Genomic DNA, 55133 nt, shown 5'->3' on the forward strand with positions numbered 1-55133 from the left:
CACCTCACGAATCAGGGAAATGAGAAAGAACCAGGAACCCCCAGCTAGCAGCCAGAATCCTCTGACACGAACATGTGCCACCCCCAGATGGCTGGACCAAGACCTTCACCGACCCCCGGCTATGCGCGGCTATCGTCGACCGGCTCACCTTCGGCGGGAACATCATCGAGACCGGCACCGAGTCCTACCGCCTGGCCCAGACCCGAGCTCGGGTCGAGCAGCGCACCGCAGGCTGACGATCAGGGGTCTGATACTGGTGTGATCGCCTAATCAACTGTCGCCAGTTCCCCGGGGAGTCCAGCCAGCTGGTGACGGACTGTGGTCGCCAGCGGCTTGTCGCGCCACCGGGTGATGGCCTTGTCCTGGTAGCCGAGCGAGTCCGATACGACGGCGCAGGATTCGGCACGGGGCCGGAGAACAGCTGAGAATGGGGGGTGTTAACGTCCTTCCCGTGGCGAAGCACCAGGACGAGACCAGGACGGCCTACGACGGGGTCGTCGAGTTATATGCGTCGATGTTCGCTAACCGACTGGAGACGCAGCCGTTCGCACGGAACATGATCGGCACCTTCGCCGAGTTGGTGCGTGGGACGGGGAATTCGCGGGTGGCGGATGTCGGCTGCGGGCCCGGACATCTGACGGCCATGCTGCACGACCTGGAACTGGATGCCTTCGGGCTCGACCTCTCTCCGGCCATGGTCGACCACGCTCGGCGGGCCCATCCGGCGCTGAAGTTCGATGAGGCCCGGATGGAGGAACTCCCCGTTGAGGACGGCGCGCTCGGCGGCGTGCTGGCCCACTACTCGATGATTCACACCCCTCCTGGGGAACTACCCGCGCTGCTCGCCGAGCAGGCGCGTGTCCTGGCGCCGGGGGGCCTTCTCCTGGTCTCGTTCTTCGGAACCGACGCGCCCGAGCCGGTCCGCTTCGACCACAAGGTGACACCCGCCTATAGCTGGCCGGCGGACCGCTTCGCCGAGTTGCTGGCCGGGGCTGGGTTCGCCACATTCGCGCGGCTGCTCCACGACCCGGCCTCCGAGCGGGGCTTCCTGGACGCCCACTTGCTGGCCCGTCTCCGCTAGAGAACGGGCGGAGGTGGGTGCTGCCATTTCTCACCAACATTTCTGCGCCTGTTGATCGCCAACCGCTGTCCAAACTCACCAACAAACGATGTCTCTACTGACCGACGAAATCAGCTGGCCGGCCGCCTTGCGTTCGTTGGCCTGTTGACGCTTTTGCTGCTTGAGCGCTTCCACTGAACCGCCCCGGCTTTGGTGGAGACCTCAGCGGTTGATTGCTAGGGCTTCGTTGGGGTGGTGCTGAGCGTAGTAGATGGCCTCGAACTCGTCGGGCGGACGGTGTCCGGTGGCTGAGTGCAGGCGGGTGGCGTTGAACCAGGACACTCATTCGGCGGTGGCCAGTTCCACCTCGGCCAAGCTGCGCCATGGGCCTCGGGGCTTGATCAGTTCGGTCTTGTAGAGGCCGATCTGCGATTCCATCAGGGCGTTGTCGAGCGCGTCGCCGACCGTGCCGATGGAGGCGTCGATGCCGGCCGCCAGCAGATGGGTGGTGAACCGGAAAGACGTGTATTGGGTGGATTCAATCGGTGCTCGCAACACCTCGTCGTTGGAGGTGTTGGTGCATGGGCATGGGCAAGAAACAGCAGGCCGTCCGGTTGTATCGCGGTCAGATCCCCTCGCCGGGACGGCCGACTGTCGCCTGGCGACAGGACCGCGTCCGGTTCTGGCAAGCGATCGCTCGAGGGGCGAGCTCGGAGAACGCCGCGGCGGAGATCGGCGTGTCACCGGCGGTGGGGACACGCTGGTTTCGCCAGGCTGGCGGGGTGGGACCATGCCTTGCCCCGACGGTGTCGGGCCGTTACCTGTCGTTCGCAGAGCGGGAAGAGATCGCGTTATGCCGTGCCCAGAAGCTCGGCGTGCGCGAGATCGCGCGGCGCCTGCGGCGCTCGCCGTCGACGATCTCCCGCGAGCTCCGGCGCAACGCCTCGACGCGGACGTATGACGTGGACTATCGAGCGACGGTGGCGCAATGGCACGCCGAGCGCCGAGCTCGTCGGCCGAAGATCGCCAAACTGGCGGCCAACGAGCAGTTGCGCGAGTATGTGCAGCAGCGGCTGGCCGGACAGGTCCGTCACCCGGACGGCACGCTGGTGGCGGGGCCGCAGACGGCGCCCTGGAAGGGACGGAACAAACCCCACCGTCAGGACCGCCGCTGGACGACATCGTGGAGCCCAGAACAGATCTCCCACCGGCTGAAGGTCGATTTCCCCGAGGACGACACCATGCGGATCTCACACGAGGCGATCTACCAGGCCCTGTTCATCCAGGGGCGTGGAGCGCTCAAGCGGGAGCTGGTCGCCTGCCTGCGCACCGGGCGTGCGCTGCGGGTGCCACGAGCCCGCGCCCGGAAGAAGGCCAGCGGCCACGTGACGCCCGAGATGCTGATCAGCGAACGGCCCGCCGAGGCCGACGACCGCGCGGTTCCGGGCCACTGGGAGGGTGACCTCATCATCGGCACCGGCAGATCGGCGATCGGCACCCTCGTGGAGCGCACGACCCGGTTCACCCTGCTGTTGCACCTGCCCCGGATGGAGGGCTTCGGCACGCAGGAACGGGTGAAGAACGGCCCGGCGCTGGCCGGCCGCGGCGCCGAAGCCGTGCGAGACGCGATCACCAAAGAGATCACCGGGTTGCCCGAGCAGCTACGTCGATCGCTGACCTGGGACCGGGGAACGGAGCTGGCGCAGCACGCTCAACTGCGCATCGACACCGGCTTGCTGGTGTATTTCGCCGACCCTCATAGCCCCTGGCAGCGTGGCACCAACGAGAACACCAACGGCCTGTTGCGGCAGTACTTTCCCAAGGGCACCGACCTGTCACGCTGGGATGCCGAGGAGCTGGCGGCTGTCGCGTTCGCGCTCAACACCAGGCCCCGAAAGACCCTCGGATGGAAGACACCGGCAGAAGCCTTCAGCGAGCATCTAAACTTGCTGCTGAGCAGCAGTGTTGCGACGACTGATTGAATCCGAGTTGACTGCCCGCGTCCGAGTGATGAATCAACCCCGGCCCGGCCGGGTGGCCGGTGCGCTCGCGCCGCCACAACGCCATGTCCAGGGCGTCCAGCACGAGGGTGGTGTGCTTGGTCAGCGAGGCGGCCCAGCCGACGATCGCCCGGGAATAAACGTCGACCACGAACGCGACGTAGACCACCCCGCACCAGGCGGAAACGTAGGTGAAGTCGGCCACCCAGGCGGTGTTCGGCCTCTGGGCGGTGAAGTCGCGCTGCAACTGGTCGGCGGCGCGCTCGTGGCCTGGATCGGGCGTGGTGGTGCGGATCTTCTTTCCCCGCCGGGCGCCTTGCAGGCCGAGTGCGCGCATGCGTCGTTCGACGGTGCAGCGGGCCACCTGATGTCCTTCGCGCAGCAGTTGCCGCCAGACCTTGCGGGCGCCGTAGACGCCGTAGTTGGCGGCGTGGATGCGCTGGATGTGGGCGTCCAACTCGGCGTCGCGTACTGCCCGTGCCGAGGGCGGGCGCCTCTTGGCGGCGTAGTAGGTGCTGGTGGAGATGGGGCAGCCGTGTTCGGTCAGGACACGGCAGATCGGCTCGACACCGAACACGTCGGCGTGCTGGTCGATGAAGGTCACGAGTGCGTGTGTGGCCGGTCGAGCTCGGCCGCGAAGAAAGCCGAGGCGGCCTTCAGGATCTCGTTGGCGCGCCGGAGTTCGGCGTTCTCCCGGCGCAGCCGCTTCAGCTCGGCCGACTCGTCGCTGGTGCGGCCGGGCCGGCTGCCTTCGTCGATCTGGGCCTGTCGGACCCAGGTTGCAGTGTCTCCGTGGTGCCGATGCCGAGCTTGGTCGCGACCGCGTTAATCGTGGCCCACTCGGTCGGGTAGTCCGGTCGCACCTCGGCGACCATCCGCACCGCTCGGCGGCGCAGCTCGGCGGGGTAGGGAGACTTACCTGGCATGGACTCGATCCTCTCAAGAGATCAAGTCTCCACCGAACCCGGGGCGATTCAGGCTGGTCGTGCCAGGCGACTTCGATTTCGACATCGACGCCGCCCGGCGTACCGGGTGCTAGGAGCTGTTTGGGGTTCGGATCTTGTGAGGGCCGGTGATCGGCAGGCCGTGGCTGGTAGAACTCGGATGTGGCGCGCTTCGATGTGACCGATGCCGAGTGGGCGTTGATCGAGCCGCATCTGCCGGTGGCGGCGACCGGGCCGCTGCCACGGCGGGTGCGTGATCAGTTCAACGGGATCTTGTGGCGGTTTCGTACCGGTTCGGGCTGGCGCGATGTGCCGGAACGCTACGGGCCTTGGTCCACCGTGCACTCCCGGTTCAACTCCTGGGTCAAGGCCGGGGTGTTCCAGGATCTAATGAACGCGCTGATCGCCGAGGCCGCATCACGGGGGCAGGTCGGGCTGGAGCTGGTCAGTGTGGACTCCACGATCGTGCGGGCGCATCAGGAATCGGCCGGGCTGGCGGTGGCCGGGGAGACGTTGGATGCGCTGGAGCAGGCGCTGACCGAGGAAAAGGGGGCTCCGCTTTGGCAGCAGCCGCCGGTGCTGCGGGTGATGCCCCGCAGGATCCGATCGCGGCCGGTACGTCACCGCAACCGGATCGCGCGGCCGTCCGGCGCCGCCGCAAGGCTCGGGCGAAGGCCGCCGCGCTCGGCCGATCCCGGGGAGGGCTGAGCAGCAAGATCCATGCCGCGGTCGATGCCGCCGGCCTGCCGCTGGTCTTCATGCTCACACCTGGGCAGGCGGCCGACAGCCCGCTTTTTATCACCATCGTGGACAGGATCCGGGTGAGCGGGCCGGTGGGCCGGCCTCGAACCCGCCCGGCCGCGGTGGCTGCGGACAAGGCCTACTCCTCCAAGGCCAACCGCGCCTATCTGCGCCGCCGCCGGATCGGCGCGGTCATCCCGGAGAAGAAGGATCAGCAGGCCAACCGGAAGAAGAAGGGCTCGGCCGGCGGGCGGCCCGTTGCCTTCGATTCGGTGCGCTACCGGCGGCGCAACACCGTGGAACGCTTCTTTCAGAAGCTCAAGGCATGGCGTGGCCTGGCGACCCGCTACGACAAGACCGCGGAGAGCTACGAGGCGGGACTCCATCTGCGGGGCTCGATCATGTGGTTACGGCTCCTCACCACGACCACATGATCCGAACCCCAAACAGCTCCTAGGTGCGCAACGATCGCGGCAGTACGGTCAGCGGCTACCTGATCGGGTTGCCAGTACGGGTCGGTCGAGATGACCGAGAGGACGTCGGCGCTCATACACTCACCCGATTCGCCAGGCCGAACCCATTATCTTGGCCACATGATGCTACCGAATTAGGTGAGGCGCACTCCGACTCCAGGCAGGCCAGGAGGATGGTTGGTGATATGCTCAGGCATCGAGATCGAGAGATTGGGTGACAAACTGAGTGACATCAGGGACGCCCACCACAGCGTGACCATGCACATGAGTGCACATCAAATGTAGAGAGCAGCAAATACGCCAGCTCCAGTGATAGAGAGAGCTACTCTTACAAGCGAGGGGTCACTGGGCCGAGCCCAGGAACACTAGTCAGGCACGCGATGGCTGTTGCCACCCAGATGCCACCACCGCGACCGGGGCCGCCAGGACCCGCATATGACCTCGCACGTCACGGCACTCCTGAACCATTCGCCGCTAACCACTCGCCCATCCGGCAGGGTGTGCTTGGCGGGACCGTCCGTTGGCGTGAACCCGGCCTTAAGCAGGGATTGCCGACAGGCGAAGTTCCCGACCTCGGTCCCCGCGTATATATCCGGAAGTCCCAGGTGCGCGTGCGCCAGGATGCTTCCGAGCATGAACAGTTGCGCCCCCAGCCCCTGACCCCGGTAGTGCGGCGCCAGGTACCCGCCAATCTCAGGCCTGTTCGATCGCGGCGACGCAATCACTACAGCGCCCATAATCCGACGATTACGCCTATTGATAAGCGCGAACCAATTAGGGTCGGCGGGGTCCGACTCATCATCCAGTTCGCGGTTCAGCAGCTCGTCCCGCGAACTCTCGTAGCCTCGCACCACGTCGGAAGGCCAACCTAGCCATCGCTGGGCTTGTTCATCGATGCCGGCCGCCTCGGCTGCCCTCAGGGACCAATAACCAGCCGTCCTTATCACAACCTCGTCGGTCTCTATCACATGAAGCTTTTTCGAGCAGGTGACTCGCATCATGATCGGCCACGGTAGGGCAAGGTGGCGCCCATCGCATCGCAGTCAGGTGTCAGATGAGCAACGGGCCAGTCGGTCTTGGGGCGGCGCTGTGGTTGAACCAGCCTGTGTGATCAGTGGAACCAGACGAAGAGTCGAACGTTCTGCGCACCATGTACTTCGCTGAGTATGCGCATCACGCTCCACACCCGGCCCCAGTCGCTCTCGTCGCCTGCGGCCATGCCTCGGCTTCTCGTGCCGGAACTGTCCGTTTCCATCCAGTCGACAGAGGCGACCTCAGCCCAAGTGAGCCATGTGGCCCCGTATGCATCGTCGGCTCCGCCATAGGCGGCGAACTCACTGACCAGCCCCTTCGAGGCGTCGTGGGGAAAGCCGCGGCCTTCGGCCACAGGGCGAAAGCCGAAAGTGTTGCGGATCCCGAAGAGGCAGGCGAGTCCGTCGTAAGCATTGCCGCGGTTGAGTGGGAAAAGGTCGATGGCGGCCTGCCACACGGAGCCTTTTCCAACCTGATGATGCAGGTCAGGAGCGGTAGGTGCAGGGGGTGGGATACGAAGACGGTTCCGGTAAGATCGCAGTCGACCAAGATCCGCTCCCTCACCGACGGGCTCGTTGCGGCCTTACCCGGTTGCCGTTGCCGTTGCCTCACCACACGGTGGTCCGGTCGGCTGAGTTGATCCAAGCGCCGGTGCCCTGATCCCGTCGATGAAGGGCTGCGGGTCAGTCTTCTCCGGTCTATCTGACGTCGTCACCGCTGGTCGCTGGCTTCCGTTCGTACGATGGGCAGATCTCTACATGCCGTCAGGAACTTCTCGAGATACCAGCCCAGATCGATGAACTCCGGCATATGCGCGATGGTGCGGTAATCCAGCAGAGGGATCAGGGAGACCGACGTCCTATCCTCGTTGAACAGCACGTTCGCGAAGGTCTCCCCGTCGGGCAGCCTGGTGGTTATGCCTACCGCCTCCCCGGCGTCATAGGAGGTGCGCATGTCGTGCTTTGCCTCGGCCAGGCCGTCCAGCGGCAGGATCTTCCAGTCGTAGTCGGTCATGTACCAGATGGCGTCTTCTTCGCGGAGCAACCCCCAACCCATGCGGGCGAGCCGATCGAGGACTTCCATGAAATCGATATCGTGTTTGAACTCCAAGTAGATGGCGACGTCGCGGCTCATTTCTCCTCGTGCCAGATCGATGGAAGGGGGCGCCCTTGGCGAGCGATCTCGCGGCGGATCGCTGAGCGTTCCAGACGGATGGCGCAGGTCAGTAGCGGTAGACGCTGGGGCAAGTCGGCGTTGAGGCTTCTCCGCCCTGATTGTTTAGGTAGTCACGGGTCCGCGCAGGTCGCCTCCGAGATGCGGTGCAAATAGATCACGAACGTAGGTTCCGTGTTGAACCGCCAAGTTCGCACGAAAGAGGTCCCACGCTCGTGACCCGTCGAGTATCGCCCATCCAGGCCATCCGTGCCGAGATCGATGATCGTGACCTGGTCGAGGTCATCGAGGGCGTTGCCCGGCTCGGCGCCCGTCTGATTATCCAGACTGCCGTCGAAGCCGAGGTGGACGCGTTCCTCGGCCGCGCCCGCTACCAGCGTGTCACCACCGCCATCGGTGATGAGGAAACTGCGGTGCGGCCGGGCTATCGCAACGGCCACTGCCCAACGACCGTCAAGACGACCAGCGGCCCGATCACCATCGCCCGGCCCAAGCTGCGCGACACCACCGACAAGTTCGCCTCCCGCCTGGGGCCCTGCCCCCGATCGGCCGGCCCAGCATGGCAGCGTCCTGACTTCAGGGGGTTCGACGGTCACCCGCCTCCAGGAGAACCCCGGTCATGGGCGGTAGTGCGGGTTGACGATGTACTCGCCGAAGGTGCCGCTCCCGGCGTCGTACGGGCGCGCTCCCTTGACGAAACGCCCCTCGATTCCGCCCGGGAACGCCACCTCGCGCTGGTGTGCGGTGCGCAGGGCGGTGCCCATGGTGTCGACGATGTCGATGCCGCCGGGAGCGTCCACGTCGTACAGGTATCTGGTTGGAAATATGTCCATCGGGTTGTCCAGCCTCGTTGTGCTGACGAACGCCGACGGCTCGAACCGCAGGTGCGATTCCAGATCGGTGTTGGCCGGGTCGCGCGGGTAGAAGCCCGACCCGAAGATGTCGTCCGGGTGGCGGTCGTCGGCCCGCCTGAGGATGAGGCGGTCACTACGCCACACCGGCTTCGGCGTGATCGCCTTGACGTTCACGCTTCTGTCCACAGCCGCGCGCAGCGGGTCGGGGCGGCCGCCCAGCCGTGTACGGAGCCCGAGCTGCTTCGGGGAGGCCGCCTCCAGGATCCGGCCGAGCCGCGCGCTGACGCCGCGTGCCAGCGCGCCGCCGAAGAACCGGTCCAGCTCGCGACGGAACAGCACCACGGCCTTCTGAGCGAGCAGCCGGGCGCCGCTGACGTACGCGCGGGCGGAGACGGCCGACATGCCGCCCGTGAACGGCAGCGTGGCGGCGGCCCACGCCAGCACCGCAGCGGTCACCGCGGCCATCCCGATCAGAGTCTTCTTCAGCACCTCGACGATCAGGGCTGCCAGGTCGTGGCTGTCGGCCATGGCGTGCATGGTCAGGGCGAGGCTGGCCAGATGGCGGGAATCGTCGCCCTCGCTGTGGTATTCGGCCCAGAAGTCGTTGAGCGCGTCGATGTGCGCGCCGCTGTTGCCCACGTTCGCGAACCGGATGGCACCGTCGGCGCCGGCGATGACGTCGGTGGCCAGCGTTTCGGCGCAGGTTCGGTAGGCGGTGGCGCAGGTGCGCAGCCCGTCCTCGTTCTCGGTGGGCCAGGGCACGCCGAGCGTCACGAACGTCGTCTCCAGCGCAGGCGGCAGCATCACCGCCACGGGATCGCCTGCTCAATGACGTGCTCGATGGCGACCTCCGTGTCGCGCGACCGCTCCCTCATCTCCCGTATGCTCGCTCCGGTGTCGGCGAGGTTGGTGTGCACGTGGGCGCAGGCCTGCCCGAGCCGCTCGTTGAGCTGGTCCATCACCACGCCGATGAGGCCGATGCCCCAGGCCGAGCGCGAGCCGCCCGCGACGGACGACAACAGCGTCTCCGTGTGCTGTCCGAGTAGGTCGACCGGCTCCTGCAGGTGCCGGGCAGCGCCGGTCAGAGAGTAGTCATCGACCTCCATGGGGAGCCATGCTAGTCGATCAGCGTCTTGGACTTTCTGACGGTATGTGGTAGATCGTCTCACTCGGCCATACGCACCGGCTTCTGTACGGCCGCCAAGAAGTCGCCCGTCCTTCAACTCGAGCATCACCTTGGCCTGTGCGCGGCACACGGCCGTCTACGCGGCCGACGGGCGGATCAGGGCGCGGATACGGGGGCTCGTCTTCGGCGACCACTGGGAGGAGGACGGCGACCCGTCCGCCCTGGCCGGTTTGCGCACCCTGCTCGACGGCCTGGCCCGCGACGACTTCGACGGGAAGCGCGCCGCCGTGTTCACCTTCACAGCTTGTCCGCTTGTAAGGCTTTGGTCGGTTCCTACCAAGTATGGGTGTAGATCGACGAAGGGAGCATGGCCGGTGCGTCGTAAACGGGCGGAGTTCGCCACAGATGCTGCGGCGTTCGAGGCCTTCTACCGGCGGCACGTCGAAGAGATCACGCGGTTCATCGCCCGCCGGGTCGATGATCCCTATCTGGTCGCAGACCTGGTGGCGGATGTGTTCCTGGCGGTGATGGAGTCCGCTCACACCTACCGGCCTGGACGGGGCAGCGAGGTCGCGTGGCTGTACGGCGTAGCACGCAACACGCTCTCGGCTGAACGGCGCAGGTCGTTGAGGGAGTCCCAGGTGACCGACCGCGTGAGCAGGCGGCGGCCGCTGGACAGCGATGACATCGCCCGGTTGGAGGAGCGCATCGACGCGGAGCAGCCCGCGCGGCGGGCCTTCCTGGCCATGGCCGAGCTGCCCGAGGGGGAACGCGCCGTACTGGAGCTGGTCGTCCTCGATCAGCTGACGGTCACCGAAGCCGCGAGTTCCCTCGGCATCCGGTCGGGGACCGCCATGGTCCGGCTGCACCGCGCGCGCCGAACGCTCAAGGATCTGCCCTTCGTCATGGAAGGAACCGGAACATGAGTTTCGAGGAGCAGTTGCTGATGGATCTGAAAGTCGAATTCGCCGCGCGGGCCGAACGCCGTCGCCGTACTGTTCGCCGCATGTCCGTGGGAGCGGCGGTGGCCGGCCTCGCCGCCGCGGTGACCATCGCCGTACCGCTGGTGACCGGCACGGAAAGCCCGGCGTACGCGGTGAGCAAGAAGGCGGACGGCACGGTGGGGGTCGAGATCCGTGAGTTCAAGGACGCCGACCGATTGGAGCGGGACCTGCAGGCGGCGGGCGTCAGAGCGGACGTCACGTACCTTGAGTCCCGCAAGCAGTGCGAGAAGAACAGGGGAATGAGCACTCTTCCGAGGGAAGGGGCCATTCGGCCGCGGGAGGGCGGGCTGGACATCGATCCCCGGCTCCTCGACAAGGACAAGACCCTGGTCCTGGAGTTCGCCGGAAACGACGAGGAAGTCCGCGCAGCGGACCCGCCGAAGACCTGGTGGATACTCACGACAATGATGATCCCCGGCAATGTCGGCCCGTGCGTTGTCGTCGACCGAACTGACTGGGACGACAACGGCGGTCCGCAGGGGCAGCCTCCGGCGGGAAGCTAGCACTCCGATACGGTGACGCCCGCGCCACCGACAGGTCCGGCGCCACGACGTGGAGGGCGGGAGTTGCTCCCTGTACCGGCGTCGACGTTCACCCTGAGATGTGCGGCGGTCCCACGCCCATGATGTCCGGTGGGCGGGCGAGTGCGCGTGGCCGGGCTGCTCGATCTGGGGACGTGGGGAGGAGATGTCAAGCAAGCGCCCGCCGTATACATGCGAGCCGCGCATATTTACGTGGCTCGCATCTTTGCGTAGCGCGCAAGTTTGGGTAGAGTGCTCGTATGGGGCTGCGAGAGCGCAAGAAGGAAGAGACCCGGATCGCGCTGAGCTGGGCGGCGATCAAGCTGACCGTCGAGCGTGGCTTCGACAACGTCAAGGTGGAGGACATCGCCGCCGAGGCGGGCGTCTCGCACCGCACGTTCAACAACTACTTCTCCAGCAAGGGCGAGGCGATCGCGGCCAGGCACTTCGACCGAGCGGTGCAGATCGCCGACGAGCTGAGGTCCAGGCCGGACGGCGAACCTCTGTGGGAGGCCATCACCAATGCCGTGTTCGCCCGGTTCGCGCTTGGCATGCGGGAGGCCGAGCGTCCGGTCGACGAGCGATGGATCGCCGGGGTCAAGCTGATGAACCAGCATCCGGAGCACCGGGGCGAGTTCCTCAAGGCCCACACGGCGGCGGTGGAGGCGCTGGCCGCGGCGGTGGCCGAGCGCACCGGCACCGATGCCGGTCGTGATCTGTATCCGCACCTGGTAGCGGGCGCGGTCGGTGCGGCCGTACTCGCAGCCATCCATCTGTGGCTCCACGGCGACGCGCCGGCACCTTTCGAGGAGTTGCTGCGTGACGCCCTCGGGCAGGTCGCCGCCGGCCTGCCCTTGCCCTGACCTTCCCCGTCTTTCCTGTCGAGGATCAGCCGGCCTGTCGCGCCGGTCGATCCGTCATGCCCGAAGGAGCGCCATGAACGCCGATGTCGTCATAGCCGGAGCCGGGCCCAACGGCCTGATGCTGGCCTGTGAGCTCAGCCTGGCCGGAGTCCGCACCCTGGTCCTGGAGCGACTGCCGGAGCGCACCCGGGAGAACCGCGCCAATGGCCTGGTCGGCCAGGTGGTACGGATGCTCGACCGGCGAGGCCTGTACGAGCGGCTCACCGGAAGCCAGGACCCGCCCCGGCCCGCTCCCGGATTCGTCTTCGGCGCGCTGCCCATCGACCTGAGTGTGCTGGACGACAACCCCCTCTACCTCCTTTCGGTTCCGCAGCTCAGGATCGAGCAGATGCTGGAGGAACGGGCCGTCCAGCTCCATGTCGAGATCCGGCGCGGCCATGAGCTCACCGGATTCACCCAGGACGCGGGTGGTGTGACCGTCCAGGCCGGCGGGCCGGCCGGGCCGTACACGATCGAAACGCGCTATCTCGTCGGCGCCGACGGCGGGCACAGCATCGTGCGGAAGCTGGCCGGGATCGCCTTCCCCGGCGTGACGACCGACGCGACGATCGCGCGCACCGCGCACGCCGTCGTGCCGGCCGAGCTCGTCGATCCGGCCACCGGCCGGCTCGACGTTCCCGGGTACGGATCCATCCCGCCGTTCCTGCATCACCGGACCGAGCGCGGGTTGTTCGTGTACGCGCCCCTCCCGGGCGCCCCCGCGCCGTTGATCTCCACCATGGAGTGGAACGGACAGGACGCCGAGGGGCCGCTCACGCTCGCGGAACTGCGGGCCAGCGCCCGCCGGGTGCTCGGTGTCGACATCGCCTTCGGCCCGCCCGACGGCCAAGGGCCGCACCTGATGCGCAAGCTCAACGGCGGCAACACCCGCCTGGCCGAGCGGTTCCGTGACGGCCGGGTGCTGCTCGTCGGCGACGCCGCCCACGTGCACTCGGCGATCGGCGGGCCCGGGCTCAACCTCGGCCTGCAGGACGCGGTCAACCTCGGCTGGAAACTCGCGGCCGACGTGCGCGGCACGGCACCCGCCGGTCTCCTCGACACCTACGAGTCCGAGCGACACCCGGTCGCCGAGCGGGTGGTCATGTCCTCGCGCGCCCAGTCCGCACTGATCGCCCCGGGCAGCGAGGTCACCGGCCTGCGGGCGCTGTTCACCGAACTCCTCGGCGACCCGCGCAACGTCCGCCGCATCGCCGACCTGATGTCGGGCGCCGACGTCCGCTACGACGTGGGCGTCGACCATCCACTGGCCGGTCGGTGGGCTCCCGACCTGGACCTCAAAGACGGTGTCCGGCTCGCCGAGCTCACCAGGGACGGTCGCCCGCACCTGATCGACTTCACCGGCGGCGACTGGGGACACCCCGCGACCGCGGCACTGCCCGGCTCCGGCGTGCCGTGCACGGCGCTGCTGGTGCGGCCCGACGGATACGTGGCATGGGCCTCCGACGTGCCGCAGCCGGACGCCGAGTCACGTGCATCGCTCCGGACGGCGATCCAACGATGGCTGGGATGACCGGATGGGCGCGCCTCGTGCCAGGTGAGCACCTGAGCCGGCCCTGACGACGCCACAGCATCGCGAGGGCGATCCGGGCCGTTTGCCGCCGTGTCAGGTCGTCGAGGTGTCGATCCGGTTGAGGTAGGCCAGTACGGCCATGACGCGGCGGTGGGTGTCCGGTGACGGGATGAGGCCGAGCTTGGCGAAGATCTGCGTAGTGTACTTGCTGACCGAGCCCTCGCTGAGCGACAGCCGCTGGGCGACGGTCGCGTTCGACAGGCCCTGGGCCATGAGCGCCAGGACGTCCAGCTCCCGCGCGGTAAGCCCCGCCGGAGCACGGTCAGGGGTGAGGAGCTGGGCGATGACCTCCGGGTCGATGGCGGTGCCGCCGGCGGCCACGCGCCGCACCGCGTCGACGAACTCGTCCGTGTCGAGGACGCGGTCCTTGAGCAGGTAGCCGACGCCGCTGCCGTGGGCGAGGAGCTCGCGGGCGTAGAGCTGCTGGACGTACTGCGACAGAATCAGCACCGGCAGTCCCGGCACTTCCCGGCGGGCGAGGGCGGCACGCAGTCCCTCGTCGGTCTGGCTCGGTGGCAGGCGGATGTCGATGACGGCGACGTCCGGCCGGTGCTCCAGCAGCGCGGCGAGCAGGTCAGGGCCGTTGTCCACGGTGGCGACGACGTCGAAGCCATGCCCGCGCAGCAGCCGCTCGATGCCGTTTCTCAGCAGGTAGAGGTCCTCGGCGAGGACAACGCGCACGGCACCTCCAGCGTCGCGACGGTCGGGCCCGCGGGTGGGCTGTCGAGGTCGACAGTACCGTCGAACGGCCGCAGCCTGCGCTGTATGCCCTGGATGCCGGTGCCGCGGGCAGGGTCGGCGCCGCCGACACCGTCGTCGGTCACCGCCACCCGGAGAGTGCCACGCCGGTGTTCGAGGCGGACGCGGACAGCGCGGGCATGCGCGTGCTTGGTCACGTTGACCAGCAGCTCCGCCGTCGCGAAGTAGACCGCGGACTCCAGCGCCGGCGGCAGGCGTCCGGGCAGCTCCGCCTCGACGGTGACGGCCAGGGGATGCTCCAGGCCGAGTAACCGCAGCGCGTCGACCAGGCCCCGCTCGGACAGGACCGGCGGGCGGATGCCGTGCACCAGGTCGCGGAGCGTGCGCAGCGCGTCGGCCGCCGTCGCCCGCGCCTCGGCGAGCAGTTCCTCGACCGCGTCCGGATCGTGCCGTAGCTGCTGCTGGGCCAGGCTCAGGCTCAGGCCGACGGCGATGAGCCGGGCCTGTGCGCCGTCGTGCAGGTCGCGTTCGATGCGTTCGAGCTCGGCCGCCTGGGCATCGAGCGCCTCGGTACGGGTCTCCGCAAGCTCCCGTACCCGTGCCGTGAGCTTCGCCTGGTCGGTGGGGGAGAGAAGCGCGCGGGTCCACCGCGCGTGCCACCGGAACGGCCGCGCCCAGCCCAGGACGGCCGGCGCGAGCAGGATCGTGCCGACGGCCGGGTCGAGGACCATCCAGGCCAGATCCCGCCACGTCGCCGGGTCGCGCAGCACCCAGTTGAACCACGACGAAACCGCCGCCCACAGCCGTGAGTGGTGATAGTCGTAGCCGGTCCAGTACCAGCTCTGCGCGGTCGGTTCGAGCGCGGGGCGGGGCAGATACGGCCGGACGATCTCCACGCCGGCCCACCGCCCCTGCAACCGGCGGCTGACGTCGGCCATGCGGCGGCCGGCGAACACGAGCACGAGCAGCGCGGGGAACAGCACTACGCCGTTCAGCCGCAGCAGGACCAGCACCGGCAAGGCCACCAGCAGGGCGACCAGCACCTTGAGCGCGAGCAACGCCAGGCACCGCCCCGACACTTCCGCCAACCGTCGCACACCGTTCATCCTTACCGGTGGGGCCAGCCCCACCCAAGTCGGGACCTGGACGGATGTTCCCGGCCGCACGCTTTCCCTAGCGTCGAACCATGACCAACACGCCACTTCGCCTCACGCAGGTCTTCGCGGTCCTCAGCGCCGGGCTCGTCGCCGCGACGGCGCTCCTCCACTTCGTGGCGCCGTCCCTCGTCAACCCGACCGTCTGGATCCGCGCTGTCGGCGTTCTCGTCCTGTCGCTGCTCTATCTGCGATGGGCCGCACGGCTGCGCGGGGGCAGCCGCCGCGTCTACCGGCGGCTGCTCTGGGTGTCCGTCGCCGGTTCGCTCGGCATCGCGGCGCTCGCCCTGCTGCCCGGCACGCCCTACCCGGCATGGGTACGCGTGGAGCAAGCGGTCCAGGGCGTCATCCTGCTCGCTCTGGCCTGGGTCCTCACCCGCCCGGCCGTCCGCGCCCACCTCGAGCCCGCCCGATGAAACGCCGACGGCTCCACGGGCGGGCCGGCGTCAGGGGAGGTGGCTTTCGGTGCGGTCGATGGTGCGTACGATCTCGCGGGCTTGGGCGAGCTCGTCCGCGCGGCGGTCGAGGGTGGTCAGGTGCTCGCGCAGCGCAGCGCAGTGGATCGCGCGGTGCTGTTCATGTCCCGGCCCCACCCCGAGCGGGCGACCGAAGCCCCCTACGGCGACCCCGTGCCGGCCCGGGCAACGGTCGAACGCGTCACCACCTCCGGCGAGGTCCGGGAGCGCGTGCTCGGCGCGACCGCCGCTGTCCTGTTCGGTCTGTCCTGATCAGGTTTCGGCTGGCATCGGCAGCTCCACCAGGAGCCGTTCGCCGCTCCCGCGGTAGCCCACCGCCCGGTTCACCGCCGTCATGGGTGCGTTCTGGCGGTTGACCGTCGATGAGACCGTCCGCAGGCTGGGGAAGCGCTGGTGCAGGCGCAGGGTCTGCTCGGCCTTGATCCAGCGCGCCAGGCCGCGCCGCCGGTGCCGGGGCAGCACCACCGTGTCGTGCTGCTGGGCCGCGGGAGCATCCGATGCCGCCACGGTTGCCACGGTGGCGGCGACGACCTGGTCGGTGGCGCGGTGCACGGCCGCGCAGACCATCAGGTGGGCGCCGCTCGCGGTCATCCGAGCCTCCCAGGTACGGACCGCTGCCGCGTCCCAGGCTCGTGAAGCCATTTGCAGCGCGGCGCCGGGGGCGTCCGGGACGTGGCTCATCACTTGCCCGAATGACGGTGCCAGCGGCTCGGGGGCCGCGCCGTGCCAGTGTGCCAGGCTGTACTCGGTCGGATCTGGGCAGATCGCCAGCTCGTGGCAGTGGCTCAGCACGTGCTCGTCGAGTCGTTGCTCCTGGAGTTCCAGGCGCAGCAGTTCGCGTACGCCGGGCCACGTCCGGACGAAGGCTTCGCCTGGGCTCCCGGCCGGCACCGTGCTCTGGATTCGTTCCATACCTGCTGAATGGGCATATTTCGTGATCTGCGCCAGCAGGGTCGTGCCTACGCCGCGGCGACGAGCCGATGGCGCCACGAACAGGCGCAGGAAGCCGATCCGTTGATCATGCGGCTGTGGCCGGAGCTGGGCGGTGCCGACGATTCGCCCGTCGTCGCTGTCGCGGGCGGCCCACCGCCGTACCACGGGATGGTCCTCCTCGGCCCGCAACTGCTCGGCCAGTGCCGCAGCCCGGGGCGGGTCTCCGGACACCTCGCTCTGGCCCTGGCTGCAGAGCGCGCACCAGACGGCGAGGTCGGTTCCCCTCGCCTGGCGCGGCAGGAAAAACTCCACGGTCGCTGGAGGCACTTCAGCACTGTGGCATGCGGCGCCTGCTCCGGGAAATGCCCGCTCGTCCTATGAAGGGCCGGCACCGGTCTGCGCTTGGTCTAGGTCACACACCGTCCGTCGCCGTTGCGATGCGGCCCGCCGGCGCCGCGAACTGCTGGAGTGTCAGCCATCGATCCAGGGAAAGCCGTCGGGGTCGGCCTCGGAACGGCTGCGGATCGTCGCGTCGTCGTGTCCACGCACGCGGCTCAGGAACGGGAATTCCTCGGGACTCACCCGGATCTTGGCGGCCGGCTCGACCGGCGCCAGTTTTGCCGCCTGGCGCTGGCGGACACCGCGTATCGGCGGCTGATGCTCGAACCCCTCGGCGGGAAGGAGGTAGACCGTCCCCTCCCGCCATGGGTTGAGGTCGAGTACGTGCCGGCTGATGGAGAAGTAGTAGTAGGTCTCGCCGGCGAGGTCGCTGCACGAGTTGACCATCGACAGCGGATGATCGCGGTTGATTGTCGCGAAGAACATCGGCCAGATGCCGTCCGACGCGGCATAGACGGCTGTGCGATCACCGAAGGCGTCGCTGTCGTAGGAGCGGCGTGGATCGAAGCGCTCGATCGAGGGATCGTTCGAGCCGTGGAGAACGTACCCGGCCTGTTCGGCGACGTAGCAGAGGAACTGCCACTTGGGCGCGGCCAGGGTATAGGTGATCGGTTTGTCGGGACCTTGGGTGACCGCGTCGCTGAGCAACGAGGCGAAGCCGGCCAGGGTCTTGCCGTCCGGGTTGAACGGCGGCCGGGGCAGCCAGAAGGAAGGGAGATCCACGACCTCAACCTAGCTGCTCCCCATCGTCTCGTCCTGGTTGGCGGCGGGCGTCGCCGTCGGGACCGCGATGCCCCCTACTGCTCCAGCACCGCGTCCAGGGTGCGGCGGCCGATTCCGGCCATCAGCGGGTTGTCGGCGGAGTGGGTCAGGAAGACGAGGGCCAGGGCCAGCGCCCACCCCCGCGCCCGGGCCCAGGTGCCGTCGTCCGCGCGGCCGTACGCCCGCCGGAAGTCCTCTCGCCGTGACGCGGGCAGGATCATCCAGGCGACGGCCAGGTCGGTGGCGGGGTCGCCGGCGGTGATGTCGCCGAAGTCGATCACGGCGCTGACGCGTCCGTGGTCGACCAGGATGTTGGCGGGGTGCAGGTCGGCGTGCAGCCACATGGGCGGGCCGTCCCACTCGGGCGCGGCGACGGCGCGCTCCCACACCCGCAGCGCGGCGGCCCGTTCGGCCGGGTCGTCCAGGTGGGGGAGCTGGGTCATCACCCCGGTCGTACGGCCGGCGAGCGGGATCCCGCGCGCGGGATTGGCGGGGGCGTCCACCGGTGCGGGCGTGTGCAGGGCCGTGAGGAAGCCGCCGAGGGCCAGAGCCGCGTCTCCCGGATCGGCGGGTGGCGTGCTGGCCGCGATGTCCCCGGGCAGGTACGGCACCACGCTCCAGCTCCAGGGATAGCCGTGGCCCGGCTGCCCGGTGCGCACCGGTGCCGGGATGCGCAGCGGCAGGCGCTCGGCGAGGCCGGGCAGCCAGCGCTGTTCGTTCACCACGAGCTGGGCGGCCAGGGCGCGACGGGGGAGGCGCACGAGGTAGGCGTCGCCGAGCCGGCAGACGAGGTTGTCCCAGCCGTTGGCCAGCACCTGGATGTCGAGTCCTGCCAGGTCGGGGTGTTGCTCGGTCAGCAGTCGGCGGACGAGGCCCGTGGAGACCGGCACCTCGGCGGCCGGCATGCTGTTGGGGGTCATCGCGCAATCCTAGAGCTCGTCGCGAACCGGGGCCGTGGAGCCGGATGGTGCCGCCCGGTCGCTCGCCGCTGGCCGCTCGTCTCGTCGCCGACCGGCCCGGCGTCACTGTACGTCGCCAGGCGCCGATGACGGCATTCCGTTGATAATACGAATTACTCAGCGATTACTCCTTGACGCCCCCTCGCGTCCGGTCGCAGAATGACCGAACTAATACGCATTATCGATATGGCGGGTGATACGCACTGTGACCGCTTCAGGGCGTCGGCTGACGCAGCAGGACATCGCGCGCATGGCCGGAGTGAGCCAGACGACGGTGTCCCTGGTGCTCAACGGAAGGGCCGAGGGCGAGGTGCGGATCTCGCCCGAAACCCGCGACCGGGTGCTCCAGGTGATCAGGGAGACCGGGTACGTGGCCGACCCCGCGGCGCGCCGGCTCGTCGAACGGCGCAACCGCATCTACGGCGTGTTCACGTACGAGGCCGTCTTCCCCGCCGAAAGCGCCGACTTCTATCACCCGTTCCTGGTCGGGATCGAGGAGTGCGTCGAGGAGGCGGGCTGCGACCTGCTGCTGTTCACCAGCGCCAAGGCGCAGCAGGGGGAGCGGCGGCGGATATTCAGCGCGGAGAGCCGGATCCGGCTGGCCGACGGATGCATCCTGCTCGGCCGGACGATCGACCGGGAGGATCTGTCCAGACTGCTGTCCGAGGGTATCCCGTTCGTCTCGGTCGGCCGTCGTGACGACGCGGGCGGGCCGGTGCCGTACGTCGGGGCGGACTACCCGCCCGCGGTGCGCGCGCTGGTCGAGCGGGCCGCGGCGCTCGGGCACCGGCGGATGGCCTACGTCGGGGCGGGGCAGGGCCCGGAGTCCTACGCCGACCGGCTGCGCGGCTTCGCCGAGGGCGTGGCCGCGGCCGGCGCCGAAGGGCTGCACCTGACCACGGCGGACGGGCTGTTCGACTGCGGCGCGACCGTGGTGTTCGCCGAGGAACTGGCCGACGGCGTGGCCATCGCCGAGGCCGCCAGGGCCCGCGGGCTGGACGTGCCGCGCGACCTGTCCATCGTCGCGCTGGGCGCGCCCACCAGGCCGGTGTCGACCGACATCGACTTCGCCGGGTTCCGCATTCCCCGGCGGGAGATGGGCCGCAGGGCCGTCGAGCTGCTGACCCACGTGCTGGAACGCGGTGACGTCCCGCAGGAGCTGCTGGTGTGCGAGCTGGTCGAAGGATCGACGCTGGCATCGCCCGCATGAGCCCGTACACGAACAAGCCCGTACCTGAGGAAGAGGTAATTCCCCACGTGGTTGAGATATCGGCAGACGCGCTCGTCGTCGGCGGTGGGCTGGGCGGCGTGGCCGCCGCGCTGGCCCTGCTGCGGGCCGGGCGATCGGTGGTGCTCACCGAGGAGTACGACTGGCTGGGCGGCCAGCTCACCAGCCAGGCGGTGCCGCCGGACGAGCACACCTGGGTGGAGCGGTTCGGCGTCACGGCGAGCTATCGCGCGCTGCGCGACGGCATCCGGCGCTACTACCGCGACCACTACCCGCTGAACGAGCGGGCGCGGGCGTGGGCGGAGCTGAACCCGGGCGCCGGGCACGTCAGCAAGTTGTGCCACGAGCCCAGGGTCGCGGTCGCGGTCATCGAGGCCATGCTGGCCCCGTACCGGGGCTCGGGCAGGCTGCGGGTGCTCCAGCCGTACCGGCCGGTCGGGGCGGAGGTGGACGGCGATCGCGTCACGGCCGTGCGGCTCGCGCACCGCGACGGGGGAGCCGAGGTCATCGCGGTGGCACCGTACGTGCTGGACGCCACCGAGACCGGCGAGCTGCTGCCGCTGACCGGGACCGAGTACGTGACCGGGTTCGAGGCGCAGGACGACACCGGCGAGCCGAGCGCCCCGGCGACGGCGCAGCCGATGAACATGCAGGCCGTGTCCGTGTGCTTCGCGATCGACCACGTGGACGGCGACCACACCGTCGACAGGCCCGCCTCGTACGACTTCTGGCGCGCCTACCAGCCGCCCTTCTGGGGCGACCGGCTGCTGTCCTGGCGCTGCCCGAGCCCGCGGACGCTGGAGATCGTGGAGCGTTCCTTCACCCCGAACCCGGGCGACGACCCCCGCCTGGTGGAGGCGGACCAGCGGGTCAACCCGGGCGACGGCAACCTGTGGACGTTCCGCAGGATCGCCGCCCGTGACAACTTCGTGCCCGGCGCGTACGAGAGCGACATCGCGCTGGTCAACTGGCCGATGATCGACTACCTGGAGGGGCCGGTCATCGACGTGCCGGACGCGGATCGGCACCTGGCGGCGGCCCGCGAGCTGTCGATGTCGGTGCTGTACTGGCTGCAGACCGAGGCCCCGCGCCACGACGGCGGCACCGGCTACCCGGGCCTGCGGCTGCGCGGCGACGTCACCGGCGGCGCCGACGGGCTCGCCCAGGCCCCCTACATCCGCGAGTCCCGGCGCGTCCGGGCCCTGACCACCGTCACCGAACAGGACCTGTCCGTGGCGGTACGCGGCGACAAGGGCGCCGTCTCCTATCACGACTCCGTGGGCGTGGGCATGTACCGCATCGACCTGCACCCGTCGACCGGCGGCGACAACTACATCGACGTCGCCTGCTCCCCGTTCGAGATCCCGCTCGGGGCGCTGATCCCGCAGCGGATGAGCAACCTGCTGCCCGCCTGCAAGAACATCGGCACCACCCACATCACCAACGGCGCCTACCGCCTGCACCCGGTGGAGTGGAACGTCGGCGAGGCGGCCGGTGCGCTCGCCGCCTTCTGCCTGGACCGCGCCACCACGCCGCACGCCGTGCGCGCCGACGGCCGGCTCCTGGCCGACTACCAGCACCGGCTCGTCCGCGACGGCGTGGAGCTGCGCTGGCCCGACGTCACCGGTTACTGACGCCAGAAGGAGAACCCCCATGAAAGCACCCGGGAAGCTGGCGGCCCTCACGCTGGCCGCCCTCCTCGCGGTCACCGCCTGTGGCGGCGGCGGCGACGCCGCGCCGGCCGCGCAGGGCCCGCAGCCGCTGCGCATGTCGATCTGGACCTCGAACGAGGCCCACCTGAAGCTGTTCAACGAGATCGCCGCCGAGTACCGCAAGTCCCACCCGCAGGTCGGCGAGATCACCTTCGACCCGATCCCGTTCGAGAACTACACGACCACGCTGACCACGCAGATCGCCGGCGGCAACGCCCCCGATCTGGCCTGGATCCTCGAGAACTCCGCCCCCGACTTCGTCGGCTCCGGCGCGCTCGTCCCGCTCAAGAGCAAGGTCGAGAACGCGGGCGAGCTGGTCCCCGCCGCCACCAGGCTGTGGGAGCGCGACGGCGAACTGTACGCCTACCCGTTCTCCACCTCGCCCTTCGGCGTCTTCGTCAACACCGACCTGGTCAAGGCCGCGGGCCAGAAGACGCCGCGCGAGCTGATCAAGGCCGGCCAGTGGGACTGGGAGCACGCCAACGAGATCAACAAGGCCGTGGCGGCGAAGGGCGAGAACGGCCTGACCATCCTCAACTTCGACTACAAGGCGTGGGACAACCTCGCCACCGTCTGGCAGGGCTGGGGCGCCAGGGCGTGGAGCGAGGACGGCGGCACCTGCCAGTTCAACGCGCCCGAGATGGTGGAGGCCATGACGTTCATGCACAAGGCGGTCTTCACCGACAAGTCCATGCCGGGGCCGGGCACCGCCGTCGACTTCTTCTCCGGCGACACCGCGATGGCCGTCGCCCAGATCTCCCGCGCCGCCATGCTGGAGGACGCGACCTTCAAGTGGGACCTGGTGCCGCTGCCCGCCGGGCCGAAGGGCGAGTACGCGGTCATCGGCCAGGCCGGGATCGGGGTGCTGAAGAAGTCACCGAAGGCCGAACTGGCCACCGACTTCCTCGCCTACTTCACCAACGCCGCCAACTCCGCCAAGCTCGCCGCGTACTTCCCGCCCGCGCGTGGCTCCCTGCTGACGGCCGACACCATGGCCAAGACCAGTCCCATGCTCGACGGCGACCAGCTCCAGGACGTGGTGATCGACGGCATCGAGAAGGGCGTGGTCAAGCCCAGCCACACGGGGCAGGCCGAGCTCGCCCAGACCGTCAGGGCCGCGCTCGACCCGCTGTGGAAGCCGGACGCCGACGTCAAGGCGGTGCTGGACGGCGTGTGCGCGAAGATCCAGCCACTCCTGGGCGGATGACGTGACGGTGACGGATCTCGGCGACCGGGTGGCCGAGCGCCCCGCCACCCGGCACCGCCACTTCTGGACCATCCCCCGGCGCGACGCCCTCGTCGGCTATCTGCTGGTCTCGCCGCAGCTCGTGGGAAGCGCGCTGTTCGTCCTGCTGCCGCTCGGCCTCGTCGTCTACTACAGCCTCCAGGAGTGGAACGTGCTGGCGGGCACGTTCGAGTTCGTCGGCGGCGACAACTACGCCAAGCTGCTCGCCGACCCGAACATGGGGCAGGTGCTGACCAGCACCGCGCTCTTCTCGGTCGGCCTGGTCGTGCTCAACCTCGCGCTCGCGCTCGCCCTGGCCATCCTGCTCGATCAGCGGCTGCGCGGCACCACGCTCTTCCGCACGCTGTTCTTCTCGCCGGTGCTGGTGTCGCTGGTCGCCTGGACCATCGTCTGGCAGTTCCTGCTCCAGCAGGACGGCGGCGTCAACGGCCTGCTCGGCGTGGCGGGCGTGGACGGCCCCAACTGGCTGCGCGGCGAGACCACCGCCCTGCTGTCGGTCGTCGTCGTCCAGGTCGTCAAGAACGTGGGCCTCAACATGGTGCTGTTCCTCGCCGCGCTCCAAGGCGTGCCGCGCCAGCTGTACGAGGCGGCGCAGCTCGACGGCGCCGGCGCCTGGACCCGGTTCCTGCGCATCACGGTGCCCCTGATCAGCCCGACGATCCTGCTCACCTCGATCATCACCGTGGTCGGGTCACTGCAGGTGTTCGCCCAGATCGCCGTGCTCACCCAGGGCGGGCCCGGCATGTCGACCACCGTCCTCGTCTACTACCTGTACCAGCAGGCCTTCCAGTTCCGGCACCTCGGCTACGGCGCCACCCTGTCGGTCCTGCTGTTCCTGATCGTCGCGGCGCTGACGCTGCTGCAGTGGCGGCTGCGCCGGAAGTGGGTCTTCCATGAGTCGTAGGGTCAAGCTCGCGTTGTACGCGCTGCTGTGCGTGTTGTGCGTGCCGTTCGTCTTCCCGACCTGGTGGATGGTCACCTCGTCGGTGAAGCCGATCAGTGACATCTTCGCCTTCCCGCCCGCGCTGGTGCCCTCCAGGTTCGACTTCTCCACCTACGGCAGGGTCTTCGAGCTGCAGCCGTTCGGCCAGCAGTACCTCAACAGCCTCTACATCGCCGCCGTGGTGACCGCCGGCACGATGGCGGTGGCCGCGATGGCGGGCTACGCCTTCGCCCGCGTCCGCTTCCCCGGCCAGAACCTGCTCTTCCTGGTCGTGCTCGTCGGCCTGCTGATCCCCAGCGAGGTGACGATCGTCCCGCTGTTCCAGATGTTCCACGCGGCGGGGATGACCGACACGCACTGGCCGCTGATCCTGGTGCCGATCCTGGGCGCGCCCAGCGTGCTGGCGACGTTCATCATGCGGCAGTTCTTCATCACGCTGCCCGGCGAGCTGGAGGAGGCCGCGAGGGTCGACGGGCTCGGCCGCTTCGGCACCTTCGTCCGGGTGGCGTTGCCGCTGGCCAGGCCGGCGCTCGGCGCCGTGGCCATCTTCACGTTCCTGCACTCGTGGAACCTCTACCTCGAACCCATCGTGTTCCTGTCGACCCCGTCGAAGTTCACCCTGCCGCAGGCGCTCACCCAGTTCGTCGACGCCTACGGCTCGCCCCTGTGGAACGTGCAGCTGTCCGCCGCCACGATGACCGCCCTGCCCGTCCTGGTCGTCTTCGTGCTGGCCCAGCGGCAGTTCATCGAGGGGCTCGCGCACACCGGTCTGAAAGGTTGACCATGCTCCCCAGCAGTGCCATGCTCTCCCGCCGTACCCTGCTCCGCGCCGCCGCCCTGCTCCCGGTGGCCACCTCCCTCGCCGTGCCCGGCGCCGCCCTGGCCGCGGCGTCCCGTCTGGCGCCGCTGCCCGCGGGTCTGGACCGCAGGTTGTTCGCCCCCCACGAGCAGCGCTTCGCGCCCTACCTCGCCACCCTCGCGCCCATGGTCAACGACATGGACGACAGCGGGTTCTTCGCCGGGGGCTGGTGGCGCTCACCGGCGGCGCCGTACAACGCCAGGATCCAGGAGCACGTCTTCACGCTGGCCTGGTTCCACGCCAACGCCCGCCCGTGGAACCCGTACGCGGGCGACGCCGATCTGCTGGCCGCGCTCGACGCGGCGCTCGGCCACTACCTGTCACTCCAGCACCCCGACGGCACCTTCCCCGAGCGCAATCCCGGCCAGCACGGCCTGGCGGCCACCGGGTTCGGCATCGGCTACCTGGCCAAGACCCTGCGCCTCCTGCGCGCGGCCGGGGCGCTGCCCGCGCGGCAGGCACAGATCACCGCCGCGTTGCGTACGGCCATGACGTGGTTCCTGGACCTCGACAACCGTCCCGGCTGGCAGGACCAGCTCCCCTATGCGAACCAGACCACCGCGGGCCTCGCCGGATCCACGCACGCGCTCCGGCTCGATCCCGACTCCGCTCTCGCCGCCCGCCTGACCGAGGCGTTCGCCAGGCTCCCCACGGTCGGCCAGAGCTCCGTCGGCTTCTTCCATGAGGAGGGCGGCCACGACATGAACTACAACTTCGAGGTCATGCTCCCCGAGATGGCCGACGCCTACCAGGTGAACCGTGATCCGCATCTGGTGGACATGGCCCGCGCGTTCACCGGCTTCCTGTCCTACAACCTGCTGCGCGAGCCCGACGGCTCCGGGTACATGGTCAACGTGGCCCCCTCCACCCGTACCAGCACCCGCTGGTACGACGAGGTCAGGCCCGACCCCGACCGGACCTCGCTCAACTGGACGTTCACCCGCCACGTGCCGCTGCTGTCGGCGTTCATGACCGCCCGCGAGGACCTCGCGGACGCCCGCGCCGCCTGGGCCGCCTCCGCGGACCCGGTCGCCCCGCTCGCCAAGCAGGACACCTCACCGCGCATCCTCACCCACGGCCTGTACGGCGAGCGCTTCCCCACCAGGCAGCAGCGCGCCGCCGCCATCCGGGACCTGCCCTACCTGCGCAGGGACGACTTCGTCGAGCTGCGCAGGGACCGCGGCCAGGACTTCCTGTACGTCCGCAAGCCCGGCCTGTACCTGGGCGGCTACTTCGGCAGCCGCGCCTCACGCGGACGCACCGGCCTGACTTTCGTGTGGCACCCCGAGGCCGGCACGGTCATCTGCGGGCTCAACAACAACAACTACGCGTGCTGGTCCACCGTCTTCCCCGGCCAGGCGCCCGACTCCGACGGCTCGCTGCCCGCCACCTACTTCCGCGGCGCCCCCGGCGGCAGGGAGTGGACCGTCGGCCCGGCCCCCGCCGCGTTCGGCATCCGCTACGGCAACGCCGACGTCACCACGGAGGTCCTGGTCACCCGCCGGACGATCCGGCGCACGGTCACGGCGAACGCCGCCGCCACCGAGCAGATCCCCCTCGTCCTCCACCCCACGGACGTCCTCACCTTCACCGACGGCACCCGGGCCGCGTTCGGCGGCGCGACCACCGCCACCGCCGACGGCTTCGACCTCCGCCGGGGCCGCACCACGATCCGCTTCCGCTGGAGCGCCCCCATGCCGGCGACCCTGGCGGCCGGCACCGTCCGCTACTTCCGCGACGGCTCCCGCCGCTTCCACGCCCTCCGCATCCCTCACCAGGGCACGTTCGACCTCACCGTCATCATGGGATGACCCCGGCCGGGCCCGCCACCTCAGGGTTCGCGGGATTCGCCGAACCACGTGCGTAGCGCGTCGTCCAGGGTGTCGTCCGGGGTTCCGGCCCAGACCACGTAGCCGTCGGGGCGCAGGAGCAGCGCGGGTGGCGCCTGCACGGGCACCACGTCCACGCGCGAGTGCCGGACCCGCAGGCCGCCGGTGGGGTCGAGGAGCAGCGGCCGGGCGTCCGACGCGGGCTGGTGGAGCCGCGCGGGCAGGTCCGTCAGGAAGCGGCCGAGGAGCGGGTGCGGCGGGGCGGGCATCGGGTAGGGCAGGTCGGCGCCGGCCAGGAGCCCGGCGATGCGGCGGAGGTTGGCCCTGTCGGACAGCATCTCGCCGAACAGCTCGCGCAGCGCGGTGACCTCCGGCCCGGGAGCGGTCAGGGCCAGCTGGGCCTTGGAGTGCATCGCGACGCGCAGGGCGGCCGGCCGGCGCTCGGCCTGGTAGGTGTCCAGCAGGCCGGGCGGGGCCCAGCCGCGCACGGCCGCGGCCAGCTTCCAGGCCAGGTTCGCGGCGTCCTGCAGGCCCAGGTTGAGCCCGGGGGCGCCCATGGCCGAATGGACGTGGGCGGCGTCACCGGCCAGGAACACCCTGCCCTCGCGGTAGCGCCCGGCCACGCGGGTGTTGCGGCCGTTCAGGCGGCGCAGCAGGTGGGGGCCGTCCCCGGCGGGGGCGGCCAGGGGCAGGTCCGCACCGGTCACGCGGGCCAGGCTGGTGCGCAGCTCGGCGATGGTCATCGGCACGTCGTCGCCGGGCGCCCCGCTGTTCCACTCCATCACGCTCACGGTCAGGACGCCGGGGCCGGCGGGCAGCATGGCGTACGCGCCGCGGTCGGTCCGGTGCCAGGCGTACAGCCCGAACATCCCGACCCCCGGCACCTCCAGCTCGGCGCGCTCGGGCCGCAGGGTCGCGCCGGGTACGCCGACCTGGGCGGCGCGGCTGACGATGTCGCTCTGGCTCACCCCGGGGAAGTCGATGCCGGCGAGCTTCCTGACCGTGCTGTGCCCGCCGTCGCACCCGACCAGGTAGCCGGCGCGCAGCTCGCACGGGCCGTCGGGGCCGGTCAGGCGGAGCGTCACGCCGTCAGCGTCCTGCGCCAGTCCGGTCAGCTCGTGCCCGCGCCGGATCCGCGCCCCCACCTCCACCGCCCGGCGCTCCAGCTGCTCCTCGAGCTCCGGCTGCTTGATCCGTATCCCGGTCAGGGGGTTGTCCTCGAGGCCGGCCAGATCCAGCGGCAGCGCGCCGAAGACGAAGGCGGGCGCGGGCGCGGGCGGGCCGCTGCCCAGGCTGCGCCGGTGCAGCAGGTGCGCGACCTGGCCGATGACGGCGTTGGCCTTGGGCAGGTCGCTGCGGTGCGGCAGGCGCTCGACGACCAGTGGCCGGAGCCCGGCCAGGCCGAGCTCGCAGGCCAGCATCAGGCCGTTGGGGCCGCCTCCGACGATGACGATGTCGGTGTCCGCGCTCATGCGCCTCCTTGCGTCGATGGGTCGGGAAGTCCGGCCGACAGCCGGCGCAGTGCGTCGCGGAGCAGCGGAACGATCGGGACAGGCGGATCGGCGTGCAGCCAGTGCCCCACGGCGGCCTGCACGGCGGCGCTCACGGTGGCGGCGACCAGGTGGGGGTAGAGGTCACGCTCGGGGTCGCCGCCGGTGCGCTCGGCGACCGCGGCGGCGAACTCCCGCTGTGAGGCGAAGGCCAGCTTCAGCGCTTCCGCCTGCAGGCTGGGCTCCTCGATGAGCAGCCGGGTGGCGGCGAGCCGCTCGGGCTCGGGCGTGACGGGTTGGGTGCCCGCGTGCCGCTCCCAGGCCTGGATCGTCGCCTCGGTGATCGCCTGCCACAACGGTTCGCCTGCGGGCCGCGCACGCAGCGCCGCGACCTGGTGCTCCGCCCGGTCGGTGTGGCGGGCGGCCAGCGCCTCGTACTTGCTGGAGAAGTAGTTGCTGAACGTGCGCGGGGACACTCCGGCCTCGGCGGAGATGTCCTCGATCCGTACGTTGTCCAGCCCCCGCTCCAGCACCAGCCGCAGCGCCGCGCTCATCAGCGCCTCGCGCGTGGCGCGCTTCTTGCGCTCCCTCAATCCGGTCACGCGAGCGATGGTATCGAAACGTGCGGAGTCAGCAAATTTTCTGACTCCGCAACTTGTCAGGGGGGCTGGTCCCTCAGCCGCCGTGTCTGCTCGTCGATCAGCTCATTCGCCCGCAGCGCGAAGTCGTGCACGACGGCCAGTTCCTCGTCGCTATAGCCGGCCGCGAGCTCGGCATAGGCGCGGTCGACCCCTTCCAGAAAGCCCAGCAGGTCCTGATAGGGGCCTTCGCGCACCAGCTCGACGAGCACCCGCCGGCGGTCCGTCGCGTCCCGGCGGCGGGAGGCGTACCCGGCCCGTTCCAGCCGGTCGATCGCGGCCGTGATGGCGCCGCCGCGCGTCAGCCCGATGCGTTCGGCCAGCTCGTGGGGGGTCATCGGCCCTTCCTTGTCGAGCACGGCCAGGCAGTTGAAGTCGGTCACGTTGATCCCCGCCCGGGCGGCGACCACCACATGGAACAGCGCCGATCGCATGGCCGTCACCCGGCCCTGGTCGGACACGGCCGCGATCAGCTCCCGCCGGTCCTTCGCCATGATGGCTCCCTCGAAAATCTCTCTAAAATAGAGATACTCTAGAAAATATTCTCTCTCTTTTCGTCTGAAGTAAGGCTAAGGCATGTCCGTGTCCTCTCGGCGCCGACTTGTGCTCGGCGTCGTCCTGACCGCCGCCTTCATGGACAACATGGACGCCACGATCGTCAGCATCGCCCTGCCGCGTATCCAGCGCGATCTCGCCGGCGGATCCGCCCTGGCCCAATGGAGCCTGGCCGGCTACGCGCTCGCGTTCGCGGTCTTGCTGATCACCGGCGGGCGGCTGGGCGACATTTTCGGCCGCAGGCGGATCTTCCTGCTCGGCGTCGCTGGTTTCACGCTCGCCTCGGTGGTCTGCGGGGCCGCGACGGCGCCCGAGATGCTCGTCGCCGGCCGGTTCGCGCAGGGGGCGCTGGCGGCGCTGATGGTGCCCCAGGTCATGTCGGTGATCGTGGCGATGTTCGAGCCGCACGAGCGGGCCAGGGCGTTCGCGATGCTGGGAGCGGTGCTCAGTGCGGGAAGCGTGAGCGGGCCGTTCCTGGGCGGCCTGCTGACCGAGTACGATCTGGCCGGGCTGGGCTGGCGGGCGATCTTCCTGATCAACGCGCCCATCGGGATGGTCACGTTCTGGCTGGCCGTGCGCGCCATGCCGGAGACGCGCTCCACCCGGCCACTGCGCCTCGACCTGGTGGGGGTCGTGCTGGTGGCCCTGATCATGGTCGGCGTGCTCTATCCGCTCACGCGGGGGAGCGAGGCCGGATGGCCGGGCTGGATGTACGCGGTCATCGCGGCGGCCGTGGCGGCCGTCCCCGCGTTCGCCGCCCACCAGCGGTGGCGCCATCGCCTGGACGGGTCCGCGCTGGTGCCGCCGGCGCTGTTCGCCCGCCGCTCCTTCACGGTCGGCGTGGTCGTGGTGCTGCTGGTGTTCTCGGGAGTGACGTCGTTCTTCCTGGTGATGACCTACCACCTGCAGGCCGGGCTGGGCTGGGCGCCGTTGCGGGTCGCGCTGGTGACGCTCGCCTGGCCCCTCGGGATCACCGTGACCACCCGGCCGGCGCTGCGCCGGGCGAGCCGGCGGCTCGTCGGCGCGGGCGCGGCGGTCATGGCGGCGGGGGTGACTATGATGATCGCCTCGGTCACCGTGCTCGGAGCGGGGCTGTCCTGGCCCTATGTGGTGGCGGCCGAACTGGTCATCGGGCTCGGGATGGGCCTGTGCGTGCCGATCCTGGCCACCGTGGCGCTCAGCGAGGTGCCCGCGGACGACGCCGGCGCCGGCTCAGGGGTGGTCAACACGGCCATCCAGCTCGGCACCGCCCTGGGGGTCGCGGTCGTCGGCGCGGTCTTCTTCGCTCTCGCCGGGGACGGGTTCGCGTCGGCGACGGCGACCGCGCTGTGGTTCAACGTCGCGGTCTTCGCCGTCGCCGCCCTGGTCGGCCCGCTGCTCCCCGGCGCCCGTACGCGGGAGCCGCTTGCGGGCGCCCATTAGCGCGGCGGCCGTCCGCATGATGGCGTACGTGCCGGGCGGCCGCGCCGCACTGCCGTCTTCGCCCCTCCTAGAGTAGATAATTGTGCTTTACGGCAGGTCAGCGGAAATGGGAGCGCTCGACGAGGTGATCGCGCGCGCCCGCGAGGGGCGCGGCGGCGCCGTGGTGCTGCGGGGAGAGGCGGGCGCGGGCAAGACGGCCCTGCTCGACGCGGCGGCCGCGCGCGCCGGCGCGATGCGGGTGCTGCGGACCACCGGCGTGGAGCACGAGTCCGACCTGGCTTTCGCTGCGCTGCACCAGGTGTTGTGGCCGGTGACCGGCTCGCTCGACGCGCTGCCGGAGCCGCAGCGCGACGCCGTGCGCGCGGCCCTGGGGCTCGCCTCCGGCAGCGCCGGCGATCGGTTCCTGCTCGGCGCCGGCGTGCTGTCGCTGCTGGCCGAGACCGCCGCCCCGGACGGGCTGATCTGCGTAGTCGACGACTTCCAGTGGGTGGACCGGGCCTCGGCGGACGCGCTGCTGTTCGCCGCCAGGCGGCTGGGGACGGAACGGATCGCGATGCTGTTCGCCGTGCGCGGGGACGCTCCGGTCAAGGGCATGCCGCCGGCGGTGGACGTGCGCGGCCTGCCCGAGCCCGCCGCGGCCGAGCTGCTGGAGTCACGGCACGGCGCGCTGCCCGCCCCTGTGGTGCGGGAGCTCGTCACGCTGACCGGCGCGAACCCGCTCGCCCTGGGCGAGATCGCAGCCCGGCTGACCCCGGCGCAGCTCGCCGGGCGCGAGCCGCTGCCCGATCCGATGCCCGGTGGCGCGCGGCTCTTCGGCGAGCGGGTGGCCGCGCTGTCGCCCCCCGCCCGGCTGGTCGCCCTGGTCGCCGCCGTCGAGGCCGACCTCGACCTGGTCCTTCGCGCCGCCGATCGGCTGGCGGCCGGGCAACGGGCGGTACGGCCCGGGGAGGACGCGGCCGGGCAAGGCGCGACAGGGCCCGGGGAGGACGCGGCCGGGCAAGGCGCGACAGGGTCCGGGGAGGACGCGGCCGGGCAAGGCGCGACAGGGTCCGGAGAGGACGCGGCCGGGCGACCGGCCTCGGCCGGGGCGCTGGCCGAGCTGGAGGAATCTGGGCTGGCCGGCGTGGTGTCGGGCACGAAGGTACGCTTCCGGCATCCGCTCATCCGGTCCGCGGTGCACGAGGCGGCCGCCCCCGCCGACGTCCGCCGGGTGCACGCGGTCCTGGCGGAGCTCACCGGGGGCGACCGCCGCGCCTGGCACCTGGCCGGAGCCGCCGTGGGCCAGGACGAGCGGGTCGCCGCCGCGCTGGTGGCCGCCGCGGGGCGGGCACGCGACGGCGGCGGCTACGGCACCGCCGCCACGGCCCTCGCCAGGGCCGCCGAGCTGACCCCCGACCCGTGCACCCGTGCCGAACGCCTGAAGGACGCCGCGGTCGCGGCCTGGCTCGGCGGCCGCCCGGGACAGGCGGAGTCGCTCCTGGCCGAGGCTCGCGAGGAGGCCCGCGGGGACGCCGGCCTCGCCATGGAGATCGCCCAGCTCCGGGGCCGGTTCGAGCTCAACTCGGGCAGCGCAGCCGAGGCCGTACGGATCCTCGCGGCGGGCGACCGGCTCGACATGCTGGCCGACGCCGCGGAGGCGGCCTCGTACGTCGGCGACACGGCGGCCATCGTCGAGCTCGGCAGGAGGGCGGCGGCGCACCCCGAGGGGTTCCTGCGGGACGCGGTGGCCGGGATCGGCCTGACGCTGGACGGCGACGCCGCCGGGCCTGGCCTGCTCCGCCGGGCGCTGGCGCGGGCCGGCGACCTGGAGGACGCGGCGGGATACCTGTGGGCGGCGGCCGCGGCCAGCTACCTGGGTGAGGCCGACCTCGCCACCGAGATGGCGAGCCGGGCCGGACAGGTCGCCAGGGTGTCGGGGATGACCGGGCAGCTGCCCGTGGTGCTGGAGTTCGTGGCGACGGCGGAGCGCCTCGCCGGGCGGCTGGCACGCAGCCAGGCGGTCTCCGAGGAGGGCCTGGAGCTGGCCAGGGAGGCCGGATACGAGAACACGGTGGCCGCGCACCTGGCGAACCTTGCGGCGGTGGCGGCGCTGCGGGGCGAGGAGGAGGCCTGCGAGCGGCAGGCGCGCGAGGCGCTGGCCATCGCGGTCCCGCATCGGGTGGGCCTGCGGGCGGGGGTGGCCGCGTACGCGCTGGCGCTGCTCGACCTGTGCCTGGGCCGCCACGCGGCGGCGCACGACCGTTTCACGGCCATCGCCGCGGCGGGACCGGGCGCGGGGCACCCGACCGTGGTGTGGCGGACGGCGCCGGATCGCGTCGAGGCCGCCGTGGGCGCGGGCGACGAGAAAGGCGCGCGGGCGACGCTGGCCGCGTACGAGCGGTGGTCGGCGCACGCCGCGACGCCCGAGTCACGCGCGCTGCTGGCCCGCTGCCGGGGCCTGGCCGACTCGTCCGAGGACGCCTTCGGCGAGGCGCTGCGGCTGCACACCAACCCGTTCGAGGCGGCCAGGACGGCGCTGCTGCTGGGCGAGCGCCTGCGCCGCGCCCAGCGGCCGGGCGAGGCGCGCTCGCACCTGCGGACGGCGTGGGAGACGTTCGAGCGGGCGGGCGCGCGTCCGTGGGCCCGGCGCGCGCAGGCCGAGCTGCGGGCGGCGGGCGAGAGCGGGCAGGCCCCGCCCCCGGCCGTGCTGGACGCCCTGACCCCGCAGGAGCTGCGCATCGCGGGCCTGGTCGCGGACGGGCTGTCGAGCAAGCAGATCGCGGCCCAGCTCTTCCTGAGCCCGCGCACGGTCGAGTACCACCTGTACAAGATCTATCCGAAGCTGGGCATCGGCTCCCGTACGGAACTGGCGCGACTAGTAGTTCTACAGAAGGCCCCCGTAGCCCGAGACGACATGCTGTGACACATGCAGAACATCTGGAGTGAAGAGTTCGGCGCCGAGACGGATGCGCCGATCCTGCTGATCATGGGTTCGATGTCGCAGGGCATCCTGTGGCCGGACGAGTTCGTCGGCCGGCTCACCGCCGGAGGCCGCCGGGTGATCCGGTACGACCACCGTGACACCGGCATGTCGGGCACCGTCGACTTCGCGGCGGAGCCGTACACGTGGGACGACATCAAGAACGACGTGTACCGCGTGATGGACGCCCACGGCCTGGAGAGCGCGCACCTGGTCTGCCACTCGGCGGGCGGGCTGCTCGGCCAGTTCGCCGCCGTGGAGCGGCCGGAGCGGGTGCGCACGCTGACCGTCATCGGCTCCTCGCCGCTGGGCGGCGGCGAGGGCCAGGTGATCATGCGGGCCCTGATGGGGCAGCCGCAGCCCGAGGGCGGCCTGCCGGAGCCGACGCCGGAGTTCGTGGACTTCTACCGCGCGCTGATGGCCGCCCCGCCGCCGGAGGACCGGCGCGCGCGGATCGACGGCATGATCGCCGAGCAGCGCGTGCTGCACGGTGCCGGGCTGCCGTTCGACGAGGACGCGGCGCGCCGGCTGCAGGAGCGGATCTACGACCGGGCCCGTGACCTGTCGGCGGTGGCCAACCACCGGCTGGCCGCGATGGCCAAGCCCGACTTCGAGCCGGTGGGCGTGCTGCACCGGGTGAAGGCGCCCACGCTGGTCATCGAGGGCAGCCACGAGCCGGCCAAGCCGGGCCACGGCGCGATCATCGCGGAGCGGATCCCGGACGCGCGGCTCGTGATCGTCGAGGGCATGGGGCACACGCTGCCGCCCGAGGTGCACGAGGAACTGGCCGCCGCCGTCCTCGCGCACACGGCGGGGTGACGCGCACCCTTCCGTGCGGTGGCGCCGCCGTACGAAGGGGTGGCCGGTCCGCGATCCCCAGGTGATCTGCGCCTGCCACCCTCAGGTGCCATGGTTCGCACATCACTGATCGCCTTCTGCCTGGCGATCTCGCTCATCGGCTGCGCGGGTGACCCGGCGCCAGCCGCGTTCCCCGAGCCAGAACCTGCCGCCACCCCGGAGACGCCACCGGAAGAGAGCGCCATCCCCGGCGCGGAACGGTTTCCCGCCACGGTGCTGCGGCCCGGCGACTGCATCGAGCCCCTGCCGACGACGTTCGACGTGACCGTCGTCCCCTGCGACGTGCCGCACTCGGCCGAGTTCGCGACGATGTACATCCTTCCCGAAGGTCCGTATCCGGAAGCGGAGATGGCGCGGCTCGTGGAGGAGGGGTGCACTCCCAGGATGCGCATCAAGGAGTCGAGGATGGACGAGGTCGGCGTGTGGGGGCTCGGGCCGGGCCGGGACCACTGGCCGCGCTACCGGACCGTCTACTGCATGGCCGTGCCCGTGGACGGGCAGAAGCTGACAGGACGGGTGATCAAGTAGTCACCCGTGACAGGCCCTGCCGTAGAGGGCCCGGGGCGCTACGGCAGGGTGGGCACGGCCGGTTCGGCGTCGGTCCAGCCGGCCTGGAGCACGGCCTGGGTGGTGGTCTTGTTCAGGAACGGCTTGCCGTTGATCGTGGACGTGTGGCCCTCGGACAGCAGGAGCATCGTGCCGGTGTCGATGATCAGCTCGGCCCCGCTCGTGAACGTGTTCTTCCCCTGGCGGGTCTCCGGGTAGTCGATCGAGACGGCCGCGCCGGTCCTGCCCACGCCGTCCTTCTTCTCTCCCGCCGGGCGCACGCCGGGCATCGTCAGCAGCGCCTGGTAGGCGGCGGCGCGGACCTCTCGCGGGGCGGGAAGCCGGTGGAGCAGATCCGGCAGGGCGCTGGTGACGAACCTGTCCACCGCGCTCTCATCGGCCCGTGACACCCGCGCGGCCTCCGCGAGCCAGGACTTCAGCGCGTCCGGTTTCGCCGGGAGCCGCTGCACCTCGTCGTACGTCAGCCGCTGCCCGGCCAGGAAGAATGTGGTGTCACCCCGTACGGGAGCGACGTGGCCCTTGTCCGGTTCGGTGGACAGCGACACGGTGCGGCCGTCGGCCGTGCGGGTCCACTTCTTCGGCGAGCCGTCGCGCCGCCAGGCCGCCCGGTCCGCCGCGCTCTTCGGATACGCCCCCGCTGTGCGGTAGCCGACCCAGGTCCGGCCCTCCGGCGTGGTCCACTGCTCGCTGAGCCGCTGCTCCACCACCCAGTAGGGATTCGCCTTGGTGCCGAGCTGCCGGGGATTCGTCATCGTGAACAGCACCTTCGTGTGCCAGTACGCGCCCGCCGGCGGAGCCGACGCGGCGGCGGCGAGGCGCGCCTCCGGCGCCTTCGTGAGGCTCGGCAGGCCCACCAGCACGGCCGTGCTCACCGCGGCCAGGCCGACGGCCCCGATGGCGAAGGCCGGCCGCACCGGTACGGTCGTGAGCTTCATCTGTTTCCTCCGATATCCGTGGTGATGTCCCCCTATACGCCTGGAGGCCCCGCGAAGTTGCCCGCGACCTCCGGGCAACCGTTGAAGCCGGCCGAGGCGTATAAGGGGGCGTGAAACGGGACAGACAACGGTGAGCGCCGCGGAAAACGCCTTCGGCGAGTTCGTGGCGGCGAGGGCCACGACCCTGCTGCGGGTCGCCTACCTCGCCTGCGGCGACGAGGTGGAGGCCGAGGACCTGCTGCAGACGGCGCTGGAGCGCACCTACAGGAACTGGGAGAGGGTACGGCACGACAGCCCCGAGCCGTACGTGCGCCGCGTCATCGTCAACGCCGCCATCAGCCGGGCCCGCCGCCGGGCCATCCTGCGCATCATCCCGGTGCGCACCCCGCCGGAGACGCCGGCCCGCTCGACCGACGTCGACCTGCGCCACCTGCTCATGGACGCGCTGCGCGCCCTGCCACCGCGGCAGCGCGCCGTGATCGTCCTGCGGTACTGGGAGGACCTCAGCGAGGCGCAGACCGCCGACGTGCTCGGCTGCACGGTCGGCACGGTGAAGAGTCAGGCGTCGAAGGCGATGGCCAAGCTGCGTACCGCGCTCGGCGAGGCATCCGTGGAAGGAGTGATCGGGAATGCCCACGCTTGAGGAACGACTGCGCCAGATCATGACGGACGAGACCGCGCACCTGCACGCCGCGCCGGACCTCGTGGAGCGGGTCATCCGGTCGTCGCGCCGGCGGAGGCGGCAGGGCAGGCTCGCGGCCCTCGCCACGTCGCTGGCCGTCGTCGCGGCGGCCCCTCTCTACGTCGCCGTGGCCCCTGGGGCCATGCAGGCGCCCGCCATCTCGGAGACGCCGCTTCCGCCGCCGCCCATCGACGACACCCCGCCCCTGCCGTCCGAGCCGCCGAGTCTCGGGGACCTGGGCGACGGGAGGGAGTTCGGGCACGTCAAGGTGGGCTACCTGCCCGACGGCCTGCGATGGTCACACTGGTCCGCGGACCTCGGCGACCGGTACACGACCGCGTGGAACTACGACGGCGACAGTGGCGGCTTCTACTGCGTGCAGATCCACGTCTACGAGGGGGCGGCCGTCCAGATGGCCGACGACCAGGTGCGGGCGCACCGCGACGAAGGGGAGGGAAGGGAGGTGGCCGTCGGCGACCGGAGCGGTTACCTGGTCGTGGAAGGGGTCGGCGAGGACGGCATGGAGGGCACCCCGACGCTCACCCTCGACATGGGGGAGCGGCGGCGGGTCTCGATCATGTTCAGCCCCACGTACGCGAAGAAGTTCCCGGACGCCACGGCCGTCGACCACGAGCTGATCAGGATCGCGGAAGGGCTCACCGCCGACGACTGAGGCGGCCCCGGGACGAGGCGGGGCCGGTCACCCCGTCGGGGCCTCCCTCACGTACGTGATCCCGAAGTCGAGCTCCCAGGTCTCGCCGTCCTTGGACGTCTCCCACCGGGACGTCACCGTGTTGCCGTCGGCGCTGAACGTGCCGATGAAGCGCTGGTTGAAGCCCGGCGCGTCACGCCAGATCCGCCACTCGCCGTCCGCCAGCGCCGTCCGGTAGACCCGGTGCACGCCGCGCGCGTCGGCGTACAGCATGGTCAGCTCCTCGGTGGCGTCGTCGAGCCCGATCAGGCAGACGGTCGGGAACGGCACGTTGTCCCGCCATTCCTGCGGGGCGGTGGCCGGCGGCGGCTCCGCGTCGGTGAACTGGCGGAGGAACATGCCGCCCTCCAGCCACGAGAACTCGACCTGCGCGCTGCCCAGGCCGGGCACGTCCGGCTGAGCCGTCCACCGGCCGACCAGGAGGTCGAGCCGGGCGAGCGCGGGATGTCTGCCGTCCATGCCGAGGTCCCTTCGCCGCGGGCGTCTGACGACGAGACTACTCCCGCGATCAGTTCCCGAGGAGCCCGCTGATCAGATCCGTGACCCCGAGGCTGTCGAGCAGCGACGCGGACTGCTGCGCCGTCACCTGCGGCACGGTGTCCATCACCGGCTCCGCCGCCGACTGCGGAACCAGGGGCTGCGTCGCCGTGGTGGCGGTGCCCTGCGGGACGCAGGCGAACTGGCCGGTCATGAGCGCGCTGATCAGCTGCGTGACGCCCACGGCCTCCAGCAGCGTCGACGGGGCCGGCGCCGGGGCGGCCGGGGCGGTGGTCGCCGTGCACACCGGCGCGGGGGCGGCGACCGCCCCGCCGAACCAGATGTCGAAGTCGTCCGAGTCGGGGTCGCCCGACTTGAGCTGCGGTGCCTTCGCCCCGCCACGTTGGGCGCACGTGATCGCCTGGTTGACCCACGATTCGATCGTGTTCCTGCCGGGCGTGCCGGACGGCACGGACGGCGTCGGCGCGGGGACGGCGGCGTTCGGGGCAGCGGGGTTCGCGGCGGAGGCCGGGAACAGCGCGCTGTTGTGCATGATCTTCTCGATCAGCTTCTCGACGTCCTCCGCCCGCACGTCCCCGGTCAGGGGCGGCGGCGGCTTCAGGTTGTAGCTGTAGCCGTTGCGGTTGCTGCACGGCACGGCGCTCGTGGTGGTGGTCTCGGTGTCCTCGGCCGCCGCCGGCCCGGCGGCCAGCAGCAGTCCGGAAGTCGCGGCGAATGCGGCGAAGGCCTGCTTGTACATGGTGCTCCCCTGCGGGTGGTGATCCGGTCGTACGCAGTGATCGTTACCCTTCGTGGTGGTTCAGTTACTTCATAGTTGGATCTAGCCCTCTTTACCGCGCGAGGCGGGATCGGTACGTCGCTAGGATCTGTCCGTGTTCCCACCCATTGAGCCGTACGACCACGGCATGCTCGACACCGGCGACGGCAACCTCATCTACTGGGAGGTCTGCGGCAATCCCGACGGCAAGCCCGCGCTCGTCGTCCACGGCGGGCCCGGCTCTGGGTGCTCGACGTCGGTGCGCAAGACGTTCGACCCGGAGCGCTACCGGATCGTCCTGTTCGACCAGCGCAACTGCGGGCGCAGCCGGCCGCACGCCAGCGACCCGGCCACCGACCTGAGCACCAACACCACCCACCATCTGATCGCCGACATGGAGCAGCTGCGCGAGCACCTCGGCATCGACAAGTGGCTGCTGTACGGCGGGTCGTGGGGCTCGACGCTGACCCTGGCGTACGCCGAGGCCCATCCCGAGCGGGTGTCGGAGATCATCCTCGTGGCGGTCACGAACACCCGCCGCTCCGAGATCGACTGGCTCTACCGCGGCGTCGGCCGGTTCTTCCCGGAGGAGTGGGAGCGGTTCAGGGACGGCGTCCCGGAGGCCGATCGCGACGGTGACACGTTCTCGCTGCTGGCGGCGTACTCGCGGCTCATGTCCGACCCCGATCCCGCCGTACGCGCGAAGGCGGCCCATGACTGGACGGCCTGGGAGGACGCGGTGATCTCCGCCGAGCCGAACGGCAAGCGCAACGTCTACAGCGACCGTCCCAGCGACGCCCTGCTTGCGTTCGTCCGCATCTGCGCGCACTACTTCTCCAACGCCGCCTGGCTGGAGGAGGGCGTGCTGCTGCGGGAGGCTGGTCGGCTGGCCGGGATCCCCGGCGTGCTCATCCACGGGCGGCTCGACCTGAGCGGGCCGCTGGACACGGCGTGGGAGCTGGCCAAGGTCTGGCCGGACGCGAAGCTGGTCGTCGTGGACGACTCGGGGCACACCGGGAGCGAGACGCTCAAGAATGAGCTTTTCGCGGCCGTCGACGGCTTCGCCGGCCGCTGAGAGCCGGGACGGGGGAGTTGCGGGCCGCGATGGGCCGGTGGCGGACCCGCGGCTCGCGATCGTCTGCAGGCTTGAGGACGGCGCCCGTGGTGACCATCGCCTCGCCGTCGGTCGACTCCGAAGGGGAGAGCCGCGGGTCCGCGCGGCCGGCGGCGGCACTCGCCGATGCCGGTGTGCCGCTCGCTGACCTGCGGTAACCGTAGCCTCGCCGGGCCCTGGCACACCACCGATTTATCGGCCCCCGGGTGCGCGCCCGGCTGTGTCTCGAAAATGTCGCATATTGTGTCTCGATATTAGCGGGACAGGTGGCGGTAGAGGGTGGCGCGTGAGACGCCGAGGGCGCGGGCGATCTCGGCGGCGGTGTGCTCGCCCGAGGCGTGCATGCGCCTGGCCCGCTCGACCGCCTCCGGGCTCATCGAACCCGGACGGCCACGACGGCGCGGCGTCCCTGGCGCGCCCTCGGACACGGTCACGGACGTCGCCTCGGGCGCGCTCCCGGGCGCGGTTCCAGGTGCGGTCCTGGGCGTCGCCTCGGGCGCGGGCGCGGTCACCGGCATCGGCTCTGTCGCGGGCCTCGGGGTGGGCCGGGGTTTGGGGGGCTCCTGCAGCAGGCGTTCCACGCCGGCGAGCACCGCGGGCCGGAGCATCTCCGACGGCAGGTCGGCGAACATCACGACGGGGTCGCTGAGCATGGCGAACGCCTGCACCGCCCTGATCCGGTCCGCGTGGTCGGCCAGCGGCCCGGCGATGACGTGCTCGGCCATGATCGCGGCGTCCCTGAACCGCTCGTAGACGGGACCGTCCGACGCCAGCGCCAGGTCGCGCAGTTGCATCCTGAGCAGGTGGCGGTGGGCGAGCCACACGTCGAGCAGCCCCTCGATCAGCGCCCACCTCCGCTCGCCGGCCGGCGCCCGCCCGGCCGCGGCGAGCGCGGCCTCCATGTCGGCCAGCAGCGGCTCGGCCAGCGCGGCGACGATCTCCTTCTTGCTCGGGAAGTGGTAGAGGACCGCGGTCTTGGTCAGCTCCAGCCGCTCCGCGATCTCGCGGATCGAGGTGGTGTGGTAGCCGCGCGAGGCGAACAGGTCGAGCGCCACGTCGAGGATCCGCGATCGGGTGTCGTCGGTCACGGCGCCGAGTCTAGTCCTTGCCTGACCGCCGGTCGGGAACCTATAGTCCTACTGACCGATGGTCAGGGAGGGTGACGGTGGACATTCTGGTGGTGGGGGCGGGGATCGCCGGGCAGACGCTGGCGTACTGGCTGGCCAGGCATGGGATGCGGCCCACGCTGGTGGAGCGGGCGCCCCGGCCGCGCACGGGCGGCAACGGGGTGGACCTGCGGGGCCAGGCGATCGAGGTGGCCGAGCGGATGGGGATCATGCCGCGCGTCAGGGCGGCGGCGGCCGACGTGCGGGGCATCGCCTTCGTCGACGCGACCGGCCGCGCCGTCGCGCGCATCGACATGCGCCGCCTGCAGAGCCGGGGCGGCGAGGTCGAGATCATGCGGGGAGACCTCGTTGCGCTGCTGCGCGAGGTGACCCCGCCCGAGGTCGAGTACGTCTTCGGCGACTCCGTACGCACGCTGGAGGAGGACGGCGGAGGCGTGACGGTGTCGTTCGAGGGAGGGTCCACCCGGCGGTTCGACCTGGTCGTCGGGGCCGACGGGCTGCACTCCACGGTGCGGCGGCTGGCCTTCGGCCCGGAGGAGAGGTTCCTGCGGCACATGGGTTACTGCTTCGCCTTCGCCGACGCCGACTCCGCGCTCGGGGAGGACCGGTGGATGACGATGTACAACCTGCCGGGCCGGATGGCCGGGGTCTACCGGTCGGGAAACCACGCGCAGGCGAAGGCGTACCTCGTCTTCCGGTCGGAGCCGCAGGCGTACGACCACCGCGACCTGGGACGGCAGAGGAAGATGCTGGAGGAGGCGTTCGGGCGGGAGACGTCGTGGCGGGTGCGCGAGCTGCTCGACGGGGTGCTGGCCGACCCCGACTGCTACGTCGACATGCTGAGCCAGGCACGCGTGCCGTCGTGGTCGTCGGGGCGGGTGGCACTGGTCGGCGACGCCGCCTACTGCGCCTCCCCCGCCTCGGGGGCGGGGGCGGAGCTGGCCGTCGTGGGGGCGTACCGGCTGGCGGAGGAGCTCGCGGGCGCCTCCGGCCACCGGGCCGCCTTCCAGCGGTACGAGCAGGGGCTCAGAGGGCTCGTCAGGAGCAGGCAGCGGATCGGGCCGAACGTCCGCATGATGGTCCCGAAGAGCCGCCTGGGCATGTGGACGCGGAACCTCCTGGCCTCGTCCATGGGCCTGCTCGCCCGGCGGCAGTAGGAGGCGTCAGGCCGTACGCACCGGGCCGGCCTTCGCCCGGACCGCGCGGGCGGTCGCGGCCGTGACCAGGGCGGCGGTCACCAGCAGCGCGCTCACCCACAGCGGCGAGCGCAGCCCGAGCCCGGCGCCGATGGCCGTCCCGCCGAGCCAGGGGCCGAGCGTCGCGCCCACGTTCAGCGCCGCCGTGGCCGACGCGCCGGCCAGCGTGGGGGCGCCGGTGGCCGCGTACAGCACCTGCGAGACCAGCGTGGAGCCGACGGCGAACGACAGCGCGCCCTGCACGAACACCAGCGCGATCGCCGGCACCGGAGCCCCGGCCGTCAGCGCGAAGGCGGTCCAGCCGGCGGCCAGCGCGACGCCGCCGACCACCAGGAGCGGCACCGGCCGCGCGTCGGCGAGGCGCCCGCCGGCGCTCACCCCGGCGAACGAGCCCAGCCCGAACAGGGCCAGCATCAGCGGCATCCAGGAGGGGTCGATGCCGGTGTCGCCCGTGAGCAGCGGCGCGAGGTAGGTGAACGCGCAGAACGTGGCGCCGTTGACCAGCGCCCCGAGCAGGAGGAGCACCAGCAGCCGTGGCGTCCGCAGCGCCCGCAGCTCCCCACGCGCGCCCCCGCCCGCGGCGCCGGTGGGGATGAGGGCCGTGGCCGGGTGCTCGCGCGGTACGGCGCGGGGCACGGCGATGATGGCCGGGACCAGGGCGACGGCCACCGCCCAGAACGCGGAGCGCCAGCCCCACAGCTCGCCCAGCAGCGCGCCGCCCGGCACGCCCGCGACGCAGGCGACCGTGACGCCGGCGAGCAGCACGGAGGTGGCGCGCCCCTTGGCGTTCGGCGGCGCGAGCGCGACGGCGGTCGCCATGGCCACCGCCAGGAACCCGGCGTTGGCCAGGGCCGCGACGACCCGCGTGCCGAGCAGCACGCCGTAGCTGGTGGTGACCGCGCCGGCGACGTGCGCGGCCAGGAACATGACCAGGAAGGCGAGCAGGGCGCGCTGCCGGGGCCAGCGCAGGCTCAGCACCGCCATGAGCGGCGCGCCGACGACCATCCCGGCGGCGAACGCCGAGGTCAGCAGCCCTGTGGCGGGAATGGACACCTGCAGGTCCCGCGCGATTCCGGGCAGGAGCCCGGACAGCATGAATTCGGATGTCCCCTGGGCGAAGACCGCCAGCGCGAGGAGATAGACGACGAAAGGCATGAGAAGAACTCCGCGACCGCATCGAGATCGACAAGGAAGCGGGCAGGCGCGCATGGAAGGCCCTGCCCCGGATGAGAACCGGCCGCATCACGATGAGCCGCGCGGCTCGCGGAGAGCCCTACGTCAGCGCGAGACAGCCACCGGACGACCGGTGGCTAGCGTCTTGACGCCTCGGGGCTGGACATGCCGCGACCCTAACAAGCCGGGCCGAGCGCCGTCCAACCGATTTGCCATCTTGGACCAGACGTTCCAAGATGGGGATATGCCGGATATCAAGCATTTCGACCCGGACGAGGTGCTGGAGCGGGTGGAGCGCCTGTTCTGGCAGCGCGGCGCCGCCGCCACGGGCATCGCGGAGGTCGTGGCGGCGACCGGGCTCAGCCGTTCCAGCCTGTACGCCACGTACGGCGGCAAGCAGGACCTCTACGTCAAGGCGCTGCGGCGCTACGTCGAGCAGCGCTCGCAGCCGATGTTCGAGGCCCTGAGCGGCGACGGGCGCGGCCTGCCCGCGATCGCGGCCTTCTTCGACCGCCTCATCGAGGCCAGGTGCGCGGGGGAGCACGCCCGCTGGGGCTGCATGGCCACCAACGCCAACGCCGAGGGCACCGACCCGGACGTGCGCCGCCTGCTCGACCGGCACCACGACCGGCTCCGCGCGGGCATGCGCGCGGCCCTGGCGGCGGCCGAGGCGCAGGGGCAGCTCCGTCCCGGGGCCGACCTCGACGCGAGCGCCGAGCTCCTCGCCCTGCTGGCCTACGGGGTCAACACCCGCTCGCGCGCCGGCGCGGATCCGGACGCCCTGCGTAAAGGCGCGTCAGCCGCGCTCGACTCTCTCAGAAGGGAAAACCCATGAAACCGAAGGTCGTCATCTTCGACGTCAACGAGACGCTCACCGACATGGAGCCGCTGAGGGGCAAGTTCGAGGAGGTGGGGCTGCCCGGCGCGCTCATGGCGACGTGGTTCGCGGGCGTGCTGCGCGACGGGTTCGCCCTCACGGCGGCGGGCGGCTTCGCCGAGTTCGGCCGGATCGCCGCCGACGTGCTCGAAGAGATGGGCGCGGGGGAGGAGGCCGTGAGCCACGTGCTCAAGGGCTTCACCGAGCTGTCGGTCCACCCCGACGTGCCCGAGGGCATGCGGCTGCTGCGCGCGAGCGGCATCCGGCTGTTCACCATGACCAACGGCGCGGCCGCCATGACGCAGGGGATCCTGCGCCGCGAGGGGCTGCTCGACCTGGTGGAGGCCACGCTCGACGTGAGCGGCCCGCGCGCGTGGAAGCCCGCCCGCGCGGCCTACGAGTACGCGGTCGGCAGGGCCGGGGTGCGGCCCGACCAGGCGGCCCTGGTCGCGGTGCACCCGTGGGACATCGACGGGGCGCAGCGGGCCGGGCTGGCCGGGGCGTGGCTGGAGCGGCGCGGGATGCCGTACCCGAGCGTCATGAGCGCGCCGCGCCTGACCGCGCCCGACCTGGTGTCGCTGGCGAGGCAGTGGGCCTGACGGCTCACCCGCGCGTCAGGAACTCCACCACCAGAGGGCTCGCGACCTGCCTGAACTCCTCGAAGTAGGCGTGCCGCGCCCCCTCGATCATCCGCAACCCGGCCCCGGGGATGCGCCCGGCCAGCAGCGGGGCGTTGGCCGCCGGGTTGAACACGTCGTCGGTGCCGTGCACCACCAGCGTGGGCGCCACGATGGAGGGCAGCGCGTCCCAGCTGTCGTGGCCGGCGCTGGCCGCCAGGTGCCGGCGGCGGGCGTAGGAGGGCATGCCCGGGTCGCCGACCGTGTGGTACGGGCCCGGGTGGGTGGCCAGCCAGCCCGGCGTGTACATCAACTCCAGCAGCGCGCGCTCGGCCGCCGTCCGGTCCGGCTGGGCCAGCGACCTGCGCACGGCGTTGTCGCGCTCGATCCCGTGGGCGCCGCCGGGCGAGCTGCAGCCCAGCACGAGTGACCCGACCCGCTCCGGGTGGTCGGCCGCCAGCCACTGGGCCACCCGGCCGCCCATCGACGTGCCGTACACGTCCGCCCGCTCCACGCCCAGCTCGTCGAGCACGGCCAGCACGTCGGCGGCGAACCCGCGCGTGGTGTACGGCTCGTCCGGCTTGCCGCTCTCGCCGGTGCCCCGGTAGTCGAAGGTGATGGTACGGAAATCCCGCTCGAAGTCGGCGCGTACCGGGTCCCACCAGTGGTGGTCGTTGGCCTGGCCCTGCAGCATTACGAGGGGTCGCCGGCCGCTGACCTGGCCGCTGACCTGGTAGGACAGCTTGACGCCGTCCTGGGTTGTCGCAAAAGGCACGCCTACCATCGTAGAAGTGTCCGGTGGGCGCGCGTGGCTCCGACGTACCTGGTGAGAGGCACACGAGAGAGGACTCATCACCATGAAGTACATGATCCTGTCGTACGGCTCGCAGCAGGACTACGACGCCATGGCCGGCAAGGACACCGGGCGGCCCGGCTGGTCGGGGGAGGCCGTGGCGGCCATGCACCAGTTCATGGAGGCGTTCAACAAGGAGCTGGAGGAGTCGGGCGAGCTGGTGGAGACGCGCGGGCTCGCCGCGCCGGTGCACACCCGCCGGGTCGGCTCGCGCGGCGGCGAGGCGTTCGTGACCGACGGCCCGTACGCCGAGACGCAGGAGGTGCTGGCCGGCTACTGGATCGTGGAGTGCGACAGCTTCGACCGGGCCACCGAGCTGGCCGCCCGCCTGGGGCAGTGCCCGTACCCCGGCGACCCCGCCGACACCATGTACGCCGACATCCGGCCCATCGTGGACTCCAGCGCCGACCTGGGGTTCTGATCGGCGGCACCCCGGCCGAGGACCTGCTGCGCGAGCTGGCGCCGCAGGTCCTCGGCGCGCTCGTGCGCCGCTACGGGCACTTCGACACGGCCGAGGACGCCGTCCAGGAGGCGCTGCTCGCCGCCGCCACGCATTGGCCCGAGCAGGGCGTGCCGGACGACCCCCGCGCCTGGCTGATCACGGTGGCGGCGCGGCGGCTGACCGACCTGCTGCGCAGCGAGCAGGCGCGCCGCCGCAGGGAGGACGCCGTGGCGGCGCGGGCGCTGCCCGCCGACCGGCTGGCGCCGGCCGCCGACCAGCCCGTTCGGGCGGGGGACGACACGCTCGTGCTGCTGTTCATGTGCTGCCACCCGTCGCTGTCGCCGCCCGCGCAGGTCGCGCTCACGCTGCGCGCCGTCGGCGGCCTGACCACGGCGGAGATCGCGCGCGCGTTCCTGGTGCCGGAGGGCACGATGACCCGCCGCATCACCCGGGCCAAGCAGCGGGTCAAGGACAGCGGCCTGCCCTTCCGCCTGCCCAGGGCCGAGGAGCGCGCGGAACGCCTGGGCGCGGTGCTGCGCGTGCTCTACCTGATCTTCAACGAGGGGTACGCCAGCACGTCCGGGCCCGACCTCCAGCGCGCGGAGCTGGCCGCCGAGGCGATCAGGCTGACCCGTACGGTGTGCCGCCTCGTGCCCGACGACCCGGAGGTGGCCGGGCTGCTCGCGCTCATGCTGCTCACCGACGCGCGGCGGCCAGCGCGCACCGGTCCCGACGGCGCGCTGATCCCGATGGCCGAGCAGGACCGATCCCTGTGGGACGCCGCCGCCGTGGAGGAGGGCGTCGCGCTCGTCACCGAAGCGCTCGGGCGCGGCAGCCCCGGCCCGTACCAGCTGCAGGCGGCCATCGCGGCCGTCCACGACGAGGCGCCGAGCGCGGAGGAGACCGACTGGCCGCAGATCGTGGCGCTGTACGAGCTGCTGATGCGCATCGCGGGCAATCCCGTCGTGGCGCTCAACCACGCGGTCGCCGTGGCCATGGCGCGCGGTCCGCTCGCGGGCCTCGGGTTGCTGGAACGGCTCCAGGAGCCGCTGCGGGACGACCACCGGCTGCACGCCGTGCGCGGGCACCTGCTGGAGATGGCCGGCGACCGCGCGGGCGCCCGCGACTGCTACGAGCAGGCGGCCAGGCGTACGACGAGCTTCCCGCAACAGCGCTACCTGCACGGCAGGGCCGCACGGCTGTCGACCCCCTCTGACCTGCACGGCGAGCCCACGCCGCCATCGGCTTAGCCCGCCCCGCCACCGGTCCGGCCCGCCCCGCCACCGGTCCGGCCCGCCCCGCCACCGGTCCGGCCCGCCCCGCCACCGGTCCGGCCCGCCCCGCCATCGGCCCAGCCCGCGCGGCCGTCATCCCAGCCTGATGTGCCGGAGGGTGACGGCGAGCCGCCGCAGCCGGTGCCGTAGCGGGCCGTCGGTGCCGGGCGCGAGACGCAGGCCCGCCGAGGTCGCGCTGTGGCCCGCACTCTTGGGCATCCGCCGTTCGGTGTAGATGTGCTCGGCGAATGCCGGTCACCCCACTGCCAATGATAAGCGGCTTGACGGAGTGAGTACTCACTCCGTACTGTCGAAGCCATGACGAACACACCAGGCCGGCGACGCGCGCCGGCGATGAGCCCAGAGCAGCGCCGCGAGATGATCGTGCGAGCGGCGCTCCCATTGGTGGTGGAGTACGGCACGTCCGTGACCACCGCCCAGATCGCCCGCGCGGCGGGCATCGGCGAGGGCACGATCTTCCGTGCCTTCGGCGACAAGGACGCGGTGCTGGCCGCCTGCATGGCCGAGGCGGCGCGGCCCGACGACACGCTGGCGTACGTGGCGTCCATCTCGCTGGACCTGCCGCTGGAGGAGCGGCTGGTCGAGGCGTCGGAGGCGCTCCACGCCCACCTGGCCCGCATGGGCGCCGTCGCCGGTGCCCTGGCCGCATCCGGCGGTCTCCGCCGCGACCCCCGGCTCCTGCGCCCCTCCGAAGGCGCCGGCTCCTCCACGGAGGCCCAGGAGGCGCCCGGCGAGGCCGTCGGCCGCGGTGAGCCGGCTGGTCAGGGACAGCCAGGTGCCAACGGGGAGCCGGGTGGTTCCGGCGAGGCGGGTGGTCAAAGCGAGGCAGGTGGTCATGGCGAGAAAGATGGCGCGAGGAAGGAAGGTGCCCTGAGGGAGGCCATGGGCCGCGGAGCCTCGGGCGGTCCGGGGCGGCTGGTGTCGGGGCGGGAGGCGTCGCTGGCGGCGACCCGCGAGGTGCTGACCGGCCTGTTCGAGCCCGACCGCGACCGCCTCAGGCTCCCGCCCGAGCGCCTGGCGGAGGCGTTCCAGTTCCTGCTGCTGGCGGCGGGCCGGAGGGAGACCCTGCTCACCTCGGCCGAGCTGGTGAGCCTCTTCCTGCACGGCGCCGTGGAGGGGGATGAGGCCGGATGACGGACCTCTACGAGGACCTCGCGCCCCGCCGCCGCGCGGCGGTGACGTACGCGCTGCTCGGCTGCGCCTTCCTCGGCATGCTCGACGGCACCGTGGTCGGCACGGCACTCCCGCGCATCGTCGAGCAGGTGGGCGGGACCGGCTCCTGGTACGTGTGGCTGGTCACGGCGTACCTGCTCACGTCCTCGGTGAGCGTCCCCATCTACGGCCGTTTCTCGGACCTGTACGGCCGCCGCCGCCTCCTCCTGACCGGCGTGAGCATCTTCCTGGTCGCCTCGCTGGCCTGCGGCCTGGCCGCCTCGATGCCGTTCCTGATCGTCGCGAGGGCGGTCCAGGGGTTAGGCGCGGGCGCGCTGCTCACGCTGGGGATGGCGACGATCCGGGACCTGTACCCGCCGGCCCGCATGGCGGGCATGGTCCGGATGCAGACCCTGATGGCCACCATGATGATCGTGGGGATGCTGGGCGGGCCGCTGCTGGGCGGCCTGCTGACCGATCACGCGAGCTGGCGGTGGGCGTTCCTGGTCAACCTGCCGGTCGGCGTGGTCGCCGCCGTGATGATCGCGGTGCTGCTGCCGCAGCGCCGCCTGCCCGGCGCCGCGCCCGGCCGGCTCGACGCGGGCGGGATCGCGCTGCTGGTCGGCGGCCTGTCGCTGGTCCTGATCGGGCTCAGCCTCAAGGGCAACACCACGCGCGGCTGGGCCGACCCCGCCGTCCTCGGCACGCTGGTGGCCGGTCTCGTCCTGCTGGTCGCGCTGCCAGCCGTCGAGCGCCGGGCGGCCACCCCGGTGCTCCCCATGGGGCTGCTGCGCCGGCGCACGTATGCGGCCCTGCTCACCGGCGGCTTCTTCTTCCAGCTCGCGAGCCTGCCCGTGGGCGTGCTGCTGCCGCTCTACCTCCAGCACGTACGCGGCCACTCGGCCACCGTCTCCGGGCTCCTCGTGCTCCCGCTGCTCCTCGGCATGGTCGCGGGCAACCGGCTGACGGCCGCCCTGGTCATGCGTTCCGGCCAGGTCAGGTCCCTGCTGCTGGGCGGGGCGGCGCTGGTCACGGCCGGGTCGCTGTCGTTCTTCACCCTCGGATCCGAGACGTCCCCGATCGTGACCGCCGCGTGGCTGCTGGTCGTGGGGCTCGGCACCGGCCCCGCGATGGGCGGCCTCACCATCGCCACCCAGGGCAGCGTGCCCCGCGCCGACATGGGCGCCGCCACGGCGGGGTCGGCGCTCAGCAAGCAGCTCGGCGGCCTGTTCGGCCTGGCGTGCGTGCAGGGGCTGCTGACCGGCCCCAGCGTCACCGCCGCGGGCGTGGGGTCCATCGTCGGCTGGGTGGGCGGGGTGGCGGGGCTGCTCGCGTTCGCCGCGATCCTGCTGGCCGGTGACATCGTGGTCGCGGCCCCCGCTCCCTCACGTGCGGCCGGCTGAGGGAGACGGCGCCGCCCGGGAATGTTCGCCGGGCTGGTGTGGTTACATGAATCGTGGCCGGTGTGTCCAGTGTCCCCGGGCCTCACCTATTGCCTTCGCGGACTACCGTTCGGCTGGAGCCGCGTTGTGCCTTTCGCCGAGAGGCGACCTGCACACCGGTTGCTACACGTGGAGCGCCCGGCCCCTTCCGAGGGGCCGGGCGCTCTGTGCTTCCCGCGGTCCTCAGTGCTTCCCGTAGTACGGGTCCGTGATGCCGCCGGGCGAGGCCAGCACCTCCATGTCCACCCCGGTCAGCTTGGCGCCGGCCTCGTAGGCGCTGTCCAGGAACTCCAGCACGGCCGCCACGGGGTCGCCCATCCCGCGCACGTCGTCGTACCGCAGGATCGCGAGGTGGCTGCCCCGCGCGGGCAGCCACTCGGCCTCGATCGGCCGGAGTGGCTCGCGCTCCAGGCCCGGCGGCTCCGGCGCGGTGTAGGAGTAGAACGCCGGCCACGGCCGTTCCTTGTCGCCGAACCAGAAGCCCGAGCTGATGACCTCCCAGCTGTAGGCCTCACGGGTGACGGGGTCGGCGTCCGGCGAGACCCGTACCACCCGCCCGGTGAAGCGCGTGACGGCGATGTCGAACGTGTGCCAGAAGTGGTGCACCGGCGAGGTCTTGCCGGCGAAGTCGGCGGCGTACCGGTCGAGGAGCTGCGCCACCTGCGACAGGATCCGCCAGTAGCGGTTGATCAGCATCGGGTCGTAGCGCGCGTGCAGGGTGTCCTCGGCGAACGGCGTGTCGTCGCCCAGGTCGAACGGCACCGCCCAGATCTCCGGCCGGATCCCGAGCCCCGCCAGCGTCTCGAAGAGCCGCTCGTGGAACGAGGCCACCGACCGCCCGATCAGGCTGAACTCCGCGCTGCGCCCGTCGAGCACCTCCACCACCAGCCGGTGGCGGATCAGGTCGAAGTCGATGCTGAACAGCGGCTGCTCGCCCAGCCCGCCCATCGGCCGCGTGGTGAGGCCGTGCCCGGTCGGGTGGAAGGGCACCTGCCACCAGTGGTTGCGCCGGTTGCTGGCCGACAGCCGGATCTTGCCGACGATCTGCGCGAACCTGTGAAAGGTCTCCTTGGCCTCGGCCCACTCGGCCAGGGGCATCGCTGGGAACAACTCCATGCCTTCAATGGTAACTACCGTATGTAACTGGACAATTCCCAGGGGTCATGGGCCGAGAAAACCGCGACCCCGTGGTCGTGGGCGAGCGAGCGCAGGCTCTCCTGGCTCGACAGCCGGCGCTCGGCGTCGACCTGGGCGCCGAGCTGCACCACGTCCAGCAGCGGGTGCGACCGGGGCGGGCGCTCCAGTTCGCCGTGGTGGAAGTAGGCGTCCCCGGCGTGCAGCAGCCAGCGGTCACCGTCGTTGACCGCCACTCCCGCGTGCCCGCGCGTGTGCCCGTCGAGCGGCACGAGCAGGAGGTCCTCGGGCAGCCCCGCCAGCGGGCGCACGCCGTCCACGCCCAGCCAGCGCGTGCCCGTACCCGGATATGTCTGCCATTTCGGCGAGTGCGCCCAGTGGCCGGGCCGGTAGCGGCGGCTGGGGGCCTGCTTGATGGCGTCCTCCAGTTCGGCCTCCATGACGTGCACGACGGCGTGCGGGAAGTCGGGCAGCCCGCCGCTGTGGTCCACGTCCAGGTGGGTCGGCACGATGTGCCGCACGTCGCGCGGGTCGTGCCCGAGCGCGGCGACCTGCCGCACGGCCGTCTCGGCAGGGGAGAGCAGCGGCTGGACGAGCTCCGTCCACTCGTGCTCCAGCAGCTCGCCGGGCCTTGCCACGTCGTCGAGCCCCAGCCCGGACTCGACCAGGACGAGCCCGGACGCGGGCGTCTCGACCAGCAGGGCGTGGCACACCACGCGGGCCGCGGGCCGGCCGTCGTGGGAATCGATCTCGCGCATGGAGGCGAGGTTGAGGTGGTGAATTCGCATGGGACTAGACTGCGACTTGAAGCGCGGTTCAAGTCAAGGAGCGACGGTGGACGACACGTTGATCGACATCGGCGAGGTGGCCAGGCGCAGCGGGCTGGCCGCGTCGGCGCTGCGCTTCTACGAGCGCAAGGGGCTCATCGAGGCGGAGGGGCGCAACGGCCTGCGCCGCGCGTACCGTCCCGAGACGCTGGAGCGCCTGGCGCTGATCGCGTGCGCCCGCGACGCGGGGTTCACGCTGGCCGAGATCGGCGCGTTCCTGCGGGCCAGGCCGTCCGACGGCGACCTGCGCGAGCGCATGGCCGCCAAGGAGCGCGAGGTCTCCGAGCGGGTCGAGCAGCTCACCAGGCTGCGTGACAGCCTGCGCCACGCGGTGACCTGCGACCACGACCCGCTCATCGAGTGCCCCGAGTTCAAGCGGGCGGTGCGGCGGGTGTCAGCTTGAGCTGATGTACTTCCTGGGCCGCAGGGCGTGGGCGCGCAGCGCGGCCAGGGCCGCGAGCTGGCCAGGGCGGTCCATCCGCACGGCCAGCTCGTCGCCGAACGCCAGCCCCAGCGCGGTGAGCTGCGAGATCAGGTCGTTCACCGGCCCGGCGACGTCCTCCACGCCCGTGGTGGGGTGCCAGCCCTCGCCGCCGACCACCTCCGCCACCCGTTCGTGCAGCTTGGCGGGCGACATCAGGGTGCCGTCGGCGAGCAGCATGAGCGCCGCCTCGCGCGCCGACACCTCGAACTCGTGCTCGCCCCGAGCCAGCAGCAGCCGGGTCACCGCCGACCACATGGCCCGGCGGGATTTGAGCAGCCGCCTGCCGTAGTCGGTGATGGCCAGCCGCGAGCCGTCGCGGCTGATCGCGCCGAGCTCGCGCTCGGCCAGCTCCCGCAGCCGCGCCGCCTCGGGCGAGGGCGCCAGCCGCAGCGGCAGGCTCCCCTCCGAGGCGGCGAGTGACAGCAGCCGGTGCAGCGCGGGCAGCGGCTGCGGGCTCACGGGCGCGTGCAGGCGCACCTCGAACGGCTGCGCCAGCTCCCGCCTGGCCGGGCCGCGGCCCAGCACCCAGCGGTTGAGCCGCTCGCCGTGCACCCGGTTGAGCCAGCTGTCGCCGCCCAGCTCGGCGCGGGGCTCGGTGAGCCAGCGCCGGGTCAGCGCGGTGCGGTCGACGCTGTCGCCGGAGACGATGGCCAGCTCCAGGGCGGCGGAGCAGGCCAGGTGGGCGCCCAGCTCCTCGGGGCCCATGATCATGCTCCACTGGAGCTCGGGCACGTCGGGCGGGAGCACGCCCGTGGCCTCGAGCGCCTGCTGGTAGGCGCTGGTGCCCGCGTCCTCGCCCTCACGGGCGTACGTGCGCAGGATGTGGAGGGTCGTCGGAGACTCGCACAGGGCGGCGTAACGTTCCAGGCCACCGAGCTGCAGCAGCCGCCCGAGCGAGCGCGCCAGGCGCTCGTGGTCCCCTCCGGGCTTGAGCGGCCCTACTTTGATCGGCAGGGTGTACCAGAGGAACTCGCAGACGTCGAGCTGGGTCACCGTCTCCAGCGGCTCCCCGCCCGTCAGCCATTCGACCGCGGTCCTGGCCTCCTCGGCCAGCTCCGGCTGCGAGCGCTCCAACTCGGCGAGCAGGGCGGTGACATCCGGTGCACTCATGCCTCGAAGTTTGCCGTATCGACCCCTGGCCTGACGATGACCGAATCCGGTGCGTATTGGGTCTTGCACAGCGACTACCCTAAGAAACCACTAATGAGCGGACGGTAGAACGGTCATATCCACCGTTTTTCAAACAACATACGCGCCTTCCATTCGGTGTACGGGATCAGCTCGCCGGAAAGAACCGGATGCAACCACCAGAAATTGATCAACGCCAGCAGCGCGAAGGCGCCGACCGCCGCAGCACCCACGGTACGCCGTACCGGCATGACCCCCGTCGCCGTCGGCTGCGACGTCCCGATCAGCAGGCCGGCGCACAACGTGATGGCCAGCACCATGAACGGCACCATCGGCACCGCGTAGAACAGGAACATCGTCCGGTTGTCGGCGATCGCGAAGTAGATCCACGGCACCAGCCCGGCGGCGTACGCCAGCAGCACAGCCCCCGCCCGCCAGTCGCGCGAGGAGACGTACCACGCGATCAGCGCCACCAGCGCGGCCACCGCCCCGAACCAGATCACCGGCGTGCCCACGCCCAGCACGGCCTCGGAGCAGTCCTTGACGCCGCAGGTGTTCTGCCTGCTCTCGTAGTAGAAGGCCACGGGACGCAGCAGCAGCGGCCACTGCCAGGGCTCCGACATGTACGGGTGGGAGGACACCAGGTCGCTGTGGAAGGTGAAGACCTGCCACTGGTACTTGATCCACGACCGCATCGAGTCGAAGAGGAAGAAGATCGGCCCCGAGGAGGTGGCCTGGTCCCAGTTGCGCCCGTAGCCGGTCGCGTTGACGAACCAGCCGGTCCAGGTGGCCATGTACGTCACGAACGGCACCACCGCGAAGGCCATGACCGCCTGCGGCAGGTCCTTGTTGAACGCCCCCACGTACGGGTGCCGCAGCCCCACGGCCCGCCGCGCCCCGAAGTCCCACATCAGCGACATGATCGCGAACGCCGCCGCGAAGAAGATGCCCGACCACTTGACCGACATCGAGAAGGCCAGGCAGACCCCCGCCGCGACCCGCCACCACCTGATGCCCAGCGACGGCCCGTACTGCGAGACCGGCGACGTCTCGTACCAGGCCACCAGCCGCTCCCTGGCCTGGTCGCGGTCGACCACCAGGCAGGCGAACGCGGCCAGCACCCAGAACATCAGGAAGATGTCCAGCAGCGCCGTGCGCGAGAGCACGTAGTGCAGGCCGTCGAGGGCCAGCAGCAGGCCGGCGAAGCAGCCGAGCAGCGTCGAGCGCGTCATGCGCCGCGCCACCCTGGCCAGGACGAGGATCGACAGCGACCCGATCAGCGCCGCCGCGAACCGCCAGCCGAACGGGTCGAGCCCGAACAGCCACTCGCCCGCGCCGATCATCCACTTGCCGAGCGGCGGGTGCACGACGTAGGAGGCGCACTTGTCGAGGGCGTCGGGCGCGCAGGTCTGCCAGATGTCGGTGTTGCCGGCGATGATCGCCTTGTCGGCGTCCTTGATCGTGGTCCGCTCGACTCCCCAGGTGATCAGCGAGAACGAGTCCTTCATGTAGTACGTCTCGTCGAACACCACGGCCTTGGGATGCGACAGGCCGGCGAAGCGGAGGACGGCGCCGAAGA

Annotated in this window: 54 protein-coding genes and 4 pseudogenes (1 of these 58 running past the window's edge); 32 read left to right on the forward strand and 26 right to left on the reverse strand. The window is 71.2% G+C overall.

The annotated features are described in order from the left end of the window. Positions 1 to 89: 89 nt before the first annotated feature. Together FH608_RS30950 and FH608_RS30955 are read left to right on the forward strand one after the other, a co-directional pair. Positions 90 to 236, forward strand: a pseudogene (locus FH608_RS30950) (ATP-binding protein); the annotation flags it as partial. A 215-nt stretch (positions 237 to 451) separates the two neighbouring features. Further along, a complete protein-coding gene (locus FH608_RS30955) occupies positions 452 to 1081 on the forward strand; it encodes a class I SAM-dependent methyltransferase (protein ID WP_139635863.1) in 630 nt (209 codons plus the stop codon). A gap of 321 nt (positions 1082 to 1402) precedes the next feature. On the opposite strand, the gene FH608_RS30960 is transcribed toward FH608_RS30955, so the two are convergent. Continuing rightward, positions 1403 to 1618 carry an integrase core domain-containing protein gene (locus FH608_RS30960; RefSeq protein ID WP_139635864.1) on the reverse strand — a complete coding sequence of 72 codons (216 nt, stop codon included), beginning with the start codon at positions 1616 to 1618 and terminating at the stop codon, positions 1403 to 1405. Between the two features lie 23 nt (positions 1619 to 1641). On the opposite strand from FH608_RS30960, the gene FH608_RS30965 reads away from it, so the two are divergent. After that, the gene (locus FH608_RS30965; RefSeq protein WP_193318724.1) at positions 1642 to 3042 is read left to right on the forward strand and encodes an IS30 family transposase; all 1401 of its coding nucleotides are present in this window, start codon (positions 1642 to 1644) and stop codon (positions 3040 to 3042) included. Here the strand turns inward: FH608_RS30965 and FH608_RS51730 are convergent. Continuing rightward, positions 2990 to 3986 (reverse strand): annotated as a pseudogene (locus FH608_RS51730) (IS3 family transposase). The gene FH608_RS30965 and the pseudogene FH608_RS51730 sit on opposite strands and share 53 nt — an antisense overlap. Positions 3987 to 4166: 180 nt before the next feature. Between FH608_RS51730 and FH608_RS30975 the strand changes: the two are divergent. After that, positions 4167 to 5179, forward strand: a pseudogene (locus FH608_RS30975) (IS5 family transposase). Positions 5180 to 5583: 404 nt separating this feature from the next. Here the strand turns inward: FH608_RS30975 and FH608_RS54470 are convergent. From FH608_RS54470 to FH608_RS30990, 3 genes are all read right to left on the reverse strand, one after another. Further along, a complete protein-coding gene (locus FH608_RS54470; RefSeq protein ID WP_139635866.1) occupies positions 5584 to 6219 on the reverse strand; it encodes a GNAT family N-acetyltransferase in 636 nt (211 codons plus the stop codon). A 110-nt stretch (positions 6220 to 6329) separates the two neighbouring features. Next, positions 6330 to 6707 carry a hypothetical protein gene (locus FH608_RS30985; RefSeq protein ID WP_226900053.1) on the reverse strand — a complete coding sequence of 126 codons (378 nt, stop codon included), beginning with the start codon at positions 6705 to 6707 and terminating at the stop codon, positions 6330 to 6332. A 254-nt stretch (positions 6708 to 6961) separates the two neighbouring features. Further along, the gene (locus FH608_RS30990) at positions 6962 to 7384 is read right to left on the reverse strand and encodes a hypothetical protein (protein ID WP_139635868.1); all 423 of its coding nucleotides are present in this window, start codon (positions 7382 to 7384) and stop codon (positions 6962 to 6964) included. 254 nt (positions 7385 to 7638) lie between these two features. On the opposite strand from FH608_RS30990, the pseudogene FH608_RS54745 reads away from it, so the two are divergent. After that, positions 7639 to 7953, forward strand: a pseudogene (locus tag FH608_RS54745) (transposase); the annotation flags it as partial. Between the two features lie 87 nt (positions 7954 to 8040). Here FH608_RS54745 and FH608_RS31000 read toward each other — a convergent pair. Then, positions 8041 to 9081 (reverse strand): scabin-related ADP-ribosyltransferase, encoded by a 1041-nt coding sequence (locus FH608_RS31000; protein WP_394367712.1) that lies wholly within the window; start codon positions 9079 to 9081, stop codon positions 8041 to 8043. Further along, complete coding sequence (locus FH608_RS31005; RefSeq protein WP_139635871.1) at positions 9081 to 9383, reverse strand: hypothetical protein; 303 nt, start codon at positions 9381 to 9383, stop codon at positions 9081 to 9083. Before FH608_RS31005 ends, FH608_RS31000 begins: the two co-directional genes overlap by 1 nt. Positions 9384 to 9633: 250 nt before the next feature. On the opposite strand from FH608_RS31005, the gene FH608_RS31010 reads away from it, so the two are divergent. The 4 genes from FH608_RS31010 (at position 9634) to FH608_RS31025 (ending at position 13361) form a co-directional block, all read left to right on the forward strand. Next, a complete protein-coding gene (locus tag FH608_RS31010; protein ID WP_226900054.1) occupies positions 9634 to 10329 on the forward strand; it encodes an RNA polymerase sigma factor in 696 nt (231 codons plus the stop codon). After that, positions 10326 to 10910, forward strand: coding sequence for a hypothetical protein (locus FH608_RS31015; protein WP_139635872.1), 585 nt, complete (start codon positions 10326 to 10328; stop codon positions 10908 to 10910). The genes FH608_RS31010 and FH608_RS31015 overlap by 4 nt, the downstream gene beginning before the upstream one ends. Positions 10911 to 11188: 278 nt before the next feature. After that, positions 11189 to 11791, forward strand: coding sequence for an acyl-CoA-like ligand-binding transcription factor (locus FH608_RS31020; protein ID WP_193318726.1), 603 nt, complete (start codon positions 11189 to 11191; stop codon positions 11789 to 11791). A gap of 73 nt (positions 11792 to 11864) precedes the next feature. Then, on the forward strand, positions 11865 to 13361 hold the full coding sequence (locus FH608_RS31025; protein WP_139635873.1) for an FAD-dependent monooxygenase: 1497 nt from the start codon (positions 11865 to 11867) through the stop codon (positions 13359 to 13361). Between the two features lie 93 nt (positions 13362 to 13454). Here FH608_RS31025 and FH608_RS31030 read toward each other — a convergent pair whose 3' ends face one another. Both FH608_RS31030 and FH608_RS53905 read right to left on the reverse strand, forming a co-directional pair. Next, entirely contained in the window at positions 13455 to 14102 is a 648-nt protein-coding gene (locus tag FH608_RS31030; RefSeq protein WP_139635874.1) for a response regulator transcription factor, read from the reverse strand. After that, positions 14066 to 15217 carry a sensor histidine kinase gene (locus FH608_RS53905; protein WP_264372928.1) on the reverse strand — a complete coding sequence of 384 codons (1152 nt, stop codon included), beginning with the start codon at positions 15215 to 15217 and terminating at the stop codon, positions 14066 to 14068. Before FH608_RS53905 ends, FH608_RS31030 begins: the two co-directional genes overlap by 37 nt. An 89-nt stretch (positions 15218 to 15306) precedes the next feature. Here FH608_RS53905 and FH608_RS31040 point away from each other — a divergent pair, with 89 nt between their 5' ends. Together FH608_RS31040 and FH608_RS53055 are read left to right on the forward strand one after the other, a co-directional pair. Beyond that, the gene (locus tag FH608_RS31040; protein WP_139635876.1) at positions 15307 to 15690 is read left to right on the forward strand and encodes a hypothetical protein; all 384 of its coding nucleotides are present in this window, start codon (positions 15307 to 15309) and stop codon (positions 15688 to 15690) included. Positions 15691 to 15771: 81 nt separating this feature from the next. After that, on the forward strand, positions 15772 to 16002 hold the full coding sequence (locus FH608_RS53055; RefSeq protein ID WP_226900055.1) for a hypothetical protein: 231 nt from the start codon (positions 15772 to 15774) through the stop codon (positions 16000 to 16002). On the opposite strand, the gene FH608_RS31050 is transcribed toward FH608_RS53055, so the two are convergent. The 3 genes from FH608_RS31050 to FH608_RS31060 form a co-directional block, all read right to left on the reverse strand. Next, positions 16003 to 16995, reverse strand: a complete 993-nt coding sequence (locus tag FH608_RS31050; RefSeq protein WP_139635877.1) for a GNAT family N-acetyltransferase — start codon at positions 16993 to 16995, stop codon at positions 16003 to 16005. It abuts the gene before it with no gap. 159 nt (positions 16996 to 17154) lie between these two features. Beyond that, entirely contained in the window at positions 17155 to 17805 is a 651-nt protein-coding gene (locus FH608_RS31055) for a hypothetical protein (RefSeq protein WP_139635878.1), read from the reverse strand. A gap of 74 nt (positions 17806 to 17879) precedes the next feature. Next, complete coding sequence (locus tag FH608_RS31060; RefSeq protein ID WP_226900056.1) at positions 17880 to 18764, reverse strand: aminoglycoside phosphotransferase family protein; 885 nt, start codon at positions 18762 to 18764, stop codon at positions 17880 to 17882. Between the two features lie 244 nt (positions 18765 to 19008). On the opposite strand from FH608_RS31060, the gene FH608_RS31065 reads away from it, so the two are divergent. The 6 genes from FH608_RS31065 to FH608_RS31090 are packed head-to-tail and all read left to right on the forward strand — an operon-like array spanning position 19009 to position 26602. Then, positions 19009 to 20013, forward strand: coding sequence for a LacI family DNA-binding transcriptional regulator (locus tag FH608_RS31065; protein ID WP_139635879.1), 1005 nt, complete (start codon positions 19009 to 19011; stop codon positions 20011 to 20013). Positions 20014 to 20060: 47 nt separating this feature from the next. Further along, a complete protein-coding gene (locus FH608_RS31070) occupies positions 20061 to 21665 on the forward strand; it encodes an FAD-dependent oxidoreductase (RefSeq protein WP_226900057.1) in 1605 nt (534 codons plus the stop codon). A 19-nt stretch (positions 21666 to 21684) separates the two neighbouring features. Beyond that, complete coding sequence (locus tag FH608_RS31075) at positions 21685 to 22950, forward strand: ABC transporter substrate-binding protein (RefSeq protein WP_139635880.1); 1266 nt, start codon at positions 21685 to 21687, stop codon at positions 22948 to 22950. A 1-nt stretch (position 22951) separates the two neighbouring features. After that, positions 22952 to 23893 (forward strand): carbohydrate ABC transporter permease, encoded by a 942-nt coding sequence (locus tag FH608_RS31080; RefSeq protein ID WP_139635881.1) that lies wholly within the window; start codon positions 22952 to 22954, stop codon positions 23891 to 23893. Further along, complete coding sequence (locus FH608_RS31085) at positions 23883 to 24713, forward strand: carbohydrate ABC transporter permease (RefSeq protein WP_139635882.1); 831 nt, start codon at positions 23883 to 23885, stop codon at positions 24711 to 24713. The genes FH608_RS31080 and FH608_RS31085 overlap by 11 nt, the downstream gene beginning before the upstream one ends. 2 nt (positions 24714 to 24715) lie before the next feature. Further along, positions 24716 to 26602, forward strand: coding sequence for a hypothetical protein (locus FH608_RS31090; RefSeq protein WP_226900058.1), 1887 nt, complete (start codon positions 24716 to 24718; stop codon positions 26600 to 26602). 20 nt (positions 26603 to 26622) lie between these two features. Here the strand turns inward: FH608_RS31090 and FH608_RS31095 are convergent, their stop codons facing one another. Genes FH608_RS31095 through FH608_RS31105 form a run of 3 tightly spaced genes read right to left on the reverse strand, consistent with a single transcriptional unit; the run spans position 26623 to position 29242 of the window. Next, a complete protein-coding gene (locus FH608_RS31095; RefSeq protein WP_139635883.1) occupies positions 26623 to 28092 on the reverse strand; it encodes an FAD-dependent monooxygenase in 1470 nt (489 codons plus the stop codon). Then, on the reverse strand, positions 28089 to 28712 hold the full coding sequence (locus FH608_RS31100; RefSeq protein WP_226900059.1) for an acyl-CoA-like ligand-binding transcription factor: 624 nt from the start codon (positions 28710 to 28712) through the stop codon (positions 28089 to 28091). The genes FH608_RS31095 and FH608_RS31100 overlap by 4 nt, the downstream gene beginning before the upstream one ends. A gap of 56 nt (positions 28713 to 28768) precedes the next feature. Beyond that, complete coding sequence (locus tag FH608_RS31105; protein WP_139635884.1) at positions 28769 to 29242, reverse strand: MarR family transcriptional regulator; 474 nt, start codon at positions 29240 to 29242, stop codon at positions 28769 to 28771. Between the two features lie 82 nt (positions 29243 to 29324). On the opposite strand from FH608_RS31105, the gene FH608_RS31110 reads away from it, so the two are divergent. The 4 genes from FH608_RS31110 to FH608_RS31125 all read left to right on the forward strand — a co-directional run bounded on the left by FH608_RS31110 (position 29325) and on the right by FH608_RS31125 (position 35070). Beyond that, positions 29325 to 30725: an MFS transporter gene (locus tag FH608_RS31110; protein WP_139635885.1), complete on the forward strand. Its 1401-nt coding sequence runs from the start codon at positions 29325 to 29327 to the stop codon at positions 30723 to 30725. Between the two features lie 82 nt (positions 30726 to 30807). After that, positions 30808 to 33627 carry an AAA family ATPase gene (locus FH608_RS31115; protein WP_139635886.1) on the forward strand — a complete coding sequence of 940 codons (2820 nt, stop codon included), beginning with the start codon at positions 30808 to 30810 and terminating at the stop codon, positions 33625 to 33627. A gap of 3 nt (positions 33628 to 33630) precedes the next feature. Next, positions 33631 to 34503 (forward strand): alpha/beta fold hydrolase, encoded by an 873-nt coding sequence (locus FH608_RS31120; protein WP_139635887.1) that lies wholly within the window; start codon positions 33631 to 33633, stop codon positions 34501 to 34503. A 90-nt stretch (positions 34504 to 34593) separates the two neighbouring features. Next, entirely contained in the window at positions 34594 to 35070 is a 477-nt protein-coding gene (locus FH608_RS31125; RefSeq protein ID WP_139635888.1) for a hypothetical protein, read from the forward strand. A 38-nt stretch (positions 35071 to 35108) separates the two neighbouring features. Here FH608_RS31125 and FH608_RS31130 read toward each other — a convergent pair whose 3' ends face one another. Then, on the reverse strand, positions 35109 to 36044 hold the full coding sequence (locus FH608_RS31130) for a hypothetical protein (RefSeq protein WP_139635889.1): 936 nt from the start codon (positions 36042 to 36044) through the stop codon (positions 35109 to 35111). 130 nt (positions 36045 to 36174) lie between these two features. On the opposite strand from FH608_RS31130, the gene FH608_RS31135 reads away from it, so the two are divergent. Both FH608_RS31135 and FH608_RS31140 read left to right on the forward strand, forming a co-directional pair. Beyond that, positions 36175 to 36687 (forward strand): SigE family RNA polymerase sigma factor, encoded by a 513-nt coding sequence (locus FH608_RS31135; protein WP_139635890.1) that lies wholly within the window; start codon positions 36175 to 36177, stop codon positions 36685 to 36687. Continuing rightward, on the forward strand, positions 36674 to 37399 hold the full coding sequence (locus FH608_RS31140; RefSeq protein ID WP_139635891.1) for a hypothetical protein: 726 nt from the start codon (positions 36674 to 36676) through the stop codon (positions 37397 to 37399). Before FH608_RS31135 ends, FH608_RS31140 begins: the two co-directional genes overlap by 14 nt. Before the next feature lie 27 nt (positions 37400 to 37426). On the opposite strand, the gene FH608_RS31145 is transcribed toward FH608_RS31140, so the two are convergent. Both FH608_RS31145 and FH608_RS31150 read right to left on the reverse strand, forming a co-directional pair. Next, on the reverse strand, positions 37427 to 37897 hold the full coding sequence (locus tag FH608_RS31145; protein WP_139635892.1) for a hypothetical protein: 471 nt from the start codon (positions 37895 to 37897) through the stop codon (positions 37427 to 37429). A 49-nt stretch (positions 37898 to 37946) separates the two neighbouring features. Then, positions 37947 to 38675, reverse strand: coding sequence for a hypothetical protein (locus tag FH608_RS31150; RefSeq protein WP_139635893.1), 729 nt, complete (start codon positions 38673 to 38675; stop codon positions 37947 to 37949). A gap of 133 nt (positions 38676 to 38808) precedes the next feature. Between FH608_RS31150 and pip the strand changes: the two genes are divergently transcribed. After that, a complete protein-coding gene (gene pip, locus FH608_RS31155; RefSeq protein WP_139635894.1) occupies positions 38809 to 39768 on the forward strand; it encodes a prolyl aminopeptidase in 960 nt (319 codons plus the stop codon). 293 nt (positions 39769 to 40061) lie between these two features. On the opposite strand, the gene FH608_RS31160 is transcribed toward pip, so the two are convergent. Then, positions 40062 to 40895: a TetR family transcriptional regulator gene (locus tag FH608_RS31160; RefSeq protein WP_139635895.1), complete on the reverse strand. Its 834-nt coding sequence runs from the start codon at positions 40893 to 40895 to the stop codon at positions 40062 to 40064. 77 nt (positions 40896 to 40972) lie between these two features. Here FH608_RS31160 and FH608_RS31165 point away from each other — a divergent pair, with 77 nt between their 5' ends. Beyond that, entirely contained in the window at positions 40973 to 42091 is a 1119-nt protein-coding gene (locus tag FH608_RS31165; RefSeq protein WP_193318727.1) for an FAD-dependent oxidoreductase, read from the forward strand. A gap of 6 nt (positions 42092 to 42097) precedes the next feature. Here FH608_RS31165 and FH608_RS31170 read toward each other — a convergent pair whose 3' ends face one another. Continuing rightward, a complete protein-coding gene (locus FH608_RS31170; RefSeq protein ID WP_139635897.1) occupies positions 42098 to 43285 on the reverse strand; it encodes a Cmx/CmrA family chloramphenicol efflux MFS transporter in 1188 nt (395 codons plus the stop codon). 262 nt (positions 43286 to 43547) lie between these two features. On the opposite strand from FH608_RS31170, the gene FH608_RS31175 reads away from it, so the two are divergent. Next, positions 43548 to 44138, forward strand: coding sequence for a TetR/AcrR family transcriptional regulator (locus tag FH608_RS31175; protein ID WP_139635898.1), 591 nt, complete (start codon positions 43548 to 43550; stop codon positions 44136 to 44138). Beyond that, complete coding sequence (locus FH608_RS31180; RefSeq protein WP_139635899.1) at positions 44135 to 44779, forward strand: haloacid dehalogenase type II; 645 nt, start codon at positions 44135 to 44137, stop codon at positions 44777 to 44779. The genes FH608_RS31175 and FH608_RS31180 overlap by 4 nt, the downstream gene beginning before the upstream one ends. Positions 44780 to 44783: 4 nt before the next feature. Here FH608_RS31180 and FH608_RS31185 read toward each other — a convergent pair whose 3' ends face one another. Next, on the reverse strand, positions 44784 to 45581 hold the full coding sequence (locus FH608_RS31185; RefSeq protein ID WP_394367710.1) for an alpha/beta fold hydrolase: 798 nt from the start codon (positions 45579 to 45581) through the stop codon (positions 44784 to 44786). Positions 45582 to 45654: 73 nt separating this feature from the next. On the opposite strand from FH608_RS31185, the gene FH608_RS31190 reads away from it, so the two are divergent. Further along, positions 45655 to 46071 carry a YciI family protein gene (locus FH608_RS31190; RefSeq protein ID WP_139635901.1) on the forward strand — a complete coding sequence of 139 codons (417 nt, stop codon included), beginning with the start codon at positions 45655 to 45657 and terminating at the stop codon, positions 46069 to 46071. Continuing rightward, positions 46068 to 47342 (forward strand): RNA polymerase sigma factor, encoded by a 1275-nt coding sequence (locus FH608_RS31195; protein WP_394367713.1) that lies wholly within the window; start codon positions 46068 to 46070, stop codon positions 47340 to 47342. The genes FH608_RS31190 and FH608_RS31195 overlap by 4 nt, the downstream gene beginning before the upstream one ends. A gap of 117 nt (positions 47343 to 47459) precedes the next feature. On the opposite strand, the gene FH608_RS53910 is transcribed toward FH608_RS31195, so the two are convergent. Next, positions 47460 to 47585 carry a hypothetical protein gene (locus tag FH608_RS53910; protein ID WP_263008703.1) on the reverse strand — a complete coding sequence of 42 codons (126 nt, stop codon included), beginning with the start codon at positions 47583 to 47585 and terminating at the stop codon, positions 47460 to 47462. Between the two features lie 99 nt (positions 47586 to 47684). On the opposite strand from FH608_RS53910, the gene FH608_RS53060 reads away from it, so the two are divergent. Continuing rightward, positions 47685 to 48521, forward strand: a complete 837-nt coding sequence (locus FH608_RS53060) for a TetR/AcrR family transcriptional regulator (protein WP_226900060.1) — start codon at positions 47685 to 47687, stop codon at positions 48519 to 48521. Beyond that, positions 48518 to 49942: an MFS transporter gene (locus FH608_RS31205; protein WP_139635902.1), complete on the forward strand. Its 1425-nt coding sequence runs from the start codon at positions 48518 to 48520 to the stop codon at positions 49940 to 49942. The genes FH608_RS53060 and FH608_RS31205 overlap by 4 nt, the downstream gene beginning before the upstream one ends. A gap of 222 nt (positions 49943 to 50164) precedes the next feature. On the opposite strand, the gene FH608_RS31210 is transcribed toward FH608_RS31205, so the two are convergent. Beyond that, entirely contained in the window at positions 50165 to 51097 is a 933-nt protein-coding gene (locus FH608_RS31210) for a DUF5996 family protein (protein WP_139635903.1), read from the reverse strand. 14 nt (positions 51098 to 51111) lie between these two features. Continuing rightward, positions 51112 to 51903 (reverse strand): MBL fold metallo-hydrolase, encoded by a 792-nt coding sequence (locus FH608_RS31215; RefSeq protein ID WP_139635904.1) that lies wholly within the window; start codon positions 51901 to 51903, stop codon positions 51112 to 51114. Between the two features lie 46 nt (positions 51904 to 51949). Between FH608_RS31215 and FH608_RS31220 the strand changes: the two genes are divergently transcribed. Further along, positions 51950 to 52345 (forward strand): MerR family transcriptional regulator, encoded by a 396-nt coding sequence (locus tag FH608_RS31220; protein ID WP_226900061.1) that lies wholly within the window; start codon positions 51950 to 51952, stop codon positions 52343 to 52345. Here FH608_RS31220 and FH608_RS31225 read toward each other — a convergent pair. Both FH608_RS31225 and FH608_RS31230 read right to left on the reverse strand, forming a co-directional pair. Beyond that, positions 52337 to 53536 carry a hypothetical protein gene (locus tag FH608_RS31225; RefSeq protein ID WP_193318728.1) on the reverse strand — a complete coding sequence of 400 codons (1200 nt, stop codon included), beginning with the start codon at positions 53534 to 53536 and terminating at the stop codon, positions 52337 to 52339. The two genes, FH608_RS31220 and FH608_RS31225, sit on opposite strands and share 9 nt — an antisense overlap. A gap of 113 nt (positions 53537 to 53649) precedes the next feature. Beyond that, a protein-coding gene (locus tag FH608_RS31230) for a dolichyl-phosphate-mannose--protein mannosyltransferase (protein ID WP_226900062.1) crosses the window boundary here: on the reverse strand, positions 53650 to 55133 show its 3' portion. The gene runs 49 nt beyond the window's last position; only the last 1484 of its 1533 coding nucleotides appear in the window; its start codon lies off the right edge, out of view — the gene reads right to left on this strand; it ends in the stop codon at positions 53650 to 53652.

The organism is Nonomuraea phyllanthi, assembly GCF_006334985.2.
In the GTDB taxonomy this organism is placed as follows: Bacteria; Actinomycetota; Actinomycetes; order Streptosporangiales; family Streptosporangiaceae; genus Nonomuraea; species Nonomuraea phyllanthi.

Bases quoted from the DNA above. Each gene is read 5' to 3' on its own strand.
- FH608_RS31190 (WP_139635901.1), top strand. From the start codon at position 45,655: ATGAAGTACATGATCCTGTCGTACGGCTCGCAGCAGGACTACGACGCC.
- FH608_RS53060 (WP_226900060.1), top strand. From the start codon at position 47,685: ATGACGAACACACCAGGCCGGCGACGCGCGCCGGCGATGAGCCCAGAG.
- FH608_RS31170 (WP_139635897.1), bottom strand. From the start codon at position 43,285: ATGCCTTTCGTCGTCTATCTCCTCGCGCTGGCGGTCTTCGCCCAGGGG.
- FH608_RS31025 (WP_139635873.1), top strand. From the start codon at position 11,865: ATGAACGCCGATGTCGTCATAGCCGGAGCCGGGCCCAACGGCCTGATG.
- FH608_RS31175 (WP_139635898.1), top strand. From the start codon at position 43,548: ATGCCGGATATCAAGCATTTCGACCCGGACGAGGTGCTGGAGCGGGTG.
- FH608_RS31040 (WP_139635876.1), top strand. From the start codon at position 15,307: ATGACCAACACGCCACTTCGCCTCACGCAGGTCTTCGCGGTCCTCAGC.
- FH608_RS31205 (WP_139635902.1), top strand. From the start codon at position 48,518: ATGACGGACCTCTACGAGGACCTCGCGCCCCGCCGCCGCGCGGCGGTG.
- FH608_RS31180 (WP_139635899.1), top strand. From the start codon at position 44,135: ATGAAACCGAAGGTCGTCATCTTCGACGTCAACGAGACGCTCACCGAC.
- FH608_RS31005 (WP_139635871.1), bottom strand. From the start codon at position 9,383: ATGGAGGTCGATGACTACTCTCTGACCGGCGCTGCCCGGCACCTGCAG.
- FH608_RS31085 (WP_139635882.1), top strand. From the start codon at position 23,883: ATGAGTCGTAGGGTCAAGCTCGCGTTGTACGCGCTGCTGTGCGTGTTG.
- FH608_RS53910 (WP_263008703.1), bottom strand. From the start codon at position 47,585: ATGCCCAAGAGTGCGGGCCACAGCGCGACCTCGGCGGGCCTGCGTCTC.
- FH608_RS30990 (WP_139635868.1), bottom strand. From the start codon at position 7,384: ATGAGCCGCGACGTCGCCATCTACTTGGAGTTCAAACACGATATCGAT.
- FH608_RS31060 (WP_226900056.1), bottom strand. From the start codon at position 18,764: ATGACCCCCAACAGCATGCCGGCCGCCGAGGTGCCGGTCTCCACGGGC.
- FH608_RS31140 (WP_139635891.1), top strand. From the start codon at position 36,674: ATGCCCACGCTTGAGGAACGACTGCGCCAGATCATGACGGACGAGACC.
- FH608_RS31105 (WP_139635884.1), bottom strand. From the start codon at position 29,242: ATGGCGAAGGACCGGCGGGAGCTGATCGCGGCCGTGTCCGACCAGGGC.
- FH608_RS31095 (WP_139635883.1), bottom strand. From the start codon at position 28,092: ATGAGCGCGGACACCGACATCGTCATCGTCGGAGGCGGCCCCAACGGC.
- FH608_RS31125 (WP_139635888.1), top strand. From the start codon at position 34,594: ATGGTTCGCACATCACTGATCGCCTTCTGCCTGGCGATCTCGCTCATC.
- FH608_RS31145 (WP_139635892.1), bottom strand. From the start codon at position 37,897: ATGGACGGCAGACATCCCGCGCTCGCCCGGCTCGACCTCCTGGTCGGC.
- FH608_RS31110 (WP_139635885.1), top strand. From the start codon at position 29,325: ATGTCCGTGTCCTCTCGGCGCCGACTTGTGCTCGGCGTCGTCCTGACC.
- FH608_RS31120 (WP_139635887.1), top strand. From the start codon at position 33,631: ATGCAGAACATCTGGAGTGAAGAGTTCGGCGCCGAGACGGATGCGCCG.
- FH608_RS31210 (WP_139635903.1), bottom strand. From the start codon at position 51,097: ATGGAGTTGTTCCCAGCGATGCCCCTGGCCGAGTGGGCCGAGGCCAAG.
- FH608_RS31075 (WP_139635880.1), top strand. From the start codon at position 21,685: ATGAAAGCACCCGGGAAGCTGGCGGCCCTCACGCTGGCCGCCCTCCTC.
- FH608_RS31225 (WP_193318728.1), bottom strand. From the start codon at position 53,536: ATGAGTGCACCGGATGTCACCGCCCTGCTCGCCGAGTTGGAGCGCTCG.
- FH608_RS31185 (WP_394367710.1), bottom strand. From the start codon at position 45,581: ATGGTAGGCGTGCCTTTTGCGACAACCCAGGACGGCGTCAAGCTGTCC.
- FH608_RS31215 (WP_139635904.1), bottom strand. From the start codon at position 51,903: ATGCGAATTCACCACCTCAACCTCGCCTCCATGCGCGAGATCGATTCC.
- FH608_RS30965 (WP_193318724.1), top strand. From the start codon at position 1,642: ATGGGCATGGGCAAGAAACAGCAGGCCGTCCGGTTGTATCGCGGTCAG.
- FH608_RS31015 (WP_139635872.1), top strand. From the start codon at position 10,326: ATGAGTTTCGAGGAGCAGTTGCTGATGGATCTGAAAGTCGAATTCGCC.
- FH608_RS54470 (WP_139635866.1), bottom strand. From the start codon at position 6,219: ATGATGCGAGTCACCTGCTCGAAAAAGCTTCATGTGATAGAGACCGAC.
- FH608_RS31020 (WP_193318726.1), top strand. From the start codon at position 11,189: ATGGGGCTGCGAGAGCGCAAGAAGGAAGAGACCCGGATCGCGCTGAGC.
- FH608_RS31000 (WP_394367712.1), bottom strand. From the start codon at position 9,081: ATGCTGCCGCCTGCGCTGGAGACGACGTTCGTGACGCTCGGCGTGCCC.
- FH608_RS31090 (WP_226900058.1), top strand. From the start codon at position 24,716: ATGCTCCCCAGCAGTGCCATGCTCTCCCGCCGTACCCTGCTCCGCGCC.
- FH608_RS31150 (WP_139635893.1), bottom strand. From the start codon at position 38,675: ATGTACAAGCAGGCCTTCGCCGCATTCGCCGCGACTTCCGGACTGCTG.
- FH608_RS31130 (WP_139635889.1), bottom strand. From the start codon at position 36,044: ATGAAGCTCACGACCGTACCGGTGCGGCCGGCCTTCGCCATCGGGGCC.